The following is a 55,938-nucleotide window of genomic DNA, read 5'->3' as shown; positions in this document are numbered from 1 at the left end:
GCCCCCGGACGTCCGCACCGCCCTGGAGATGGGCTACGAGCGCACCCACCGGTTCGCCGCCGCACAGCGCGAGCACCTGACGGACTTCGAGATCGAGCTCGCCCCCGGTGTGAAGGGCGGCCAGCGGTACGTGCCGGTCTCCCGCGTCGGTGCCTACCTTCCGGCCGGCCGGTTCCCGCTCCTCGCCAGCGCGTTCATGACGGTCAACGTCGCCAAGACGGCCGGTGTGCCCACGGTCGTGGCGTGCACGCCGCCGTCGGGCGAGCACGGCGCCCACCCCGCGGTGCTGTACGGCGCCTACCTGTCCCGCGCCGACCGGGTGTTCGCCCTCGGCGGTGTGCAGGCGCTCGGCGCGATGGCCTTCGGGCTGCTGGGCGAGGCGCCGGTGGACATGCTGGTCGGCGCGGGCAACGCGTTCGTCACCGAGGCCAAGCGGCAGCTGTTCGGCCAGGTCGGCATCGACCTGCTCGCGGGTCCCTCCGAGGTCGCGGTCATCGCCGACGACAGCGCCGACCCGGTGTGGGTGGCGGCCGACCTGCTGGGCCAGGCCGAGCACGGCCCCAACTCGCCCGCCGCGCTGGTCACCACGTCCGAGCGGATGGGCAACGCCGTGATCGCCGAGATCGAGCGCCAGCTCACCACCCTGTCCACCCGCGACATCTGCGGTCCGGCCTGGCGTGACTTCGGTTCCGTCATCGTGGTCGAGGACCGGGACGCGGCCGTCGCCGTCGCGGACGTCATCGCCCCCGAGCACCTCGAGGTGCACACCGAGGACGACGACTTCTACCTGGAGAACCTCTCCAACTACGGCTCGCTGTTCATCGGTCCGTGGTCCACCGTCGCGTACTCGGACAAGGGCATCGCCGGCACCAACCACGTGCTGCCGACGGGCAAGACCGCGCGGTACAACGCCGGTCTGTCGGTCTCCCGGTTCCTCAAGCCGCTGACGTACCAGCGGGCCGCGAAGGAGGGAACGGCCGCGCTGGCCCCGGCAGTTGAGCGGATCTCCGCCTTCGAGGGCCTGGCGGCCCACGGCGCCACGGCGACGCTGCGCATCGACGAGATCGGGCGCACCTCGGGCGCGTTCGACGATGTACCGGCCGCGCTGCGCGAGCAGCTCTGACCGCTCCCTCACCGCCGGGCCGGGGGCAACGTCGTCATCGGCGTCCGTCCCCGGCCCACCCCTCTTCCGGGACCCTGCGTGCCGTTCAGGCGCGGCGTGGCTCCCACCTCGTCCGCGAGCCAAGGATCCTCACATGCAACACCCTCCTCCTGAGCCGTCCCCCGCCGCGGGCGCGACGCTCACCCAGGGCCTGAAGGGCCGCCAGATCACGATGATCTCCATCGGCGGGGTGATCGGCGCCGGTCTCTTCGTCGGCTCGTCGGCCGCCGTGGCCACCGCCGGTCCGGCCGTGATCGTGTCGTTCCTGCTGGCCGCCGCCCTGGTGGTGCTCGTCATGCAGATGCTCGGCGAGATGGCCGTCGCCAACCCCGACACCGGCTCCTTCTCCACGTACGCGGACCGTGCGCTGGGCCGCTGGGCCGGGTTCTCGATCGGGTACCTGTACTGGTGGTTCTACATCCTGGTCATCCCCATCGAGGCCATCGCGGCCGGGGAGGTCGTCGCGGGGCTGACCTCGATCCCGAGCTGGATACCGGCCCTCGCGGTGATCCTCGTACTCACGGGCAGCAATCTGCTGGCGGTGCGCAACTACGGCGAGTTCGAGTACTGGTTCTCGCTGATCAAGGTCGTCGCGATCGTGGCGTTCCTGGTCCTCGGGGCGCTCGCGATCCTCGGCGTGCTGCCCGGCTCGGACGCCCATGGTGTGTCGAATCTCTGGAGCCACGGCGGCTTCGCCCCGCAAGGTGTCACGGCGATCCTGGCCGGACTGCTCACCGCGATGTTCAGCTTCCAGGGCAGCGAGATCGTCACCATCGCGGCGGCGGAGTCCGAGGAGCCGCGCAAGAACATCAAGAAGGCGATCCGCGCGGTGGTGTGGCGTCTGGGGCTGTTCTACATCGGCTCGATCCTCGTCGTGGTCTGCCTCGTGCCCTGGGACGCCGACGATCTGGGGGCCGGGTCCTACCAGGCGGTCCTGGACCGGATGAACATCCCGGGCGCCGCACGGATCATGGACGTGGTGCTGGTGGTCGCCGTGTGCAGCTGCCTCAACTCCGCCGTCTACACGGCCTCACGGATGCTGTTCTCGCTGGCCGGACGCGGCGACGCCCCCGCCGCCTTCGCCCGCACCTCACCGCAGGGTGTGCCCCGCAACGCGGTGCTCGCTTCGACGGTCGTCGGCATCGCCGCGGTGATCGCCAACTATCTGCTGCCGGACGTGTTCTCGTACCTCATCGCCTCCAGCGGGGCGATCGCGCTGATGATGTACATGGTCATCGCGCTGACGCAGTACGCCGTGCGCCGCAAGGGCGAGCGTCCGACCGACGTACGCATGTGGGGCTTCCCCTATCTGACGCTCGCCACCATCGCGTTCATCGCCGGGGTACTGGTCCTGATGGCCGTACTGCCGGGCCACCGGCTGGAGTTGTGGCTCTCGCTCGGGCTCGCCGCGGTGCTGGCCACCGTGGGTGTCGTACGACAGCGACGTGGTGCGGCGCCCGCGCCCGCCACCGAACCGGTGCGCGCGACCTCCGGGTCGTGAGGGTTCAGCGGGCCTTGGCGTGGGTGGCTCTCGGGACGAACTCGGTCGGCAGGACCAGGCGTTCACCGTCTGCGTCGACCTCCCCGGCGATCCGCCGGGCCAGCAACCGGGCGGCCTGGCAGGCCAGTTCACCCAGGTCGTGCCGGACGGTGGTGAGCCGGAACACCTCCCAGGCCGCCATCGGCAGATCGTCGAAGCCGATGACGGTGAGGTCGTCGGGCACCTTGACGCCCGCCGCGAGCGCGGCGTTGAGCACACCGATGGCGACCACGTCGTTCCCACAGAAGACGGCGGTGGGTGGTTCGGCCGCATCGAGGAGGTAGGGCAGCGCCGCGTACCCGGTCTCGTACTCGAACGCGCCGCGCACCACACGGTCGTCCGGCAGCCCGATACCGGCGTCCGCCAGGGCCAGCCGGAAGCCCAGCTCGCGGTCGCGGCCCGTCGTGGTGTTGGCCGCGCCGAAGATGCCCGCGATGCGGCGGTGGCCGAGACCGACCAGCTCCTGCGCGACCAGGCGGCCACCGCCCTCGTTGTCGACGACGGAGGCGAAGTCGCCGGACCTACCGGTGTCCCGGTTGAGGAACACGTAGGGCATGCCGCGCCGCTCCAGCAGGGCGGGCAGGCGCGAGTCGGTGGTGGCGGTCGCGAGCACGACGCCGTCGAGCGACTGGTCAAGGAGCTTCTCCTCGGCGACCGCCTCGTCGGAGCGCTCGGTGAGCAGCATCATCCGGTAGCCGAGCCGCTCCAGTTCGTCGTGGAGCGGCGCGACGACGTGCGGATAGAACGGGTTGGTCATGTCGGTGACGATGACGCCGACCCGGTGGGTGGCCCGGGTCGACAGCGTGCGGCCCGCTTCGCTGGGTACGTAGTTGAGCGCCTCGGCGGCCCGTTTGACCTTCTCGCGGGTGGCCTGCGAGACACGGGGGTCGTCACGCAGCGCGCGGGACACCGTGGGCTGCGAGACACCCGCGAGTTTCGCCACGTCGTGACTCGTGATCGCCATGACTCTCTCCTCGTCGACACCTCGTACCGCCCGGAACCAGCACCCGAAGGCCTGGCCAGTATACGTATGCCTACGCGTGGTGCCACGACTCCGCTACATCAGGAAATACGTACCTTCCCTCTTGACAGGACACACCTCCGGAGCCTGTCATGGGAATGCATACGTATTCCATACTCGTTCTCGGCCAGGGAGCCCCCATGCCCGATGTCATCGTGTCCACCCCCGAGCTGGAACAGCGCACGGTGCGCCGCAGCGACTTCGTCTCCTGCAACCAGGCCTTCATCGACTGCCGCACACCCGGCTCGGACCGGAAGGAGAACTACGCCATGATCGGGCCGGGCGTCTCGCAGTCCTCCGGCCAGCACGTCAACCTGCGGCTGCCGCACGGCTACAACATCGGCGCCGCCGCCATGCCGCACGGCATCACCAACAACCTGCACCTGCACTACACGGCCGAGGTGTTCATCTGCACCGACGGCGAGTACCTGCTGCGCTGGGGCGCCGACGGCGAGGAGGGTGAACTCCCGCTGAAGGCCGGGGACATCGCGTCCATCCCCACCTGGATCTTCCGCGGCTTCACCAACACGGGCCCTGACGACGGCTGGCTGTTCACCGTCCTCGGCCATGACAGGACCGGCGGCATCATCTGGGGCCCCTCGGTCCTGCGCGAGGCGGCGGAGCACGGCCTGTACCTCAGCGCCGACAACCAGCTCGTCGACACCGTCGCGGGGGACGAGCTGCCGCCGGAGTCCGAGCGGGTCACGCCGATGGCGCAGGAGCACATCGACCGGCTGCGCCACTACAGCGCCGAGGAGATGAAGCGCCGGGTCGCCGCGGCCGACGAGCTCGTGTGGTCGGAGCACCCCTTCATCGACAGCAGCCTGCCGGGCGGCGGGGCGCGCCTCAGCTGTGTCATCGGCTACGGCATGACCGAGGACCCGCACCAGGACCCGCGCGTGTTCAACCCTCACGGCCACAACGTCGCCTGGCTGCGCGCCGAGCCCGGCCAGGGTGTCTCGCAGCACCGGCAGCAGGAGACCCAGACACTCATCGTCAAGAACGGTGAGTGGGAGGTCACGCTCAACCGCACCGACCAGGTCTCGGTGCGCCTCGGCCCGCGCGACATGCTGTCGGTGCCGCAGGACGCCTGGCGCACGGTGCGCAACGTCGGCGAGGAGGAGGGCGACCTCCTGGTGGTCAACTCCGGGGACGGACGGGTCCGCCTGGAGTGGGACGAGGAGGTCCTCAAGGCCGCCGCCGACGCGGGCCTGGGCCTGGACCACAACGGGTACGTCGCCCCGTACGCGCTGCTCCCCCGCTCCGCCCGGCGCTGGTGACCGGCGTGCCGCTGCCCCTGGTCGTGGTCCCCGGCATGCTCTGCGACGCGAGTCTGTGGTCGGACGTCACCTTCCCCGAGGGTCACGACGTCCACCACGTCGCGCTGACCCGTCCGGACATCGGGGCGCTCGCGGACGACGTGCTGTCCGTGGTGGACGGTCCGTTCGTGCTCGTCGGGCTCAGTCTGGGCGCCATCGTCGGGTTCGAGGCGCTGCGGCGGGCACCCGAGCGGGTCGCCGCACTGTGCGTGATGGCGACGAACGCCGCCGCCCCTCGCCCCGAACAGCACGTAGCCTGGCGGGAGTTGGACGATCTCGTCGCGGCCGGCCGGTTCGCGGAGGTGGTCGAGCGCACGCTGCCGGACATGTTCCCCGACCGTCACCCGAACGCGGCTGGTGCCGAGCGCTACCGCCGCATGGCGCAGGCCGTGGGCCCCGATGCCGCCCGCGCCCAGCTCGCCGCCCAGCCCACCCGCGAGGACGCCTTCGCGGCGCTGCGCTCGGCGCGCTGCCCCTCCGTCGTCCTCGCGGGCAGCCGGGACACGCTCTGCCCGCCCACCTTCCACCACGCCATCGCCGAGGCCCTGCCGCACGCCCGAATGCGCGAACTTCCCGACGCCGGGCACCTGGTGCCGTGGCAGCGGCCGGACGCCGTGGACGCGGCGCTGCACGAACTGGTCGCCGCGGTCGCCGCCGCCTGAGAACCGTCCCCGTATCCAACGAAGCGAGTTGAGGAGAGTCCTCATGCCCCGACATCTCAAGTCCCCCGCCCCCGTCGCCCGGGTGAAGTACGGCGGCACGACCCTGACCTGGAACGAGGAGGCGGGCGCATGACCTCCCGTACGGAAGCGCCGCTCGCCGGGCGGACCGCGCTCGTCACCGGCGGCGGCAGCGGACTCGGCCGGGCCATCACCCGGTCCTTGCTGGCCGACGGCGCCCGCGTGGTGATCACCGGGCGCAACGTGGACTCCTTGAAGAGCACCGCCGACGAGCTCGGGCCCGGGGTCGTCCCTCAGGTCTGCGACGTGTCCCGCCCCGGGGACGTCGACGCGCTCGCCTCGGCCCTCGCGGACGAGGAGATATCGATCCTGGTCAACAACGCCGGCATCGCGGGCCCCGTGGCGCCGCTGACCGACATCTCGCCCGAGGACTGGGACGAGGTCTTCGATGTGAACGTACGCGGTGTGTTCCTGATGTGCCGGTCGTTCCTTCCCGCCATGACACGTCGTGGGTCCGGTGATGTCATCAACGTGGCCTCGGTGTCGGGCAAGCGGCCGCTGCTGCGCCGCACACCGTACTGCGCGTCGAAGATGGCGGTCATCGGTCTGACGACGACTCTTGCGGGCGAGGTCGGCCCGCAGGGCGTCACGGTCAACTCCCTTTCCCCCGGGCCGGTTTCGGGCCCGCGCATGGAGCGCAACTTCCGGCTCGAGGCCGAGCGCACGGGCAGCAGCTACGCGGAGGCCGAGGAGGCCTTCGTGTCGCGTGCCGGGCTCGGCCGGATGGTGACCGAGGAAGAGGTGGGCGAGGCGGTGACGGCGATGCTGCGGATGCGCGGCATGTGCGGCGCCGATATCGACCTGTCGGCGGGGATGGTGGCACGATGAGCGTCCCTCGCACCCCGCGCCGCAGCCTCAAGCAGCGTCTGGCGGGCGGTGAATCGCTGCGCGGCGCCCTGTTGCGGCTGCCGTCGGAGACGCTGGTGGAGATGGCGGGCGTCGCCGGTCTGGACTACGTGGTCATCGACTGCGAGCACGGGCCCGCGGACACGGCGCTGCTCCAGCAGCACATCATGGCGGCGGAGGCCCACGGGATCGATGTCGTCGTGCGTGTGGGCACCGCCGAACCCACGCTGGCGCTGCGCGCCCTCGACCTGGGCGCCGCCGGTCTCATCCACCCGCACGTGGACGGCGCCGAGGACGCCCGGCGGGCCGTGGCCGCGAGCCACTACCCGCCCTGGGGCGAGCGGGGCTTCGCCACGTACAGCAGGTCGGGGCGGTTCGGCACGGTCACCGCCGCCGAGCATGTGGCCGCGTCCCGCGAGACGCTGGTCATCCCGATGATCGAGACGCGGCGCGCCTGCGCCGCCGCCGCCGAGATCGCCGGCACCGAGGGCGTGGACGCGGTGCTGGTTGGCCCGGCGGACCTCGGGGCGGACTGCGGCTTCCCCGCCCCGGAGGTCGTGAACGGCCTTGTCCAGCAGGCGCATCGGGCGACCGCGAAGAGCGGGCGCACGGTGATGACGATCGTCCCGCACCTCGAAGCGGCGCAGGCCGCCGAGGAGGCCGGGGCCCGGCTCATCGTCTTCAACATGGCGCAGGTACTGATGGACACCATGGGCGCCCTCGCGCACCGTCACGGCCGTGCCACACCTTCGTCGTGACACACCGCCTTCGGGCCCGTCCGCACCTCTTGACGACCCACTCCCGGAACCTTAACGTTCAACCCTAGTTCATACGTATGCATACGCCCGCACGTATGCACACCTCCCCCTCATTCGCACCCCTCATCCGCCGCGCGATCGGAGCAGCCATGTCCTCTGCAGCGCCACCTCGCACCACCCCAGCGACCGCCCCCGACGAAGCACAGAAGCGGAGCGCGATCCGCCGGGCCATCGGCGCGGGCAGCGTCGGCAACTTCGTCGAGCAGTTCGACTACGGCCTGTACGGCTACATGGCGCCGATCATGGCTCCGGCGTTCTTCCCCGAGAGCGACAAGACCGTTGCCGTGCTGGGTACTTACGCGATCATCGCGATCGCATGCCTGGTCCGTCCCCTCGGCGGGACCCTCCTCGGCCGCTGGGGCGACCGGGTGGGCCGCAGGAAGACGCTGCTGTGGACCCTGGTGGCCATGGGCGCGTCCACCGCCCTCGTCGCGGTCCTGCCCACGTACCACCAGGTCGGCATCCTGGCGCCGCTCCTGCTCCTGGCGCTCCGCGTGGTCCAGGGAGTCGTCTCCGGCGGCGAGTACGTCGGCGCGGTGGCGTTCATCGTCGAGTGGGCCGAGCCCAACCGGCGCGCCTACTACACCTCGTACGCCTCCAACAGCTGCTTCGTCGGTACCCTCGCGGGTGCCGGTGTCGCCGCGCTCACCAGCTGGGTGTTCGAGGGTCCCGCGCTGGACTCGTGGGGCTGGCGCATGCCGTTCCTGCTGGCGATCCCGCTCAGCCTGATCGGTCTGTGGATGCGCAGCCGCATCTCGGAGAGCCCGGAGTTCGTGCGGGCCACCGACGACGGCGCCGATGTCGTCAAGTCCCCGGTGCGCGAGGCCCTTCGCTCCCAGTGGCGGCCGATCCTGGTCTACTGCGGGATCTCCATCATGTGCGCGATCCTGTCCTACACCTGGGTCACGTTCTATCCGCAGTACCTGACGGACACGCTGGGCCTGCCCCGCTGGATGGGCCTGGCCTCCAACGCCATCTCGATCGCCGTCCTCATCCCGCTGCTGCCGCTGGCCGGCAAGCTCTCGGACCGCGTCGGGCGCAAGCCGATGCTCATCACGGGCGCCATCGCCTGCATCGTCCTCGTCCCGCTCGCCTTCTGGGTGGGCGACCGGGGCACCTTCGCCGCCGCGATCGTCAGCCAACTCATCTACCTGGTACCGGAGTTCTTCCTCACGGTGATCGTCACGGTCTGCGCGGCCGAACTCTTCTCCACCCGTACGCGGTTCAGCGCGAGCGCCATCGCGTACAACAGCTCGTTCTCCATCTTCATGGGGATCACCCCGTTCGTGGCGACGCTGCTCGTCGACACCTTCGACTCGATCTACGCGGTGTGGGCCTACCTGGCCGCCGGCGCGGTCCTGGCCCTCGTCGTCGTGACCGCCTTCATGACGGAGACGTACCGGAGCCAGCTGGGCGCGGACAAGTTCCCCCGCCAGGAGACACCACGGCCCGCCTGATCCCGCGGTCCCGGACCCCTTGCCCGGGACACCACACATCAGTCACGCTACATACGCATTCACACAGCACTGGAACGGAAGAACCACCATGGCCCTTGACCCCGTCGCGTACGAGCCCTACAACGACCCCGACGAGTTCATCCGCGAGGTGACCGACCGCATCTGGGTCGAGCGCGACATCGACCACATCGTCGCCAACTACGAGCCCGACTCGATCGTGCACGCCAGCCTCGGCACGGTCGTCGGCCGCGACGGTGTCATCGAAGGCAGCACGATGCGGATGGCCGCCGTGCCGGGCCACATCGGTCAGGCCGAGGACGTGGTGTGGGAGGCCCGCGGCGACGACGCGTTCCTCAGCTCACACCTGGTCTTCTCCGCCGACGAGCACCTCGTGGACGGCCGCAACATCCGCGTCCGCAAGCGCACGGTCGCCAACTGCCTCTACCGGCGCGGCCGCATGGTCGAGGAGTGGGTGGTGCGCGACGACCTCGCGGACTGCCTGCAGCTCGGCATCGACCCGGACGAGGCCGCGCGCGGCATCCAGTTCCAGGGCTACACCGGGTCGATGACCGAGGACCCGCCGAAGGACGTCCTCGTGGAGGGCGTCAGCGGCCCGCGCCCCGACGACTTCCGCCCCGAGTGCGAGATGGTCCTGGACTTCATCGAGCAGGTCTGGTCGCAGCGCCAACTCAACAAGGTCAACGACTTCATGGCGCGGGACCTCTTCCTGCACACCATCGGCGACCGCACCGTCATCCGCCCGGAGCGCTACCAGGCCGATCTGCTGGAGATGGTGGGCCCCTTCCCCGACGCGCGCTTCGCCGTACGGGACGTCCAGACCCACCACGCGGAGCGCTACGCGGGCCTGCGCGTCGCCGTGACCTGGACCATGCACGGCACGTACAAGGGCATTCCGGCCTTCGGTCCGCTCACCGGCAAGCCGGTCACGGTGCTCGGTGTCTCCCAGTTCCTGATCCAGGACGGCCGCATCGTGAAGGAGGTCCGCGTGTACGACGAGATCGCGCTGCGCGCGCAGATCAACGCGGGCCGTGAGGAAGGCGCGGACGTGGCAGCGAACATCTACTAGGCCCAATGCCGTTGCGTTACTGGCTCGTGGGTTGGGGGCGTTGGATGCGGATGGCCTGGGTGCCGGCGTGGGTGGGCTGTGGCCAGTGGCGGTGCTCGGCGCGCTTGAGCCAGTAGTTGGACATCTTGCGCTTGACGACCCGGGGCTGGCTGCGCAGGCGCCTGGGTGGCAGGAGTCTGTCCAGAAGGTCTTCTTCGAGGAGGTCCAGGTGCCGGGCCAGGAGGTCAGGGGGAAAAGGTGCCCGGCGTGAGGGTCACGCTGCGTCGGGCGGAGCGCAGGGTCTCGGTGAAGGAGACCCGGTCGGGATCGAGCTGGCGGGTGGCCGCGGTCTCCACCATCAGTTCCCGCAACGCGTGGTGGACCAGGAGATGGGCCCAGATCTGCTGCAGGGCCCCGTCGGGTGTCTTGCTGGAGAGGACCACCTTCGCGCCCCGCTGGTGGGTCTTGAGCTCGGCGAAGACGGCCTCGATCTCCCAGCGCTCCCGGTAGAGGGCGGCCAGCTCGCGGGCCGGGTGGCGGTGGGCGTCCAGCAACGTGGTGACCAGGCGGTAGTCCGTTTCCTCGTCGGCGAGCCGGTAGGCCACCACCCGGACCGTGACCGGGTCGCGGTGGCGGGCGTCGGTGCCGGCGTGGATGCGCGATAGCCATGATCCGTCCCGCAGGAGCCGTTCGACGGGCAGGACCCGGTTGGCGGGCACCCGCCACAAAAGGTCGGCCCCGGTGGCGGTGAAGGCCCGCCACAGCGGCACGCCGAGGAACTCGCGGTCGGCCAGCACGAGTTGGCCCGGCCCGCAGGAGCGGGGCAGCCGACCCACCAACGTCACCTCGCCGGTGCGGCAACCGGCGAGTTCCGCATCCAGCACCGCGTGGCTGCCCACCTCGACCAGGGCGGCCATCCGCACCTGCACGAACGCACTGCGGCCACTCCCGCGACTGTTGCCGGGCCGGCCGAAGGCCGCCTGGTTGGCCTCGCTGTCCGCCACGTCCCAGCAGGTCCCGTCCACCGCCAGTATCCGCAGTCCCCGCCAGAACGCGCCGGGCGTGGCCTCGGTGGCCAGCGGCTTCGCGGTGGCGGCGAACAGCACCCGCAGCGGCTCGGAGCCCAGCCGCTGCCGGGCCCGAAACAGCGAGGACTTCGCCGGAACATGCCAGTCACCCAGCAGCCCCAGGCCCCGCAGTCCCGCGACCAGATGGCGCATCACGTCCAGATACGGGGCGGGCGAGAACAACGCCAGCCCCAGCACGAAATACACCACCAGCCGCGCCGGAAGCAGCCGTCTGCGCTGCTCGGACCGGCCGCACGCGGCCACCACCCGATCCACCAGACCGGGCGGATACACCCAGGTCAACAGCCCCAGACCCGATAAGTCAGACACACTCGCAGTCACCCGCACCACCCCCGGGAAGCACAGTCAACCAGCCTACGCCGACAGCAAACGCAACGGCATTGCTACTAGGCCGACCTCTACTGGGTAGGCCGACATCTACTCGGCCGACACCAATGGGGCCCGGCGCAGCACATCGCGCCGGGCCCCGTCGTGCACCTGCCGAGACCCCGTCAGGACCGCGCGGCGACGTAACTGAGGTCCTTGGCCGTGAGTGACGTGGGGCTCAACTTCAGCCACATCGTGCCCCGTTCGCTCGGCTCGTCGTACAGGTAGCCCACGAAACGGTCGTCCCAGAGTGCCTCGTCCGCTCCCAGATAGCGGACCAGTTTGCGGCGGCCCCGCGGCACGTCGAACGGCACGAGTTCGGCCCGGCCCCGGGCGATCACCTGCTGGACCCGACCCGTCGCGACGTCGCATTCGTCCACGACGAGCGCGACATGCGGGTCGTCCTGCACCCGGTCGAACAGTCGGGCCCACGGCCCCGTCAGCACCCAGAACGCGCCGTCCTCCCACAGGAACCAGACCGGGCGGACGGTGGGGCCGCTGGTGGCGAGGCGCGCGGTGAGCGGCTGTCGCAGGAACGTGTCCACATCGAAGTCACGAGACATCACATCGCCCACCCTGTGGTGTCACGCCCCTCCTGTCGACCGACCTTCGACCTGCGACTTCCGTCCTAGGACGAGGTGCGCGGGACGCGAGCCGCACTCAGTCGAGCGCGACCCCCGTCAGGTCCCGCAGCGCCCGCAGGAGCCGTTCCTGGAACCGTGGGTCCCGCGCCGCCGGATGCGGGTCCTCGGTGTGGCGGTGGTACCAGTAGCCGCCGGTGGGCGGGGTGGCGCCGGTGTGGGTGGCCAGCCAGGTCTGGGTGCGGTGGCCGGCCGTCAGGTCGTCGGTGGCCGCCGGGCCGCCCATGCGGGTGGGGACCCAGCCCGGGTCGACGGCATGCGTGGCCGTGCCCTCCCAGCGGGTCGCGAAGGCCAGGGTCAGCGCGGTCACCCACAGCTTCGTGTCGCTGTACGTGGCCGTGCCGTCGGCGAGCCGCGTCAGGTCGGTGGAACCGTCCCTGTGCATGGAACTGCTGAGATAGACGAGCGTGGACGGCTTGTCCATGAGGGCGGTCAGTACGTACGGCGCGACCGTGTTGACCGTGGCCGCCTCGGGGGTGTGCATGGTGCCGGCGTTGTGAATGACCGCGTCGAAGCGGCCGAACTCCGCTGCCTGGCGGGCGACTTCGGAGAGTTCGGCGGTCTCGGCCAGGTCCCCGGTGACCACGCCCGCCCACCGGCCGGCCCCGGAGGGCGCGGCCACACGCTCCGGGGTCCGGGCGTGGACGACCACGTCGTGTCCATCCCCGGCCAGCTCGTCCGCCGTCGCGTGTCCGAGGCCGGTGGAGGCTCCCGTCACCAGGATCAGGGACATGTGCGTGTACTCCGTCCGTTGGTGGTCACAGCGTTCCGTAGGGGGTCACAGCGTAAGCAGGACCTTCGTGGCCCGTCGCTCGTCCATCGCCTTGTAGCCCTCGGGGGCCTGCTCCAGCGGCAGCGTGAGGTCGAAGACCTTGCCGGGGTCGATCTTCCGGTCCCAGATCAGCTGGATCAGTTCGGGAAGGAAGCGGCGCACGGGGGCGGGTCCGCCGAGGGTGTGGATACCGGCGAAGAAGAGCTGGATGCCGGGGATCTGGACGTCGTGGTTGACGCCGACGTAGCCCAGGTGGCCGCCGCCGCGGGTGGCGCCCACGGCCTGCATGAAGGACTCCTGCGTGCCGACCGCCTCGACGACGGAGTGCGCGCCGAGGCCGTCGGTGAGTTCCTTGATCTTCGCCACGCCCTCGTCGCCGCGCTCCTCGACGATGTCGGTCGCCCCGTAGTAGCGGGCCAGCTTCTGCCGCTCCGGGTGCCGGGACATCGCGATGATCCGTTCGGCGCCGAGCTGCTTGGCGGCCAGTACGGCCATCAGGCCGACGGCGCCGTCACCGACGACCGCGACGGTCTTGCCGGGTCCCGCCTCCGCGGCCACCGCGGCGAACCAGCCGGTGCCCAGCACGTCGGAGGCGGCGAGGAGGGCGGGGACCAGCTCCGGGTCGGGCTGCCCCGGGGTGGCGACGAGGGTGCCGTCGGCGTGCGGGATGCGAGCCCGCTCGGCCTGGGTGCCGATGCCGCCGTGGACGAATTCGGCGTGCACGCACTTGGACTGGAATCCGGCCCGGCAGATCTCGCAGGTGTTGTCCGAGATGACGAACGAACCGACGACGAAGTCCCCGGGCGCGACCGTCTCGACCGCGTCACCGACCTCCTCGACCACACCCACGTACTCGTGTCCCATGAGCGTGTGGTCGACGGGCTCGATCCCGCGGTAGGGCCACAGGTCGGAGCCGCAGATGCAGGTCGCTGTCAGCTTCACGATCGCGTCGGTGGGCTCGATGATCTTCGGGTCCTCGCGGTCCTCCACGCGGACGTCGCCGGCGTCGTGCATCACTACTCCACGCATGGTGGATCTCCTCGTTCCGTGTTCGGTGTTTGGTGTGTTTGGTGTGCTTGGTGCGTGTTCGGTGCCTACGCGTACCGCGGCATGGGGCGGCGATGCCTCGTGAGACCCATGATGATCGCGGGGATCAGGGTCAGCGAGGCGACGACCGTGCCGACGACGGCGGGGCCGGTCGTGCCGAGCGGGCCGTCCAGCGAGAGCCCGGCCGCCCAGGATCCGACGGCCGTGCCGAGGTTGAAGGCCGCGACGGTCAGGCCGGAGGCCAGCGCGGGGGCCCGGTCGGCGTAGCGGACGGCGAGGGCGATCAGGACCGGGTTGGCGCCGAGGCCGAAGAAGCCCAGCAGGGCGACCAGCACGACCGTCGCCGGGGCCGAGCCGGCCAGCAGGCAGATCGCCAGCAGCAGGAGCGTCGCCCCGGCCGGGGCGACGATGGTCACCGCGTGGGGGCGGCGGTCGCCCAGGCGGCCGCCGACGAGCGAGCCGACGAGGGCGCCCAGGCCGAAGCCGACCAGGACCAGCGGTACGTACCCGGAGGCGAGCCCTGACCGGCCGGTCAGCAGGGGCGCGATGTACGAGTACGCGGCCAGGACGCCGCCGGTCGTGGTGGCGCAGGCGGCCAGCACCAGCCAGAGCCGTCCGGAGCGCAGCGCCGACAGCTCGGAGCGGATCGATCCGGCGTGCCGGTCCCCGCCGTCGTGCGGGACGGTGCGGGCGATCAGGACGACGGCCGCGGCGGCGAGCGCCGCGAGCGCCCAGAACGGGCCGCGCCACCCCATGGCCTGTCCGGCGAACGCGCCCAGCGGCACTCCGACGACGTTGGCGAGCATCGCCCCGGCCCCGACGAGGCCCAGGGCGCGGGCGCTCGCGGCCGGTCCCGCGGCGTTCGCGGCGGCCACGTTGGCCACGGCCCAGAACGCGCCCGTGGCGATCGCGGTCAGGAACCGGGCCGCCAGCAGCAGCGGGAAGCTGGAGCCGAGGGCGACGACGACGTGGCCCACGGCGAAGACACCCAGGGCCAGCATCAGGGTCAGCCGCTTGGGCAGCCGCAGCGTGAGCATCGCCATCAGCGGCGCGCCCACGATCATCCCGACGGCGAAGACGGTGATCAGGAGCCCCGTCCGCGCCACGCCGACCTGGAGATCTCCCGCGATCTCGGGCAGCAGCCCGGCCACCACGAATTCGGTGGTGCCCATCAGGAACGTGCCCATCGCCAGCACGTACACGACGAGCGGGAGGCGGGCGGGCGCGGACTGCTCGAAAGCATCGGGGCGCGTGTCGGCGGGGGCGTGGAGGGTTCCTCCTCGCGTACTCATGCATCAACTCCGTGGGGTACATCCGTGGGGTGCCTGTGCGCAGCACCTCTGTGCCGTGCTGATCCCACGAAACCGGTGTTTCCGCAGGTGGAGAAGGTCGCGTTTATAGGGGGTACAAGCTCGACCTCCCTCCGCGGCGGACCGTCGTTACCGTGGAACGCATGGACGAGCGAAGCGACCAGCGCGGCGAGATCAGGGACTTTCTCGCCAGTCGACGCGCCAGGATCACCCCGGAGCAGGCCGGGCTGCCCACGAGCACCCGGCGGCGCGTGCCCGGGCTGCGGCGCGAGGAGGTCGCCGTACTGGCGGGTGTCAGCACCGAGTGGTACACGCGGCTGGAGAAGGGACACATCGGCGGCGTCTCCGAGGACGTCCTCGCCGCGGTCGCACAGGCCCTGCAACTGGACGAGGACGAGCGCACCTATCTGTTCGACCTGGCCCGCGCCGCCAAGCCCGCCCACCGGGCGCCGTCCCGCCGCAGGGATGTCGCCGTGCCGCCGCGCGTCCAGTGGATGCTCGACTCGATGACCATGTCCTCGGCCTTCGTACGCAACGGCCGCCAGGACGTCATCGCCCACAACGCGCTGGCCCACGCCCTGCACACGCCGATGTTCGCCAGCCCCACCACGGACAAGCAGGGCCGCCCCAACATCGCCCGCTACATCTTCCTCGACCCCGGATCGCAGGACTTCTTCGTCGACTGGGACGCCGCCACCGTCGCGACCACCGCCCTGCTGCGCGCCGAGGCGGGCCGCGAGCCCCACGACCGGGCGCTGCGCGAACTCATCGGTGAACTGTCCACGCTCAGCCCCGAGTTCCGCTCCCAGTGGGCCGCCCACGACGTCCGCATCCGCCACGAAGGCATCAAGCGGCTGCACCACCCCGACGTCGGTGACCTGGAACTCTCCTACCTCTCCCTGGATCTGCCGATGGCGAGCCGCGCGGTGCACGATCTGACGCTCTACTCGGCCGAACCCGGCACCACCTCCGAGGAGCGCCTCAAGCTCCTCTCCAGCCTGGCGGCCACCCGCTCCCACGAGGCCGCCCCGCCCCGCGCATAGTTCCCCGTCCCCCGCTTCACGCCAACAGCCCCTGGGCACTTAGGAGTCAAGGGCCCACAGACGTCACATCCACCGCCGCCGAACGTTCACCTCCGCCTCACCCGAGCTCGCCACCGTGGGTCCCCTGCCCAGACTTCGACGCACCGGGAGGACCCATGACCGAGCACCCCCGCCTCACGCGCCGCCACGGACTGCGTGCCGCACTCGCCGTGGCCGCGGCGCTTCCCGCCGCCGCGGCCGTGACCACCACCGCCGCCGCGCCCGCGACCGCTGGGACGTCGGGCCACGGAGGGCGTCTGCACGTCATGACGTTCAACCTCCGCTACGCCTCCGACACCTCGCCGCACTCCTGGGCCGACCGCCGCCCGGTGATGCGCGAGCTGCTCCGCGCCGAACGGCCGCACGTCATCGGCACCCAGGAGGGCCTGTACCACCAACTCCAGGACATCCACGCCGACTTGGGCGAACACTACGCCTGGATCGGCACGGGCAGAGCGGGCGGCAGCCGGGACGAGTTCGGCACCGTCTTCTACGACACGCGACGCCTGCGCCCCGTCGAGTTCGACCACTTCTGGCTCTCCGACACCCCGGAGCTGATCGGCTCGAAGACCTGGGGCAACTCGGTGATCCGGATGGCCACATGGGTGCGCTTCGCCGACCTCACCGAGGGCGGCAAGGAGTTCTACGTCCTCAACACCCACTTCGACCACCAGGTCCAGGTGTCCCGCGTGAAGTCGGCGGAGCTGATCGCCTCGCGGATCGCGGCGCTCGACAAGTCCCTGCCGCTGCTGATGACCGGCGACTTCAACGTGGCCGCGCACGGCAACCCGGTCTACGACCAGCTCCTCGCCACGGGCCTCAAGGACACCTGGGACGCGGCCGCCCGGCGCAGCAAGCTCTATGCCACGTTCCACGGTTACAAGCCGCTCGTCCCGGACGGCGACCGCATCGACTGGATCCTCGCCACGCCGGGCGTGACCGTGCACTCCGCGGCCATCAACACGTATGAGAAGAACGGCCAGTTCCCCAGTGACCATCTGCCGGTGCAGGTGAGGCTGACGCTCGGCTGAGCCGTTGCCCACCGAGCAGATGGTTCAGTCAGTGACCCGGTAGAAGCTGCGGGACACGTAGCTGGTGGCCTCCTTCGCCCGTAGGGCGCACAGTTCGCTCTTGAGCTCGCGCGCTGCCGCGAGTTCGGGGGCGTCGCCGGGGGCCAGGGCCAGGAGGTCGACGACGTGCAGGGCCTCCTGCACCCGGCCCGCGTCCCGCAGCCGGGCCGCGTGGTCGAGGACCGCCTGCTTGTCCGTGATCGCCTCCGCGCGGGCAGCGGCGGCGGCCGCGGGCCGCGAGGGGTGCAGGGTCGTCGGGTTCCCGTCCCACCAGCCGGTCTCGGAGCGCACGATGTCCCGGACGATGTATTCGCGGTGGCCGTACGCCTCCCGCATCCACGGGACATCGAACAGCTCGGCGGGGTAGTCGAGTTCGTGCACGATGTCGTCCACGCACATTCCTTCGTTGAGGCGGTCGACGACCGCGCGGCGCAGCCAGCGCAGGGCGGCAGCGGTCGCGGTGAGTTGTTCGGTGCCGCCCTCGCGGATGACCGGGCCGAACTCCGGGATCAGGGTGGCGGGTTCGAGCGCGGCGAGCCGGTCGAGGGTGTCGGCCCAGCGCACGGTGTCCCGCATGGTGCGCATCGGTGTGCCGATGTTCGGGATGCCGTTGATGACGGCGGCGCTGCCGTACAGGATCCGCTCCTGCGGCAGCCACACGGCGGTCACGTCGTCGGTCTCCGACGGGGCCCACAGCAGCCGGACGGTGCGGCCGGCACTGCCCAGCGTGAGGGACTCGCCGTACGTCTCGTCGGGGAAGGTCAGGGGCGGCACGGCCGGGAAGGCCTCGGCCGGCTTGCGGAACTGGCGGGTGTTGATGTGGTTCTGCAGTCCGGCGGTCTCGAGATAGCGGCGGTAGCGGCGCACGACGTTCTCGTGGGCGATGACCGTCGGGCGCGGCTCTCCGCGCTCGGCGGCGGCGTCGAGGAAGCCTCGGACTCCGTAGTTGTAGCCGAGGTGGCCGTGGCTGTAGACGATCCAGCGCACCGGTTCGTCCGTGTGCTCGCGCAGCCGGTCCAGGGCCTCGGGGACGACGGCCGGGGCGGGTCCCGAGTCGATGACCAGCAGTCCCTGGTCGGTCTCCACGGCGAGGCTGTTGCCCTGAAGGCCGATGGTGTAGACGCCGGGTGCGACGACGGCGACCTCTCGGGAGCCGAGGAGGGGATTGTCGTCGGGCTTCGTGGTGAGCACGGTCAACACTCCTTTGTGCGGACGGGAGTTGGGGCAACACGGACACAGGCATCACGAGTTGCGGCATCACGGGCGGGCGCGGCCGAGGCGGCGGGCGTCGCGCTCGGGGTGTACGAAGATCACGGCGAGCAGGCCGCCGACCAGCATGAGCACTCCGGCCCCGGTGAACGCCAGGTCGTATCCGGCGGCCGGGTCCGGCGCGGCCTCGACGACGAGTCCGGTGACATACGGGGCGAGCAGGCCGGCCGTCGTGACGATTCCTACGGTCATCGACAGGACGGAGCCACGCTGGCGAGCGGGGGTGATCTCGCTGGTGACGGTGACACCGATGGCGAAGAGGATCCCGCCCAGACTGAACGCGACGGTGAGCAGGGCGAGTTGGATCCCGCCTTCGGGGGCGAGCGGGAACAGCACCATCGCCATGCCCGCGACGAGGATGCCGACCCCGCCGAGCACACCGCGGGCCATCCGGCTGGAGACTCCGCGCCGCATCAGCCACTGCGTCAGCACACCCTGCCCGAGGTTGAACACCGCCGTGGCGATCCAGGGCAGCACCACCAGCGTGCCGGTGGTGGACGCGCTGTAGCCGAGAACGGTCTCCAGGTAGGGCGGCACCCATGCGATCAGCAGCGCCAGCGCCCAGTAGGCGGCGAAGGAACCCACGAAACCGCCCAGCCAGGTGCCGCTGAGCAGGATGCGGCGGTACGGGACCCGGGGTACCTCGGCCACGGCGGCCGGGCCCGCACTGCCGTGCCGCGTCCCGGTGTCGGAGACACTTCCCTCCTTGCCGAGGACCGCCCACAGCAACGCCCACACCACACCGACCGCGAACAGTGACACGAACGCCCACCGCCAGCCGAACGCGGCGATCACCGCGACGAGCAACGGGGACGCCAGTGCCACCCCGATCCCGGGGCCGACGTTGAGCAGCGCGGTGGGCAGGCTCCGCTTCTCGTTGGGGAACCACTTGTGCACGGCGTGCATGGCGACCGGGTTGGCAGGACCCTCGGCCGCGCCCAGCACCACGCGGCCGGCGAGCAGCACACCGAATCCGACGGGGGCGAGGACCGGCAGCATGGTCAGCGCCCACACCACGGCCATCGCCATGAGCAGCCACTTCGTGGGCACACGGTCGGAGGCGAAGCCGACGAGGATCGCCGAGAGGCTGAAGAGGAAGTAGAAGCCGCTGGAGAGCAGCCCGTATTCGCTGGGGCTGAGCCCCAGGTCATGCATGATCGGCTTCGCCGCCAGGCCGAGCACGGCCTTGTCGAGGAAGTTGATCAGCATGAAGGCCAGTAGCAGGAAGGTCACCAGCCAGGCGCGCCGGGGGCTGCCGCCCTGTGCCTCATTCGCGAGCGGTGGTCCTGTGGGTGGTGTGTCGGTTCGCTCCGAAGCGGGTTGTGCGGAGTCGGGGAGTTCCGAAGCGGGTCGTACGGAGGGGACGTCCACGTCAACTCTCCTTCGTCAAATGGCCCACCGCGTACGGCCCGCGGTCCGCGCGCGCAGTTGGCTTTCGAGGTCGTCGCCCGCGAGGACGGCGCGGGACTCGGCGGCGGCCCAGGCGTAGACGCCCTTGGCCATCGTCGACGTGGCCGCCTTCTCCAGGGCGGCGAAGACCTCCGCGCGGGCCGCGTGTGCGTCCTTGTCGTCGGGCGCGGCGTCGGCGGCCAGTTGGGCGAAGTGGCCGGCCAGTCGATGCTCGCCGCGGGCGAGGAGTTCGCGGGCCCGTTCGGCGAGCCGGTCCGCACCGCCGGTCAGCTGCGCGATCTCGCGGGACAGCTCGCTGCGGCGGGCGGGCTTGAGGTGGGAGGGGTCGCCGTCGTACCAACCCCCGTACAGCCGCCAGAGGTTGCGGACGACGAACTCGGGCTCGTCGTACGACGGCTTGAGGTAGGGCTTGCGCAGCAGCTCGGCGGGCGCGGTGACGTCGTGGACGACCTCGTCCAGGGTGGCCCCGGCGTTCATGGCCGCGAGCGTCTGGTCGTGCAGGGTCTGCAGGAACTCGGCGGTGTCGCTGAGCGCGGTGCGGATGCGCTCGGCGCCGACGATCGGCACACCGTGGCCGGGCAGCAGGATCTCCGCGCCCAGACCGGCCATCCACCGCAGGGCCTGCGCCCACTCCAGGGCGTACCGCTGGACCTTCTGCGGGTTGCCGGGGTTGGGCGAGGACCAGATGAAGAAGTCGCCGCAGCACAGGATCCCGCGCCCGGGGAGCCACGCGATGGTGGCGTCGTCGGTCTCGCCGCGCGCGTGCCGCAGCCGTACGTCGAGGTCTCCCACGCGCATGTCGGTGCGGTCGGAGTAGGTGACGTCGGGGTGGCGGTAGTCGGTCGGCCAGCGGAAGTCGGGGCGCTGGAACTGGCGTTGGTTGATCACGCCGTTGTAGCCGGCGGTCGCGGCGTAGCGGCGGAAGCGCGGCGGGGTGTTCTCGTGGGCGACGACCAGGGGGCGGGGCGCGCCGCGCTCGGCGGCCTCGGTGTCGAAGGGGGCCATTCCGAAGACGTGGTCGATGTGGCCGTGGGAGTACACGGCGGTGTGCAGCCGCGCGTCGGTGCGGGCCCGCACGGCGGCGTGCAGGTCGTCCGCCGTGCGCTTCTCCCCGGTGTCGTAGCAGAACAGGCCGTCGGAGGTGGGGAACAGGTAGACGTTGCCGAAGGCCGGCCACATCCACACCCCGTCCGCGACCTCGCGCAGTCCTTCGCGGCGCAGCTCGCCGGAGTGGTAGACCTTCGTGCTTGCCTCGCCGCGCCATACGCGGTCGGCGTATTCGAGCAGGTCGTCGGTCACTTGCGGGCTCCTTCTCCCTCGTGGTGCCTGATCAGCGCGTCGACGGCGATCAGCCGGTCGCCGACGACGCACAGCGGGTTGATGTCGACCTCTTCGATGCCGGGGTGTTCGTCCAGCAGCCGGGTCAGGGAGGTGACGGCCCGCGCGGTCGCCGCCGCGGGCGCGCCGAGTGCGAAGGCGGCCCAGTCCGCGAGTTCGCGGATCTGGTCGTCGGTGGCCGGCAGCAGCAGGCCGCGTCGCGGTGCCGCGGGGTCCTCGGCCCGGTCGCCGCCGGCGCCGAGCAGCAGGGCGGTGCCGTATACGGGGTCATGGGTGGCGCCGAGTGCCAGTTCGGCGGTGTGTTCCAGGAGCGGCTGGGCCACCAGGCGGCGGTCGGGGTCGGTGGACTCCGCCTCCAGCCGGTGCGCCAACTCGGCTACCTTTTCGGCCAGTTGTCCCTCATCCACTCCGACCTGTACGAGGCCGTGCCGCGCTCGGTGCGGTACGTCGGCGGCGTCACCCTTGAGGACGTAGGAGCCCTGCCACCCGGAGCGTCGGACCTCAGCGACGAGCCCGTCTGCGTCGGCGGCGGACACGGTCGGGACGTGCGCGATGCCCGCGGCCCCGGTCAGCGGCGCGGACCGGAGCTCGGACCACGCCCACCGCGTCGCGGCCGGCCGCTCGGGCGGCACGGCCCTGGGCGGCGCGGCATCCGGGACCAGTACGCGCAGCCGCCGCAGGAACCCGCCGATGCTCCCGACCACCGTCTCCGGCATCCCCAGCCGTTCGAGTTCGCCGGACGGTGCGCACGCCCACACGAACCAGGCCGGTGTGCGCATCGACTGCGCCGCCCGCGCGAGGCGGTGATAGGCCTCCGGGAACAGGTCGCCGAACGTCAAGTACAGGACAACGCCGTCGAGTTCGGGGTCCTCGTCGAGTACGCCCAGGAGGTCCTCGACGCGGTCCATCCAGCGGAACAGGTTGCCGCCGAGGTCGACCGGGTTGGCGTCGGTGGCCTCCACGCCGCCGATCGCGGCCAGGCGGCGCCGGGTCTCGGCGGACAGCGCGGGGATGCGGACGCCCATCGCCGTCAGGTTGTCGGCGAGCACGCCGCCCGCACCGCCGGACATGGTGAGGACCGCGAGCCGTGGCGCGGGCGGGAGCTGGATGCCCCGGCGGGCGCACAGCACCGCGTCCACGAGCTGGTCGTCGTCGGTCACGAGCCGGATGCCCTCCTGCCGGCACAGCGACGCGAGCAGCAGGTGGTCGCCCGCGACGGCGGCGGTGTGCGAGAGCGCGGCCCGTCGGCCCGCGACGCTGCGGCCCACGGTCAGCGCGACGACGGTCTTCCCCGACTCCCGGGCCCGCCGCCCCAGTTCCCGCAGCCCCGCCGCGTCGCGGACCCCCTCCAGGTAGAGGACCAGCACCTCGACGTCGGGCTGCGCGAGCAGGTGGCCGCCGAGTTCGCCGACGGACAGGCACGCCTCGTTGCCGACACTGGCGTAGTAGGAGTACCCGAGGCCCGCCCGCTCCAGGAGGTCGGCGAGGACGAAGCCGACCGCGCCGCTCTGGGTGACGATCGCGACGGGGCCCGGCTCGCCGCGCTCGCGGTCCAGGAACACCGTCGTCGACACCTGCACTCCGGCCGGGCGGCTGACCAGGCCGAGGCAGTTGGGGCCGAGCACCGGCATGTCACCGGCCGCGGCGCGCAGTTCGTCCTGGAGCCGCTCGTCGCCCTCCTCGGCGAAGCCGGAGGCGTAGACGATCGCGGCGCCCGCGCCCGCCTCGCGGGCTTCGCGCAGCAGCCCGGGCACGGTCGCCGCCGGAGTCGCGAGCACGACCAGGTCCGGGCCGTGCCCGATCTCCGCGAGCGATCCCACGGTCCGGACGCCCGGCAGCGTCAGCTCTCCCCTGGTGACGGCGTACACATCACCCTCGTATCCGCCGGAAAGGAGTCGCTTGACGGTGATGCGCCCCCATGACAGTTCCTGGGACGCCGATACGCCCACCACGGCGATGGACTTCGGCCGGAACAGCGGCTCGCAACGCATGACTTCGGGCACCAACGGACAACTCCCTGTGGCTCGGACCACCGCGGACGGGTCCCACTGTGCCGACGCCGCCCACCGGGAGTAAGCGCTTGGTCACCAAGATTTCGGCTAGCCTCCTGTGACATGTCACAAGGGCTGTGGGACAGGCTGGAGCGGCGGATACCGGCGGTGGCCGACCGCATCATGCGTCGGTACGTGGACGGATCCCCGCACTACCAGGGCGTCGTGACCGAGCATCTGCACCGTCATATGGCGCACACCTGCCGCGAGGGAGCCCGGCTCTACGTCCGCATGGCACGGGAGTTGCGTGAGCCGCGCGACGAGGAGCTGCGGCTGTTCCGCGAGCGCGCCCACGCGCGGGGCGCGGAGGGGCTGCCGGCCGCGCACTTCATGGAGGCGTACCACCTGTGCGCCGAGGAGATCTGGCACGAACTGACGCAGGTCGCCGACGGTGAACTGCCGCCGGAGGCGGGCGCGGTGCTGCTGCGCTGGCTGCGCCATGTGACGCGCGAGGCGCTCGACGCACACCAGCAGGAGTTCCAGGCCTCACGCAGCGAGGAGCGCGAGGCCAGGCGGGCGACGGTGCGGGCGCTGGTGGCGGGCGAACGGGCCACCGAGTCGGCCGCGCGTTTCGGCATCCGGCTCGCCGACTCCTACGCGGTACTCGCGCTGCGGTTCGCCGCGGACCCCTCGGAGTCCATCGGGGACGCGCTCGGGCGCCGCCTCGCCGGCCGCCGCAAGGTGCACCGGCTCACCGACGAACTACTGCGCGCCTTCAGTGAGGACGCCGGCGCCGCGGACCTCCTGGCCGCCCTCGACCCGGACGGCGGGCTCGTCCTCGTCCCCACGGATCCCGACCCCACGGATCCCGACCGCTCGGACCAGGGTCCGCGGACGGCACGCGCCGCGCTGCGACGTGTCCGGCAGGCCACGGGCATCGACCTGACCGCCGGCTTCGCGTACGCGGGTGACCACGCCGGGATCCCGTCCGCTGCCGCGCAGGCCCGCCGGCTGCTCCCCCTCGCCGCGGCCCCCGGCGAGGTGGCCGTGCTCGGCGACCATCTCTTCGCCTACCACCTGCGCCACGAGAGCGAGGCGGCCCCGCATCTGCGCTCCCTCGTGGAGCGGCTGCGCACCGAGCCGGACCTGCTGACGACGGTCGGCGCCTACTTCGCGAACGACTTCAACCGGCGGCAGACCGCGCAGCAGCTCCACGTCCACCCGAACACGATCGACAACCGCCTGTCCCGCGTCGACGCGCTCACCGGGGTCAACCCGCGTACCGCACAAGGCCTGTTGGTGCTCGGCGCCGCGATGGGGGTCGGCGGAGCCGAGCAGCATCGCGATGCGTGAAACTGCTTGAACTCCCGCCTCTTCACGCAACATTGACACTGCATCACCAAGGTGGTCTAGTCCGCTACAGCATGTTGCATGTGCCCACCGTGGAGGTTCACTCATGTTCCGCCCGAAGCACAGATCGCACGTATTGCACAGGTCGCACAGGTCGCACAGGACCGGCGGATCCCGCAGGACCGACAGACCGCGCAGGACGCCGCTCATCGCCGTCCTCGCCGTGGCGGCCCTGGCCGCCGCTCCCCTGGCATTCGGCTCGGGCCCGGCCGCCGCCGGACCGGGGTCCGGGTCCGATGACGGCGCGCCCGCCATCACCCCGGCCCCGCACAGCGAGCGGCAACGCTCCGACCGGGTCACCATCACCCCCGCCGTCACGGTCGTCACCGGCGCGAAGTCCGACCCGGCCGCCGTGCGGCTGACCACCGCCGCGCTGAAGGCGGCCGGCGCCCGGGATCTCACCACCACGCGGAAGGCTCCCGCGGGCTCCGGTTCGCTGGCGGTCTACGTCGGCGGGCCGTCCGAGAACCCGGCCTCGGCGGGCGCACTCGACGCCCTGCGCACCGAAGGGCCTGCCGGGCTCGCCGCCGAGGGATACGTCCTCGCCATGGGCGGCAAGGGTGCTGGCCGCATCGTGCTGTCCGGCGCCGATCCGACCGGGACGTACTACGCGGCGCAGTCGCTGCGCCAGGTGCTGCCGCACCGCAAGGCTCCCGGCGCCACCGTGCGCGGACTGGCCGTGCGCGACTGGCCGGCGACGCCGGTGCGCGGTGTCATCGAGGGCTTCTACGGCACCCCGTGGTCGCACGAGGCCCGCCTGGATCAGCTCGACTACTACGGCGAGCACAAGATGAACATCTACGTGTACTCGCCGAAGGACGACCCGTATCTACGAGCCAAGTGGCGCGACCCGTACCCGGCCGAACAGCTCGACCAGATCGAGGAGTTGGTGGACCGGGCGCGCGCGAACCACGTCGAGTTCACCTACGCCCTCTCCCCCGGCCTGAGCGTCTGTTACAGCTCCGACGACGATCTCAAGGCCCTCACCGACAAGTTCCGGACGCTGTGGGACATCGGGGTGCGGCAGTTCGCGGTGCCGCTGGACGACATCAGCTACACCGACTGGAACTGCGACGCGGACAAGGCGAAGTGGGGCACCGGCGGCGGCGCTGCCGGTCAGGCCCAGGCGTATCTGCTCAACCGGGTCAACCAGCAGTTCATCAAGACCCATGACGGCGCCCTGCCGCTGCAAATGGTGCCGACGGAGTACTACAACACCACCTCCACGCCGTACAAGACGGCGATCGCCGGGCAGCTCGACAAGGATGTGCTCGTCGAGTGGACGGGCGAGGGTGTCGTGGCGCCGACGATGACGGTGGCCCAGGCGAAGCGCGCCAAGGCGGTCTTCGGGCACGCGATCCTGACCTGGGACAACTATCCCGTCAACGACTTCGCCACCGGGCGGCTGTTCCTCGGCCCGTTCAGCGGACGCGAGAAGGGGCTTGCCGAGGAGCTGGCCGGGATCACCGCCAACCCGATGATCCAGCCGTACGCCTCGAAGCTCGCCCTGCACACCGTCGCCGACTACACGTGGAACGACTCGGCGTACGATCCCGACACCTCCTACCGCGCCGCCGTCGAGGAGGCGGCCGGCGGGAACGCCAAGGTGGCGCGGGCGCTGCGGGCGTTCACTGACGTCAACCACAGCTCGCGGATGGACTCCGTGGAGGCGCCTGAGCTGTCGAAGCTGATGAAGGGGTACTGGGACGGTTCCGTCCCGGCGTCCCGGCTGACGGCGGCGTTCGCGACGCTGCGGGACGCGCCGGCGACGATTCGCGACGGCGTCGAGAAGGGCTTCGTCGAGGACTCCGGGCCGTGGCTGGACTCAGCGGAGGCGTGGGGCACGGCCGGGGTCGCGGCGGTGCGGATGCTGGAGGAACAGCGCGCCGGGCACGCCGACGCGGCCTGGACGCTCCGTCAGCGGCTGCCCGACCTGGTCGCGAAGGCGAAGTCGTACCGGTACACCGACCTCAATGGCAACAAGGTGCCGGTGGTCGTCGGCGAGGGTGTGCTCGAACCGTTCTTCGCGAAGGTGCGGGACACGTCCAACAAGGATCTCGGCCTGCCGCCGCAGCCGACCGGCACGACGAAGCTGCCGGTCTACAACGGCAACACGGCGGACCGGATGACCGACGGCGACGACTCCACGTACTTCTGGAGCAGCCGGGCGCCGAAGACGGGCGAGGGTGTCGGTGTCGACCTGGGCGGCGAGCAGCCGCTCGGTTCGGTGACGGTGGCCATGGGCAAGTCCGGCAGCACCGAGGACTACCTGCACAAGGGTGTCCTCGAGTACTCCTCGGACGGCACGACCTGGCATGCGCTGGGCGCGGAGTTCAGCGGGAGGGCGACGTGGACGGCGGACGCGCCGAGCGGCACGACCGCCCGGTACGTGCGCGCCCGCGCCAGCGCCGACCAGACGAACTGGCTGGTCGTCCGCGAGTTCACGGTGGCGCGCACGGACCGCCCGACGGTGAGCGGCGGCCCGGCCGCGACGGAGGGCAGCAGCCTTGCCGCGGCGGCGGACGGCCTCCCCGAGAGCACCTACCGCGCCGCCTCCGCCCCGGCCTCGGACGACGCCCTCACCGTGACGTACCCGGCTCCGCGCGCCGTGTCCTCGGTGACGGTGCTGCGCCCGGACGACGCGACGTCGTCGAAGGCACGGGTGCAGGCGCGCGTCGACGGCACGTGGCAGGACCTCGGCCCGCTCGACGGCTCCGTCACCACCCTGCCCACGCCCGCCGGGACGAGCGCGGACGCGGTGCGGCTGGTGTGGGGTGCCGGCTCGACGGCTCCGGTGCTGAGCGAGGTGATCGCCAAGTAGGCGCGGGGTCGAGAACTGCCCGGGCGTGGACGGCCGTTGCGGGTCTTCCGCACCCGGGCAGGCGTGTCTTGCCCCCCGTTGTCACGTGTGCTCGGGCGGGTTGATGCGTGACGTCTCGATCGCGGACTCGGATGTGCCCCACTTCTTGAGGATCCGCTCGTACGTCCCGTCCTTGATCAGCTCGTTGACGGCGGCCTGGAAGGCCTTGGTGAGCCGGGAGTCCTTCTTGAAGGCGAAGCCGACGTCGAGTCGGTGGAACTCGCCGAGGAAGGTGGTCCGGGAGGCGGACTTGCTCGCCTGGTGGCGCAGGCCGTTGATGGTCGACATGATCACGTCGATGCGGCCCTGCTGGAGCGCGGTGAGGGTGGCGCCGTTGTCGGAGAAGACCTGCACGTCGTACGGCTTCTTGCCGGCCTTGGTGCAGCGCGCCTTCTCCGCGTCGAGGGTCGCCTCGAACGTGGTGCCCGCGCCGACGCCGATGTTCCGGCCGCAGAGCTGCGCGAGGTTGGTGATCTTCTTGCCGAACGAGGTGTCGCCCGTCTTGACCGCGAAGCCCTGGCCGTCGTTGATGTAGGTGACGAAGTCGATGGTCTTCAGGCGCTCGCCGGTGACACCGAAGTTGCCGGTGCCGAGGTCGTACTTGCCGCTCTCCAGGGCCGGGAGGATCGTCTCGAACGAGGCGTCCTGGCGCCGGAGTTGGATGCCGAGCACCTTGGCCGCGGCGTCGGCGAGGTCGATGTCCTGGCCCACGGGCTTCTTGCCGGTGCCGTTCGGGTAGTACGCGGCGGGCGGGCCGCCGGTCGAGCTGCCGATGCGCAGCGTGCCCTTCTTGCGGACGTCGGCGGGCAGCAGCTTGGCGGCGGAGTCCACCTTGCGGACGGCGGCGACCGGGTTGCCGCTCGGCGCGGCGGCCGCCTGCGCACCCGCTCCGGCCGCGCCGTCGGTGTCGGTGTCTCCCGAGCCGCAGGCGGTCAGCGCGAGGAGCGGCAGCAGGACGAGGGCGGCGAGCCGCGATCGGGTTCTGGTCCCGGGCAGGTTCACGGGTCGGGAGCCTTTCAGGTGTGCGAGCAGTGCCGAACGGTGCGCGGGGCACCGGAGGCATGTCGAATGACGGCCCGTCGGCGAGCAGGGCGACGGGCCGGGGCAGGTGTGACGACGTCGAGCATCGTGAGGTGTCACGGGAAGTCGTGAGCAGTCACGAGAAGTCGTGAAGGGAGGACTCGCGGCAGCGCGCGTCAGTAAAAGAGGGCTCGGCCCGCGACGGGGTCACCGAGGGAGGGAAGGGCCGGTCAGAGGGCCCGCTGCCGCGTCAGGCGCAACACGCCGCGGACCACACCCGACCGAAGTCGATGTGGTCACGCGAGACCAAGCGCTGGGCAGTCATGCGGACAATTGAGCAGCACATCGAGCTGTTCGTCAAGCCGCGCCGAGCCGGTGTCCGGATGGCGGATGTCCTCGACTCGGCCGCGTCCGGGCGCTGTTGACACATCCTCGTGGCGGGCGCATACGATCGACGGTGGACCGGCCCCGCAGTGCGCGGTGACCACTCCGGCCGCGTTGAGGGACGTGGCGCATGTGACGACGCGATCTCACCCCTGCCCGCGATTCCCTCCCCGGAGAGCCCCGATGACCACCACGTCGTCCTACGTAGAACCCTCCCCCGCCGCACCGCCCGAGGAGCCGGCGAGCGCCCCCGCCCGGCCCCGGATCGTGCCTCGCCGACACCTCGGACGCTGGGCGTCCGCCGCGGTCGCCCTGCTCGTCTTCGCGATGGTGCTGAACTCCGTGGTCCGCAACGACGCCTTCCAGTGGGAGGTGGTGGGCCACTACTTCACCACCTCCGCGGTGCTCGACGGGCTGCTCCTGACGGTGTGGCTGACCGCCGCCGTGATGGTGCTCGGATTCCTGCTCGGCACCGTCCTCGCGACGATGCGACTGTCCGCCAACCCGGTCCTGCGCACGCTGAGTTGGGGCTACGTGTGGATCTTCCGGTCCACGCCGCTCCTGGTACAGCTGCTGTTCTGGTTCAACATCGGCACTCTGTATCCCACACTCGGGCTCGGTATCCCGTTCGGCCCGGAGTTCATCACGGTCAAGACGGTGAACCTGTTCGGCCCGACCCTCACCGCCCTGATCGGCCTGACGCTGCACGAGACCGCGTACGCCGCCGAGGTGGTGCGCGGCGGCATCCTCTCCGTGGACTCCGGGCAGACCCTGGCCGCCCAGGCGCTCGGCCTGAGCAGGCGCCGCACGCTGCGCCGGATCGTCGTCCCGCAGGCGATGCGCTCGATCGTGCCGACCGCGGGGAACATGCTGATCGGCACGCTGAAGGGCACGAGCATCGTCAGCGTGCTCGCCGTGCACGACCTGCTGTACTCGGCGCAGCTCATCTACAACCAGACGTACCAGGTCATCCCGCTGCTCATGGTCGCCACGCTCTGGTACATCGCGGTCACCAGCGTGCTCAGCGTGGGGCAGTACTACGTCGAGCGGCACTACGCGCGGGGCGACTCGCGGACGCTGCCGCCCACTCCGCTGCAACGGCTCCGCGGTCGACTCACCACCGTGCGCGCCTGGTTGAGCAAGGTGACGGCGGCCGACGCGCGCCCCGTGATCCGCGGCGAGCGGTGAGCTGCGCCACACCTTCCCCACTTTCCCTACCGAATTACTAGGAAATCCTTGACCGGGCCCGCTCGGGCACACAGGATGGTGCACATGTCCCGTAAGCAGCAGCGACTCGTTCGTCGTCGGCATGTCGACTTTGGTCACGTCGTCAGCGCCGCGTGCTGTCGCGCGTAAGGCACCCGGCCCACCGGCCGGATCGTGCCGCTCCGCACGCCAATTACCAGGCCACCAGGGCACGTTCATCCACAGCGCGCCGGTGACCCGACACACCGACGAGGGACAACCGCCATGACCACGGCACCGCAGACCCGGACCACCCACGCCACCGCGCCACCCTCCGACGCCCGCCACCTCAGCCTCGTCCGCGACACCCCGCAGGGCGCCGCCGGCGGGCGGACCTCCGTACCGATGGTCGGATATCTGCTGCTCGTCCCCGAGGGCACCGACCCCGCCGAGCTCTTCGCCGAGGGCAGGCCCCGGCCCGAGATCCGGCCGGTGGACCCCGCGGACGCGATCCCCGTCCCGCCGCCGGCCGCCCCGCGGCCCACGGACGACGACACCATCCGCATCGACCCGGTGCGGCACGTGGCCGAGCTGGAGGGTCGTGAACTCGACCTCACCTACCTGGAGTTCGCGCTCCTCGCACACCTCGTCAAGCGGCCGCACCACGTGCTGACGCGCGAGCTGCTGGTGACCGCCGTCTGGGGTTACGACCACGTCGGCGACGGCCGCACCGTGGACGTCCACATCGCCCGACTGCGCCGCAAGCTGGGCAGGGCCCACCGCGGGCGGATCGTCACCGTACGACGCGTGGGATACAAGTACGTCCCCGAGCAGCGCCCCGACCGGCAGGAGAGCTCCGGCTCCGCCCCCTGCCACCGACCTTGAGGAGATCCCCGTGATGGGCCCTGCCACCGCACCGCCCCGCACCACCTCGGCACACGACCGGACCGGCTCCGAGCAGCCGTACTGGCTGCGGGTGGCCCGTGAAGTGGCGGACGACCTGGCCACGGACGCGGTCGCCAGGGAGCAGGCGGGCAAGGCCCCCGTCGACGAGGTGTCCCGGCTGCGCGAGGCGGGGCTGCTGACGCCCCCGGCGTCGACCGAGGCCGACGGGGGCGGCGGCGACTGGGCGGCCGCCCTCGCCGTCGTCCGCGAGATCGCCGCGGCGGACGGCGCGATCGGCCAACTGCTGGGCTGTCACTACTTCTTGGCGGGCAGCGCCCGGTTCTTCGCCGGGCCCGCGCTCGCCGCGCAGATCGAGGAGCGGTCCGCGGCCGGGCAGTGGTGCTGGGGCGGCGGGTTCGCCCGCCAGGAACCCGCGCTGACACTGACCAGGGGCTCCGGCGGTCTTGTGCTCAACGGGCGGCAGGACTACACCACGGGGGTCCTGGCCGCCGACCGGCTCGCCGTCCGGGCCGTGCGGGCGGACACGGGCGCGCCGCTCGCCGTCGTGGTGGACGCCGACCGTCCCGGTGTCGTGATCGACGCCGCCGCGGACACCTTCGGCCGGCGGCTCGCGGCCGGCGGCAGCGTGGAGTTCGACGATGTGCCGGTCGCCGCCGACGAGGTGCTCGGCCCGCTCTCCGCGGACGAGGACTTCCTGCCGCCGCGCACGGCGCTTGCGTCGCCCGTCGCCCACCTCGTCTCCGTGCAGGTCCTGCTGGGTACGGCCGAGGGGACGCTCGCCGAGGCCCGCGAGTACAGCAGGACGGGCCAGACGCCCCTGCATCCGGCGTGGCCGGTCGGCAGCCCGCACGACCCGCAGGTGCTGACCACCTACGGGGAGCTCACCGTCCTCATCCGCTCCGCGTCGGCGCTCGCCGACCAGGCGCTGGGAGCCGTACAGGAGGCGCTGGCGCTCGGCGACGAGCTCGCCTATGACGAGTACGCGGAGGTCGCCGCCCTCGTGACCATGGCGGAAACCGCCGCGTCGCGGGCCGCCCAGGAGTCCACGACCCGGGCCCTGGACATCGTCGGCCCACGGGCCGCCTCCGGACTTCTCGGCTTCGACCGCTTCTGGCGCAACGCCCGCACCCACACCCTGTACGAGCCGCTCGGGCACCAACTCCGCGACATCGGCGACTACTTCCTCAACGGCGCGCAGCCTCCGTTCGCCCTGCCCGCCTGAGGGTTTCCGCGGGTTCTCACAGCGTTCCCGAACTGCGCGTTCTCGGAATATGAGACTCGTACGTCCATATGATGAACACCCTCTTGGGGTGAGCGCTTCCTTCTGCCACGATCCCTATCTGTCAGGTAGGAAAACTGGGGAAGTCAGGGGGTGGCCATGCGTACGCTCAGCCGCGCGGACCTGTCGCGCCTCCTGCTGACCTCGCGCCGCCACATCGACCTCGGCCGCACGTCCAGCGCCATCTGTCGGGCCGCCTGAGCCGTCCTTGTCCGCCGGGCCGCCCGAGGCCGCCCCTGGACGACGGCCCCCGGGCCTGCCACATGCCGGCCCTCGGCCCCACGGCGCCCCGCGCGCCTCCCCTGAAGCACTCATTCCCCGAGAGGACACCTCCGTGTCTGCCGCACGCCCCCGCACCACCCTGCGCACCCTCGCCGCCGTAGCAGCGCTCCCGCTCCTGCTGACCGCGTGCGGCTACGGGTCCCAGTCGAACGACAGCGGCGACCAGGCCAAGGCCGCGTCGGGCGCCAAGAAGCTCTCCGCCGACTCGGTGAAGATCGGCTACTTCCCCAACCTGACGCACGGCACCGCCCTGGTGGGCGTCCAGAAGGGCCTGTTCCAGAAGGAACTCGGCGGCACCGAGATCAAGCCGTCGACGTTCAACGCGGGCCCCTCCGAGATCGAGGCGCTGAACGCCGGGTCCATCGACATCGGCTGGATCGGCCCCTCCCCCTCCATCAACGGCTACACCAAGTCCCAGGGCAAGTCCCTGCGGATCATCGGCGGTTCGGCCTCCGGCGGCGTCAAGCTGGTCGTGAACCCGAAGAAGATCAAGTCCCTGGACGACCTCAAGGGCAAGAAGATCGCCACACCCCAGTTCGGCAACACGCAGGACGTCGCGTTCCTCAACTGGATCGCGGAGAAGGGCTGGAAGGTCGACGCCCAGAGCGGCAAGGGCGATGTCTCCGTCGTCCGCACGGACAACAAGATCACGCCCGACGCCTACAAGTCCGGCTCCATCGACGGCGCCTGGGTGCCCGAGCCCACCGCTTCCAAGCTCGTCGCCGAGGGCGGCAGGACCATCCTCGACGAGGCCGACCTGTGGCCCGACAAGAAGTTCGTGATCACGAACATCATCGTGTCGCAGAAGTTCCTCAAGGAGCACCCGGACGTCGTCGAGGCCGTGCTGCGCGGCTCCGTGAAGACCAACAAGTGGATCAACGCCAACCCGGAGAAGGCCAAGGCCTCCGCCAACGCTGCGCTGCAGAAGCTCTCGGGCAAGGCGCTGCCGGCCAACGTCATCGACCCGGCCTGGAAGTCCATCGACTTCCTCGACGACCCGCTGGCCTCGACCCTCGACTCCGAGGCGAAGCACGCGGTGAAGTCCGGACTCCTCGAGCAGCCCGACCTCAAGGGCATCTACGACCTGAAGCCGCTCAACAAGGTCCTCAAGGCCGAGGGCGAGAACGAGGTCGACGACGCCGGCCTCGGCGCCAAGTAACAACCCATCGGACCGGGCACGTCGACGAGTTGACGAACCCTCAGGAGGTGACGCCCATGGCCACCACGACAACCAAGCCGGCCGAGGCCGTCGAGACGGTGACACACGCAGCGCGTATCGAGCACGTCTCGAAGTCCTTCCCCGCACCGGGCACGCCCGGCGGACAGCAGCTCGTCCTGGACGACATCACACTCGATGTCGCGCCGGGTGAGTTCGTCACCCTCCTGGGGGCCTCGGGCTGCGGAAAGTCCACGCTGCTCAACCTGGCCGCGGGCCTCGACCTGCCGTCCGCCGGCTCCATCGCCACGGACGGCAGGCCCGCCCTGATGTTCCAGGAGCACGCGCTGTTCCCGTGGCTGACCGCCGGCAAGAACATCGAGCTGGCGCTGAAGCTGCGCGGGGTCGCCGCGCAGGAGCGGCGCGCCGAGGCGGAGCGGCTGCTCGACCTCGTGCGCCTGAGCGGCGCGCACGGCAAGCGGGTGCACCAACTGTCCGGCGGCATGCGCCAGCGCGTGGCCCTCGCCCGCGCGCTGGCCCAGGACAGCCGGCTGCTGCTGATGGACGAGCCGTTCGCCGCGCTCGACGCGATCACGCGCGACGTGCTGCACGACGAGCTCACCCGCATCTGGCAGGAGACGGGTGTGTCGGTGCTGTTCGTGACGCACAACGTGCGCGAGGCGGTGCGCCTGGCCGAGCGCGTCGTCCTGCTGTCGTCCCGCCCCGGCCGTGTCGCCCGGGAATGGACGGTCGACCTGCCGCGACCGCGGCGCCTGGAGGACACCTCCGTCGCCGAACTGTCCGCCGAGATCACCGAAGAACTGCGTGGGGAGATCCGCCGCCATGGCCGCCACTGACCACACCGTCACCCTCGACGAGGAGGCGAAGAAGGACGGCTCCCCGGCCCCCGGCGAGCCCCGGCGCCCGGGCGATCTGGCGGGCCTGGAGGCCGGGCTCGACGCGCTGGACTCGGTGCAGCACGTCCGTACGCCGCTGCGCGAGACACTGCGCCGCAAGGTGCTGCCGCCCCTCACCGCGGTCGCGGTGGTGCTGGTGGTCTGGCAGATCCTGGTGTGGGCGGGGGTCGTCCCCGACTACAAGCTGCCCTCGCCCGCCGACGTGTGGGACGAGGTGCGCACGGCCTGGCTCCAGGGCACGCTCCTCGACTCCATCTGGACGTCCGTGTCACGCGGCCTGTTCGGCTTCCTGCTCGCCCTCGCCATCGGCACACCGCTCGGCCTGCTGGTGGCCCGCGTACGGTTCGTGCGCTCGGCCATCGGCCCGATCCTGTCGGGTCTGCAGTCCCTGCCGTCCGTGGCGTGGGTGCCGCCCGCCGTGATCTGGCTGGGCCTCAACGACTCGATGATGTACGCCGTGATCCTGCTCGGCGCGGTCCCCTCCATCGCCAACGGCCTCGTCGCGGGCGTCGACCAGATCCCGCCGCTGTACCTGCGCGCCGGACGGACCCTGGGCGCGACCGGGCTGCGCGGGGCGTGGCACATCGTGATGCCGGGCGCGCTGCCCGGGTATCTCGCCGGGCTCAAGCAGGGCTGGGCCTTCTCGTGGCGCTCCCTGATGGCCGCCGAGATCATCGCCTCGTCACCCGATCTCGGCGTGGGCCTCGGCCAGTTGCTGGAGAACGGCCGCAACAACAGCAGCATGTCGCAGGTGTTCCTGGCCATCCTCCTGATCCTCCTGGTCGGCATCGCCATCGACCTGCTGATCTTCAGCCCGCTGGAGCGCCGGGTGCTGCGGGGGCGGGGGCTGCTGACCTCCCGCTGACATGACCGGCGGCTGCCGCCCGGCACGGGGGTCCGGCCGGTCAGCCGCCGAGGGCGTCGGCCATGCGGTCGAGGTCGGCGAGGAGGGCGGCCAGGCGCCGCTCGGGGATGGTCTCGATCATCCGCCGCTCGATGTCGTAGACGGCGGATCTGACCGCCTCGAGCCGCTTGAGCCCATCGGCGGTGAGGTGGGTGGGCAGGGCGCGGCCGTGTTCGGTGGTGGCGGGCCGGGAGACCAGGCCTGCTTCCTGGAGGTTGCGCAGGACGACGTTCACCGACTGCCGGGTGACGAACGTGGCGCGGGCGAGTTCGGCGTTGGACAGGCCCGGCCGCTCATCGAGAAGTTCGAGGCAGGAGTACTGCGGCACGGTCAGCTCGTGCTCGCGCAACGCCGCGTCCATGGCGCCGCGAAGGGCCGCGGCGGCGCGCTTGAGGCGGTATCCCACATGGTCCGTGACGTCGTCGGCGGGGTGCGGCGGCTGCGCCGGCTTCCGGTCTTCCATGTCAGTAGTTTGACATACAGGTGCGGCGCATCTACGTTCGTGATGTCAAAGTCCTGACATTGGATGCACGCTACCGCCGGAGGCGCCGACCATGAGCAGTCCCACCACGACCATCTCCGCCGACGCCGACCTGATCACGCTGGTGAACGTCTTCACCGTCCCGCCGGAACGACAGATCGAGCTCGCCGACGCCCTCGACCGGGCCACCCGCGACGTCTTCCTGGCCGTGCCCGGCTTCGTCTCCGCGAACCTCCACATCAGCCTCGACGGCCGCCGCGTCGTCAACTACGCGCAGTGGAACAGCGAGCAGCAGTACCAGGAGGCCATGCGACGCCCCGACGTCCGCGAGCACATCGCCGAGGCGGCAGCGATCGCCGAGGCCTTCGACCCGACCTTCGCGCGGGTCCGCTCGGTCCACCGACCCGACGGACAGAAGGCCTGAGAGGCCTCCAGGTCGACCCGGCACGCCGATCATGGGGCCGAGCAGGGGAACGCGTTGCTGCACGCGGGTGTCCTGTGGACGCCCCGAGGTGCGCACCCACCGGCGGTCTGCTGATCTTTTAAGTGATCGTTTGATCCCTCCCAGAAGGAGAAGTTCATGGTGCGTCGCATCGCAGCCGCTGTCGCCGTCGCCTCGGTGGCCGGGTTCCTCGCCGCCGGCCCCGCCGTCGCCGACATTGACCACAGCCGTCACGACAGCAGCCACGTGTACGACCACGCCGGGATCGCCGGCCAGGAGTTCGTCAACGTCGGCGGACGCAACGGGGTCACCGTTTCCAACTCGCTGGCCGCCCACCACAACGTCGGCGCGTGGAAGCACCACTCCCACTACCACGACTACGCCGGTCGCTGAGGGAACGTGGGGCTCCGCCCCCACGGATGACGCATGACGCAGGCGGCCCCGCTCCGGCGGGGCCGCCTCCGCGTGTGCGCACACCTCCCCGGAGGAACCTCATAACGAAGGTGTCTTCGCCCGGCGTGTCGTGCTGACACGGGACCGCCGCTCGGGACCACTGCTCGTATGAGTGAACTGAGTGACCTGATCCCCGTCGAGGCCATCCGCCTCGACGTGGCCGCCCCCGACTGGCAGTCCGCCGTGCGCACCGCCGGTGACCTGCTCGTCTCCACGGATGTCAGCACGGACACCTACACCGAGGAGATGCTCCGCAACGTCGAGGAGAACGGCCCCTACATCGTCATCGCGCCCGGCTTCGCCTTCGCGCACTCCCGGCCCTCCCCCGCCGTCCGGCGCACGGGCATGTCATGGGTCCGGCTCTCGACTCCGGTGAACTTCGGGCACGAGACGAACGACCCGGTCCACCTCGTGGTGGCACTCGCCGCCGAGGACGCCGGGGCGCACACCCAGGCGATGGGCGCCCTCGCCCGCCTGCTGGCCGACCCGGACACCTCCGCGGCCCTCGACCACGCGCCGACACCGCAGGCCCTGCGGCAGATCCTCGTAGGGGACACGACGCCGGAGCCCGAGTCGGCGGCGGCACCGGCAGCGGCGCCGACACCGGCCGACGCCGCCCCCGAGCAGTCCGCCGCCAAGGGCTCCGGGCACGGCATGCACAAGATCCTGACCGTGTGCGGCAACGGGGTCGGCACGAGCCTCTTCCTCAAGTCGACGCTGGACAAGGTGCTCGACCGCTGGAAGTGGGGCCGGTACATCACCACCGAGGCGACCGACACCATCTCCGCGAAGGGCAAGGCGTCCGAGGCGGTGGCCATCATGACGTCGCGGGAGATCGCGCGGACGCTCGGCGACGTAGGGGTGCCGGTGCGGGTGATCGAGGACTTCACCAGCACCAAGGAGGTGGACGCCGCGATGCGCGACCTCTACGACGTCTGATCCCCCGCTCCCACCGCTCCCCTCCCCAGGAGTCCCCCATGAACACCCTCGTCGACATCGCGAAATTCATCGTCAACGAGATCCTCAGCGTCCCCGCCTATCTCATCGGCATCATCACGGCCGTCGGCCTCATCGCCCTGAAGAAGACCGCGGGCCAGGTCATCGGCGGAGCCATCAAGGCGACCCTCGGCTTTCTGCTGATCGGCGCGGGCGCGACCCTGGTCACCAACTCGCTCGCACCACTCGGCACGATGATCACGGGCGCAACCGGCTCGCACGGTGTCATCCCCACCAACGAGGCGATCGTGGGCATCGCGCAGGCCGAGTACGGCTCGCGCGTGGCGTGGCTGATGATCCTCGGCTTCCTCGTCAGCCTGCTGCTCGCCCGCTTCACACCGCTCTCGTACGTCTTCCTGACCGGCCATCACATGCTGTTCATGGCAACGCTGTTGACGATGGTGATGGCCACCGCCGGTGTCACCTCATGGGTCGTGGTCGTCGCAGGCGCGGTGCTTCTCGGCATCATGCTCGTCGCGATGCCCGCCTTCGCGCATCCCTGGACCAAGCGCGTCACCGGCAACAACACCGTCGCCGTCGGGCACTTCGGGACCGCCGGGTACATCCTCTCCGGAGCCACCGGGCAGGCCGTCGGCAAGAAGAGCCGCTCGACGGAGGAGATGAACCTGCCGGAGGGCCTGCGCTTCCTGCGTGACTCGATGGTGGCCACCGCCCTGTCGATGCTGCTCATCTACATGATCATGGCCATCGTCTTCCTCGCGAAGGTCGGGAAGACCGAGGCGTTCAAGGCGTTCGCGACCGGCGGCGGGTCACCCTCCACGGGTGTCGGCAACTACCTGATGTCATCGGTCAACCAGGGCCTCCAGTTCGGTATCGCCGTCGCCGTCATCCTGTTCGGTGTCCGCACGATCCTCGGCGAGCTGGTCCCCGCGTTCCAGGGCATCGCGCAGAAGGTCGTGCCCGGCGCCATCCCCGCCCTGGACGCCCCGATCGTCTTCCCCTACGCCCAGAACGCCGTGCTCGTCGGCTTCATCTGCTCGTTCGTCGGCGGCCTTGTCAGCCTCGGGCTGCTCGTCGGCGTGTTCAAGCCCGCGTTCGGCACGGCCCTCGTGCTGCCGGGGCTCGTCCCGCACTTCTTCACCGGTGGCGCGGCCGGTGTCTTCGGCAACGCGACGGGCGGGCGGCGCGGGGCGGCGCTCGGCTCGTTCCTCAACGGTGTGCTGATCACGTTCCTGCCCGCGTTCCTGCTGGGCGTCCTCGGCTCGTTCGGCTCGGCCAACACCACGTTCGGCGACGCCGACTTCGGATGGCTCGGCCTGATCCTCGGCAACGTCGCCAAGGCGGGTGACGTCGCGGGCGTGGTCCTCATGCTCGTCGTCGGCCTGCTGATCCTGGCCGCGGCCATCACCTGGCAGAAGCGGGTCGTGGACACCGGCTGGGACCCGGGCGCCAAGCGCGCCGCGCTGCTGCCGCCGGAGGACCGACCGGAGCAGCACGACGACTCCGCGGGCGGCGAGACCCCGGTCTCCCGCACGTACTCGAAGATCGCACCCCCGGCGGGCGCCCCGACGCCGCCGCCTCCGCCGGAGGACTGACCGGCCCGCTCAGGAATCGTCGAAGGCCCGCTGAATCCCCGGGGGTTCAGCGGGCCTTCGACGCCTTCGCACGGCGTGGCGGGCGGTCCCGTCAGTGCGCGAAGCCCCAGTCGAGCACCTTCGTGGCGTCGCCGAAGACCTCCTTGTCGGCGCCGATGATCGCGCCGACCAGGGTGCGGTTGTCGCGCTTCGCGGCGAAGACCAGGGAGTAGCCGGCCTCTTCGCCGCTGCCGGTCTTGACGCCCAGGGCACCGTCGTAGGTGCTCAGCAGGTCGTTGGTGGTTTCCCAGGTGTAGTACCGGGTGCGGCCGTTGGCCGCCGGGGCCTCGGCCTCGTACTTCTTCTGCTTCACCACGTCGGCGAAGACGGGCTGGAGCAGGGCGCGCTGGCCGAGCTTGGCGAGGTCGCGGGCGGTGCTGCGGTTGTCGCCGTGCGAGATGCCGTCGAAGGAGTCGAAGTGGGTGCCGGTCATGCCCAGCTGCGCCGCCTCGGCGTTCATCTGGTTGACGAAGTCGGCGATCCGCGCCTCCGTGGTGTTCCCGACGCCGTAGTTGTCGGCGAGGGCCATGGCGGCGTCGCCACCGGAGGGGATCAGCATGGCGTGCAGCAGCTGCCTGACGGTCAGCTTGTCGCCGGTCTGGAGGTCCGCGGTGCTGGCGCCGTTCTCCTGGACGTAGTCCCGGTACTCCTGCTTGACCGTGATCTGCCGGTCGAGCCACTCCGGGTGCTTGAGCACGACCACGGCCGTCATGATCTTCGTGGTGCTGGCCATCGACACACTCTCGTCGGCCTTGGCCCCGGCCCACATCTCGCGCTCCTGGCTGCCGTCGCGGGCGTCGAGGAGGTAGGCGTGGTCGGCCGCGATGTCGGGGACGTCCTGGGTGTCCGCGGCCGGCGCGCCGTCGTTCTGTTCGGCGGAGTGCGTGGCGGCCGGTGTGGCCGCCTGGGCGATGCCACCGGCGGTGATCGGCAGGACGGCCCCGAAGAGCGCGACCGTCGCGAATCTCGCTCCGGTCTTGTGCAGCCGGTTGGGTCGGGCATGGGAACCCATGGAACGCCCCCTCCTTCCGGCGGGTGTCCGCCGGTTCGTCATGGTAAATCGATGCATCACGAACCTACTTGCCCACGACCCCTTGACGTCAAGATCGCCATGTCATAACCGGGTAACAGGCCCCACCTGCGTGAAGGCGGTGTGCAGACAAGCGGTTGATCCCGTGACTCCATCGATGCGTACGCACGGTCAACGAGTGAACCGAGCAAAGGACTTGGGCCCGATCGGCTCACTCTGCGTCGAAGGTCCGGCGTGCGCGTTCGATCTCGGGCATGTGGTCGGTGGCCCATTCCAGTAGTACGTCGACCGGGCGACGGAGTGTCTTGCCGAGGGGTGTGATCCGGTACTCGACGGCGACCGGCCGGGAGCTGAGCAGCTCGCGCTCGATGACGCCGTTGCGCTCGAGCCGGCGGAGGGTCGCGGTGAGCGATTTCTGTGTCACCGCGGGGATGGCGCGGCGCAGTTCGTTGAACCGGCTGGGCCGTTCGCAGAGTTCGCCGAGAACGCTCAGCGACCACTTGTCCAGCACCTGGTCGAGCAGCTCCCGGTGCGGGGCGGTGACGCGGAGTTCACCGTCGGGGGTGGGGGCGGTATCCATGCAGAAACCTGGTCTCGTTGAAGTGTCCTTCGTGTACCAAGTATCAAAGGTATACCTGTGAGTCGTTCGGCTCCGGGCGCGAGACATGAGCCATGTGACATGAGCAATGAGACACGAGGAGCCCTTGATGTCCGTTCACCGTTTCACCCCCGCCGGCATGCTGCAGCCCACCCCCTACGACCACGTCGCCGTCGCGACCGGCACGCGCCATGTGTACGTGAGCGGCCAGATCGCCCGCACCCCGGACGGGACCCAGGTCGCGCCGGGCGACCTCGCCGGCCAGGTCGCCCACGCGCTGCGCAACACCGCGACCGGGCTCGCCGGGGCAGGCGCGACCTTCGACGACGTGGTGCGGCTGACGTTCTACGTCGTGCGGTGGGCGCCGGAGAAGATCGACGCGTTCATGGCCGGGGTCGGCCGGGTGGCCGGGGAGTTGGGCCTGGGCGACCGACTGCCGCCGGCCTCGCTGATCGGGGTCGACCACCTCTTCGAGCCCGACGTACTCGTCGAGGTCGAGGCGACAGCGGTGCTCGACTGAGAGCCGGGCCCTCCGCAAAAGTATGTGCGTATCCCATAGACAATGCCCCGCCATCTGGTTACGTTCACCGACGGTCGACAACGATGTCAGAGTGGCCCGATCGAGGAGCAGTGAACGTCGATGGTGACACGAAGAACCGTCCTGCGGACCGGCGGTGCGGCCCTGGCCGCCGGGGCCTTCGGGATCTCCCTGCCGAACCCGGCCGCGGCGGCGTCCGTCGCCGAACGCGCCGCACCCGCACGCCTGTTGCCGTCCTTCGGCCGTCCGACCCGGCTCGACGTCGCCCACGTCGGCGGCCTGAACGGCTACGACCAGCTGCTGTTGACGACCCTTCAGGGGACCGTGAACCGTAGCGGTCCTCGCCTCTACTTCACCTTCGACGACGGAGCCGCCGACCGGCGGTGGCTGTCGAGCACCGGGGCGTCCGTCACTCAGCACGACAACGCCCTTGATCTCGTGGGCCGTTACCGTGACCGGGTGCGTGGAGCGGTCCTCGTCGACCCCGACGTGCCGGACTCCGTGAACGTCGCCACCACGCTCGCGGGGCTCAAGAACGGGGTGGCCGCGACCGCGGAGCAGGCGCGCGACCACGGCCTGAAGACCCTGGTGGACCTGCGCGGCCGCTTCGACCCGGACGACGTCCTCGGCACCTACCGCTGGCAGCTCGACAAGCTCTTCCCGCACTGCGACCACGCTCTGCTGTCCGGTCTGCCGCCGACCCGGACCGTGAGCGTGAGCGGCGTCAAGTGGCGGGAGGTGGCACGGGAGAGCGAGCGGATCCGGGACACCTCCAACCGGAAGTCGCGCACGTTCGACCTCAGCCCCGAACTGGGCGGCGACAACGATGTCTACCTCCGTTTCCAGGACTCCTTCGGCGACGACGGCTGGGGCGCCTCGGTCGGCTCCGTCAAGGTCACGGCGGACGGCAAGGAGCTCGCGTCCTTCACGCCGGGCACGGAAGGCGAGAAGCCCTATCTGTTCGACGGCCTGAACTCCTCGCTCGGCGACAAGGCGAACCGCTTCGCCGACGGCGGAGGCTACTTCGTCTACCACTTCAAGGCGCCTGCCGGGACAGGGAAGTTGACCGTCGACGTCGACCTCTGGAACCAGTACCTGGTGACCGCGACCGCCACCGCGCCCACCCGCGTCGAGCCCTTCCCCTACTTCCGGGACTACGTGGTGGCGAACCGGGCCATGGTGCTGTGGCTGCCGCCGTCCGGCGACACCGGCAAGCTGCTCGACGAGGTGCTGGCCGAGCTGGCGCCCACCACCCCGTACGCCGGATGGTTCCCCAACGACGTGGCCGGCGAGTGGGGCGGCGTGGACCGTGCCTCGCAGCACGGTGTGCCGGTCGTCGCCGCCGACTTCTACATGAACGGCACCGTGCACGCCGGTGTCCCGGCGAAGGTTTCGGGCCGCGTGCCGAAGCGGCCCAAGGCCGAGCTGCGCAACCGTGTGTACGTCACGTTCACCGTCGGCGAGGGCGACAACATCCAGTACTGCCAGCGCCGCATGCGCGACATCTGGGACGACCCCAAGCGCGGCGACGTACCGGTCAACTGGACGGTCACCCCGCTGCTCGCCGACATCGGCCCCGCCCAACTCGCGTACTACCAGAAGACCGCCACCGACAACGACCTGCTCATCTGCGGGCCCTCCGGCGCCGGTTACACCTATCCGGGCTCGTGGCCGAAGGCGGCGCTCGACTCGTACACCGAGCTCACCGGGCGCTATCTGCGGCGCACCGGCATGGACCTCGTCTACGCGTACAACCCGCGCAACGCGGACAACGACGGCTGGGTGCCGTTCGACGAGAGCGTCATGGCGTCCTTCCGGAAGAACACGCCGCTGCGGGGTGTCATCCAGTCCTGGGAGACCGGCGATCTGCAGGCCCGCCCGGCCGGCATCCCGGTGATCGGCAACTTCTACCCGCAGGGCAAGGGCGCCGACTTCCGGGACGCGCTGCTGCACCACATCGAGGGCCGCGATCCGGACGAGCCGATGTTCATCGCCGCGGCCATCAACGCGTGGAGCTGGACGCCGAGCGACATCGCGGAACTGGCGAAGCTGCTGGACGACCCGTTCGAGATCGTGCGCGGCGACGTCTTCTTCGAACTCCTCGACCGCAGCTACGAGTAGGAGGGCCTCGACGGCGAGGTAGCCGGGCGGGCACTCCCCCGCCCCGCCACCTCGGCCAGTCAGTCGGGCAGCGGCCGGTCGTCCAAGTGCGCGCCGTAGAAGTCGGTCTGACGCTCCATGACCTCCCGCATCGGGGTGCCGCGCGGCACCCCGTAGACGGTGCCGGGGAAGTCCAGGCCCTCCTGTTCCGCCCACAGCTCGTCGTGCCGGTCCGGTGAGAACAGCCGGGCGGGGTCACCGGCCGCGATCCAGCCGATGGGCACGACGGTGTCCGGGCTCAGCCGGGAGTTGACGTGGAGCACGCTGTTGATCCGCAGCTCCGAGCGTGTCCCCGCCACCGCGCCGGGGAACATCGACACCCCGGTGGCCGCGAACACCTCGTCCTCGACGCGCGCCCCGTTGATGTGCGCGTGCGGCCCGATGAGCACGGAGTCGCCCAGCACGGCGGGGTGTTGCGCCCTGCCCCGGACCAGGGCGTTCTCCATGACCACGACGTCCCGGCCGGTGCGCACCTCGCCGTCCTCCGCGGTGAGGACGGCCCCGTGCAGGACGCGTGCGCGTTCCCCCAGGACGACCGCTCCGCACAGCACGGCCGACGGGGCGACGTAGGCGGAGTCGGGGACGACGGGGCGCTTTCCACGGTGCTCGATCAGCATGCCCATGGAGCGTAGGGCAGTCGGGGACGGACGGCACGCACCCGCACCCGGCCCTCCTCCCCGTATATGCCTTGACAGGCATATACGGGGAGAGGAATATGAAGGTCATGTCCGTCGATACGTTCTCCGTGCTGTCCGAGCCGACCCGGCGTCGGATTCTCGACCGGCTGCTGCGGGCCGAGAGCAGTGTGACCGAGTTGGTGGAGGCGCTCGACGTCAGCCAGCCCACGGTGTCCAAGCAGCTGAAGGTGCTCAGGGAGGCCGGCTTCGTCACCGTCCGCACGGACGCGCAGCGGCGGATCTACCGCATTCACGCGGGCCCCTTCCAGGCGCTCGACGACTGGCTTCAGCCCTATCGCGCCCTGTGGGACCGGCACCTCGACGCCCTTGAGCGCCACCTCGACAACCTGGAGCAGCCATGACCCCCGACGACGACACCTACCGCCCGAGCCCGCTCGCCCAGGTGGACTGCACGGCGACGGAGGACCGCTGGACGCTGGTCTTCACCCGCGATCTGCGGCACGCGCCCGAGAAGGTGTGGGCCGCGCTGACCGAGCCCGCGCAGCTCGCCGCATGGGCGCCCTACACCGCGGACCGCGACCTCTCCGCGGCGGGCGACGCCACGATCACGATGATCGACGACGAGAAGCCCCAGGACATGACCGCCGAGGTGGTCCGCGCCGAGCCGCCGACGCTCCTCGAGTACACCCTCGGCACCGACCTGTTGCGGTGGGAGCTGGCCGCCACCGACGCCGGCACCCGGCTGACGCTGCGGCACACCGTGCAGGACCGTGACTGGATCCCGAAGGTCGCGGCGGGCTGGCACCTCTGCCTCGACGTGGCGGAGAAGCTGCTCGAAGGCCACCCGATCCCGCCGATCCGCGGCGCCGCGGCGATGGACTTCGGCTGGGCCGAGCTCAACGACCAGTACGCGCGAAGGTTCGGCATCCCCGACACCGGGCTGCCGGACGCCTGAAGCAGGCGAGTTGGGCCTACGTGGCGTCAGGAGCCGAGGCGGTGGACGCTGACCGCGTAGCCGCCGTCGTCGTACGGCGCGGCGTCCCACGTGGCGAACCGGTCCACCAGGGTCAGTCCGGCCGCCTCGCAGCAGGCGTCGTACTCCGGGAGTGTGATCGTGGGCGGCACCGGCAGGTGGGCCGCGTCCAGGCCGAAGCCCGCGACCAGCAGGCCGCCCGGGCGCAGGGCCCCGGCCAGGCGTTTGACGACCGTGGCCTCGGTGCCGGGGGTGAGCAGCGGCAGGACGTTGCCCGCGGCGACCACGAGGTCGAAGTCCGCCGCGATGCCGAGCGCGGTCGGGTCGAACTCGGCCAGATCCGTTTGGAACCAGGGCAGTTGAGGCGCCCGATCCCGTGCCACGTCGAGCATGGAGGCGTCCAGGTCGATGCCCACGCAGTCGTACCCGAGCTCCGCGAGCCGGATCATGACCCGTCCGGTGCCGCACCCGGCGTCGAGCACCCGGGCCCCGGCGGGCACGAGGGCGGCGCAGAGCGACGCCTCTCCGTGCATGTCCTTTCCGCTGCGCGCGAGCGCCGCGAAGCGGGCGGCGTACTCGCCCCCGGACTTCCCACCGGTCAGTTCCTGCCAACGACTCATGAGATCGACTATAGGTCGCCCGACCTCCCGATCACGCCTTGGCCTCGCCCCCGCTCTCGCTCGTCGGAAGGCGCAGGACACATGCCGCGAGCAGGGCGAGGAAGGTGAAGCCCGCCGAGATCCACAGCGCCTGTTCGATGCCGCCGAGCGTGCCGGATCCGGCCGCCGGGGCGACGAGTGCGATGCCGACCGAGGAGCCGATGCCGAAGCAGGCCGCGTTGATGCCGGGGACCGCGCCGGGCGCGTCCTTCGGGGAGACGACGACACCGAGCGCGTTGAGGGGTGTCATCGCCAGGCCGTTGTACGCGATGCCGAGGGCGCAGGCCGCGGCGAAGAGCAGCCACCGGTTGTCCGGCAGCAGGGCCGTGCCGAGCAGGATGAGGAGGCTCAGCCCGAGGCCCGTGCGCAGGAGCACCAGCCAGCCCTTGCGCGGCGCCAGCCACCCGGTCAGCGGCGCGGAGAACAGGCCGATGGCGGCGGGCGGGGTGAGGTAGAGCAGGGAGGAGAGCGTCGCGCTCATCCCGTAGCCGAACTCCCCGTCCTGGCTGAGCAGGACGAACGTGAAGTTGATCGCGGAGAAGACACCCATCAGCGTCAGCAGGGTCGTCGCGAGCAGCGGCCACACCTGACGCGAGCGCAGGTGCTCGACGGCGATGAGCGGGGCGGTGCGGCGCTTCTCCCACTGCCAGAAGACGACGAGCAGGGTGAGCGCGACGAGCAGCAGGGCGAGCGGCAGCGGCGCCGACCAGCCGTGTGCGGAGCCCTTGCTGAGCGCGAGGTTGACGCAGACGAGCGCGGCGGACAGCGCGGCGGCGCCCCACCAGTCCATCCGCCGCCCGTCCTTGGGCGCGGCCTCGGGCAGGAAGCGCAGCACCAGCACGATCGCGGTCAGGCCGACGACGAGGATGGCGCCGAAGATCCACCGGAAGCCGACGGTGTCCGCGACGATGCCGCCCACCAGACCGTCGAGACCGCCGACGCCACCGTTGATGGCGGTGACGAGCCCGAGGGCCGGGCCGAACCTGGCGGGGCTCATGGTGTCGCGCAGCAGCATGTACGTGACCGGGAAGGTGGCACCGGAGGCGCCCTGGAGGATGCGCCCGGCGATCAGCACGGGAACGCTGGGTGCCAGGGCGGCGATCAGCGCGCCGAGGCACATCGTGACCATCGCGGCCAGCAGGATGCGGCGGCGTCCGACGCGGTCGCTGAGCCGGCCGAGGACGACGCCCGCGACACCGCCGACGAGGAAGAACAGGTCCTGGGCGCCCGCCACTCGGGAGGCCGAGACATCGAATTCCCTGGCGATCTCGGGGAGCGCGGGGGTGACCATGGAGGCGCCGAGCTGGAACGCGATCACCGCGACGATGAGCGCGGTGAGCAGCAGAGCGTGCGACCTCCCGCGGCGGCCCGCGTCCCCGGCGTCCCCGGCGGTCGCCGCGGGGGCCGTGCGGCTCACGAGAGGGCTCCGGTTCCGGCGGCGGGCAGAGCGGTTCCGACCGGTGCGCCTCCGGCCGGTACGTCTGCGGCCGGTACACCTATGGAGTTGATCCGCTCCACGAGGCGGTCCGGGAACGTGCCGTCGGTCTCCAGCAGGACGCGGGCGTTGGCCTCGTCCGTACGCGGATAGTCGCGGTACATGCCCCGGGCGTCGGCGACGAGTTCGCCGCGCGCGGGGCCCTGCGTGGTGTCGACCGTGACATGCAGGACGGGCGCCTGGACCGGCGTGAGGTCGCCGACGGCCATGGCGGCGGCCAGCGGGTCGTGGCAGGCCGAGGCGCGGAACGGGAACACGATCCGCTCGTGGAAGTCGAAGTAGACGTCGAGGGCGTCGGCGGCGAAGCGGGCGGCCGGTGTGCCGTGGGCGCGCAGCCGGTCCTGGTGGGCGGGGGTGAGGCGCTCGCGCATGGTCACGTCGAGGGGGACGATGGTCAGCTCCCACCCTGCGGCGAGGACGCGCGCGGCGGCCTCGGGGTCGTTGCCGATGTTGGCCTCGGCGCGGGCGCCGATGTTGCCGGGGTGGTGGACGGCGCCGCCCATCACCGTGACGTGGCGGACGAGTTCGGGGAGCCGGGGCTCGCGCTCCAGGGCGTGGGCGAGGTTGGTGAGGGGCGCGGTCGCCAGGATGTGCAGGGTGCCCGGGGACTCGTGCGCGGCGTCGATGATGAGCTGCACCGCGTCGCGCCGGTCGAGGTCTGCGGTGGGCGGCGGGAGCTGGATGTCGCCGATGCCGTTGTCGCCGTGCACGTGGGTGGCGTACTCGGGGTCCGCGCCGGTGAGCGGGGTGGCGGCGCCGGCCGCGACGGCGATGTCGGTGCGGCCCGCGAGTTCGAGCACCTGGAGGGTGTTGATCGCGGCCTGTTCGGCGCTGGTGTTGCCCGCGACGGTGGTGACACCGCGCAGGTCCACGCCGGGCGTGGCGGCGAGGTAGAGGAGGGCGAGGGCGTCGTCGACGCCCGTGTCGCAGTCCATGAGCAGGGGCAGGGGGGCGGTCATCGGGGGCCTTTCCGCGGGGAGGGGTGCACATCCGGCTCGGCACCGGTTGCCGAACACTCGGCATCAGTTGTCAGACAACTGAAGTCTGCGGTGGAGCGTAAGTACGGATCGTCGCGCTGACAAGGGGTTGATTTCCCGTATTGACCGGCGTATTGGCTCTGGTGCATGCTCGTCGTGACCCCGAGCCCGGCCCGGTGGATGTATGACCACTGGCGGCCGGAGAATGGTTGACATGACCGAGAGGCCCCGCCCCATGACCGCACGTGCGGCTCACCGCCGACCGCCCCGCGTCGAGCTGTACGAGCGGATCGTCGCCGCGATCCACGACGGCACCTTCCCGCCCGGTTCCGTGCTGCCCTCCGAGCCGACGCTCGCCGGGGAGCTGGGTGTGAGCCGTCCCGCGCTGCGCGAGGTGCTGATCCTGCTCCAGGAGGACGGGGTGATCACCCGCAAGCACGGGGTGGGCAGCCGGGTCAGCCATCAGCTGCCGCCGCGCGGCCTCGAACGCCTCTCGCCCGTCGAGGACCTGCTCGACACCACGCACGTCGACGGCCGCCGGCTCGCCGCCAGCCGTGACCTGCCCACCGACTTCTCCGCCCACCACCTGCGGCTGTCCGGCAGCGACAGCACCTGGTTCTGGGAGACCCTGCTGGCGGCGGACGGCGTGCCCGCGTGTTTCGCGCACGAGTGGGCCGCCGACGACGACACCCTCGCCGAGGTCGTCCCCGATGGGCCCGCGCTCCTCGACCGCACGGCCGACGCGAGCGGGGGCGGGGGGTGCGACCGCAGCATGAGCGCCGTCCTGCTCGCCGCCACCGACGCCCCGCTCACCGGCCGCAGTACGGTCGGCGCGACCCTGCTCGGCGAGGAGCGCGGCGCGGCGATGGAGCGGTCCGCGCAGACCCCGGCGACGCTCGTCACGCAGGTCGTGTCCTGGGGCAGCCGGCCGCTGTTCGCCGCCAAGTACCTCTACCCGGCGGGCGCCCCGCTGCTCCACGTCCGCCAGCGCCGCTGACCGCCGCGCCGCTTCCCGGCGGGCGGGAACCGCACGGCCCGCCGCCCCACATGGTCACCACCCGCGGCCCGCTGCCTCACGTGCCCGGCGCCCCCGGCGCGCAGTCCGCCGCGATCTCGTCCAGCAGATCGATCAGCGCGTGCAGCGCCGGGTTCGGGTCGCCCGCGCGCCACGCCAGGGCGAGCGGCAGCGGCGGGATGTCGCGGGCCGGGATGAGGACCACGCCGGGGACCTTGAGGTGACTGGCGGAGGACGGTACGAAGCCGATGCCCACACCGGCGCCGACCAGCGTCAGGATCGTGTGCGTGTCGGGCGCCTCCTGGACGATGCGCGGGCTCGAACCGTGCGCCAGATACGCGCTGTGGATCAGGGCCACGATGCCCGCGCCCCGGTTGGTGGGATGGCTGATGACGGGCTCGTCCTGGATGTCGTCCATGCCTATCTCCGCGCGCGTGGCGAGCCGGTGGCCCACGGGGAGGGCCACCACGATGCCGTGCCGGGTCAGTTCGCGGGCCTGGATGCCGGTGCCCGCGACCGGCAGCCGCATCAGCCCCGCGTCGATCCGGTCGTCGGAGAGCAGGGCCACCAACTCGCCGCCGTACACCGGTCCGTTGATCTCCAGGCGGACGCGCGGGCGGTGTTCGCGGAACTTCCGGGTCATCAGGATCAGCACCTCGTGGGAGGTGGGTCCGCTGAACCCGAGGCGCACGACCCCGGTCTGTCCGTTCGCGGCCCGGCGGGCGGCGAGCGGCGCCTCCTGCACGGCCCGCAGCGCCCGCCGGGCCTCCGTCAGGAACGCCTCCCCCGCCGTCGTGAGCGCCACCTGCCGCGTCGTGCGGCGCAGCAGCGCGACGCCGACCTCGTGCTCCAGGCGCTTGATCTGCTGGGACAGCGGCGGCTGCGAGATCCGCAGACGCTCCGCCGCCCGCCGGAAGTTGAGCTCCTCCGCGACCGTCACGAACGACTGCAGATGCCGCAGTTCCACATGAACTCCCGTTCGGGTCCGGCCGGTTCCACGCACCCGGCGCCGGGTGCGTCCGCGCAGGTCACCGGTGATTGTGTCGCGCAGCCGAATCAACGGTAGGCAAATTTGGTGTTAGACGAAACCATTCGGCAGCCATAGCTTCCCTGTGAGCGCGATCACGTTGATTCTCAACGGAGTTCTCCTGCCCACGCCCGGACGACGACGTCCGTGGCCCACCGGAAGGACGGGACCAGATGCCGAGCAGACGGCTTCCCGCAGAGGAGAAGATGGCCCGCAGGGCGGGCTGGGCCTCCTACCTCGGCTCGACGATCGAGTGGTACGACTTCTACGTCTACGGCACCGCCTCCGCCCTGGTGTTCGCCCCGCTGTTCTTCGCCGACGTGCCCCCGACGGTCGGCGTGCTGCTGTCCTTCGTCACCTTCTGGGTCGGCTTCCTGGCCCGACCGCTCGGCGCCATCCTCTTCGGCCACCTCGGCGACCGCCTCGGCCGCAAGAAGGCGCTCGTCGCCACGCTGCTCCTGATGGGCGTCAGCACGGTCGGCATCGGGTGCCTTCCGACGTACGGGCAGATCGGTGTGGCCGCGCCGGTCCTGCTCACCGTGTTCCGTACCGTGCAGGGCATCGCGCTCGGCGGTGAGTGGGGCGGCTCGGTCCTGATCACCACCGAACACGCCAAGAAGGAACGCGGGTTCCTGTTCGCGGCCTTCGCCCAGCAGGGCTCGCCCACCGGCCGCATCCTGGCCACCCTCTCCTTCCTGGCCGTCGGGCGGCTCTCCGACGAGGCACTCCTCGCGTGGGCCTGGCGGATCCCGTTCCTGGCCTCCGCGCTGCTGGTCATCATCGGCCTGGTGATCCGGCTCAGCCTGGAGGAGTCCCCGGCGATGGTGTCCCTGCGGGCCGCCGACCAGACCGTGAAGGTGCCGGTCGTCACCCTGTTCCGGGAGCACTCCAAGCTGCTGCTGCTCGGTGTCGGCGCCGCGTTCACCGTCTTCGCGATCGTCTACGCCCGTGACACCTTCGCCCTGTCCTGGGCGACCGGCGAGGTCGGCATGGGCCGGCAGGACTTCCTCACCGTCATCCTGGTCGCCAGCATCGTGCAGTTCTTCGTGCAGCCGCTCGGCGCCCTGCTGGCCACCCGCTGGGGCGTGCGCAGGGCCGTCACCGTCATCCTGGCCTGCCAGATCCCCACGATCCCGGTCATGTTCGCCCTGATCGGCACCGGGAGCTTCCCGCTCGCCGTGACCGGCGCGGTCCTCGCGACCATCCCGGACGTCATGTACTACGCGATCGTCGCGGGCATGTTCGCCCAGGCCTTCCCCGCCAAGGTCCGCTACACCGGCATCTCCACGGCGTACGGGCTCGCGGGCGTACTCGGCGGCCTCGCACCGGTCATCCTTCAGTCGCTGCTGTCCGCCTCCGGAACGATCGTGCTTCCGGTCCTTTTCGTCGTCGTCCTCGGCTCGATCTCGCTCGCCGCGGCCCGCGCCTTCCTCACCCTGTCGGCCAGAACCGTCGACAAGGAGCAGCGGACCGAGGCCTCGCCCGCCGCCTCCAACTGACCTTCGCCCACGCGTACTTCGTGTCTCGCAGTCCCGAGGAGGAACCGTGCAGCAGCACGCAGACCGCCCCCGCACCGACGACGCCCTGAACTCGCTCCTGCACCCCCGCTCCATCGCGATCCTCGGCGCCTCCGACACCCCGACGAAGCTGTCGGGGCGGCCCGTCGACTACCTCAAGCGGTTCGGGTTCACGGGCCGGATCCTTCCCGTCAACGCCAAGCGCGACCAGGTGCAGGGCCTGACCGCCTACCGCGGCCTTGACGACATCGACGGGGACATCGACCTCGCCATGATCATGCTGTCGGCCGAGCAGTCCGCCGACGCCGTCCGCGCCTGCGGCCGGCGCGGCATCCCCGCCGCCATCCTCGGCGCCTCGGGGTTCGCCGAGGTCGGCGGCCGGGGCGTGGAGTTGCAGGAGGACCTGAAAGCCGCGATCGCCGAGAGCGGGGTGCGGGTGCTCGGCCCCAACTGCCTCGGCATGATCGCCTCCCGCGAGCGGGCCCTGCCCACCTTCACCTCCGCGCTCGACGAGGACGCCGACCTGGTGGAGGGCCCGATCGCCTTCCTCAGCCAGAGCGGCGCCTTCGGTGGCTTTGTGTTCAACGCCGCCCAGAACCTCGGCATCGGGATATCCCACTACCTCAACACCGGCAACGAGGTGGACCTTTCGGTCGCCGAACTGGTCGAAGGCCTGGTGCGCAGCGACGATACGGAGGTGATCCTCGCCTACCTCGAAGGTGTCACCGGTGGCCGCCGTCTCCTGGACGCCGCCCGGGAGGCGCACGAGCGGGACAAACCGATCATCGCCGTCAAGGTCGGCCGTTCCGAGGCGGGCGCCCGCGCCGCCCAGTCCCACACGGCCTCCCTCGCCGGTGAGGACGCCGTCTTCGACGGGGCGAGCAGGCAGTACGGCATCCTGCGCGTGGACGGTCCCGAGTCCATGCTGGAGGCCGCCCAGATCTTCTCCACCGGCCGCCGCGCGGCAGGGCGCAGGCTCACCTCCCTGTCCGTCTCCGGCGGCGCGGGCGCCCTGATGGCCGACGCGGCGGCGGGTCACGGCATCGAGGTCCGCGCCTGGGACGAGGAGTGGCAGCGCACCATGGCCGCCGCGATCCCCGTCTACGGGTCCCCGCGCAACCCCGTCGACCTCACCGGCAGCCTCATCGCCGAACCCGACATCCTGCGGCGGTCGTTGAAGGTTGCCGTCGAGCATCCGGGCACCGACATGATCGCCGTCCTCCTGGGCTGCGCGGACAACTGCGCCGACACGCTCATCGAGGCGCTCGACGAGGCGTACCGCTCGACCGACCGCCCGTTCGTCGTGGTGTGGACGGGTGGCAGCGGCCGCCCCCGCGCCCGGCTGCGCGAACTGGGCATCCCCTGCTACACGGACCCCGCTCAGGCCGCCCGCGCCCTCGGGCTCCTCGCCGACTTCAGTCTGCGGCCCGCGCTCCCGGCGCCCGTGCGGCCCGCCGACGTCGACACCAAGGCCGCGCGCGCCGTCGTCTCCCGTGCCCGCGCGGAGGGCCGCACTCAGCTCGACGAGTACGAGTCGACGCAGCTCATCGCCGCCTACGGGGTGCGGGCCGCGGCCTCGCGCCCGGCCGCCGACCCGGACGAAGCAGCAGCCGTCGCAGAGGAGTTGGGCGGGCCCGTCGCCGTGAAGCTGCTGTCCGAGCGGATCGGGCACAAGAGCGACATCGGCGGCGTCCGGCTCGGCCTCGACGGCGCGGACGCGGTGCGCGAGGCCGCCGAGGATGTGCTGCGCATCGCCCGCGAGGCCGGCGTGGACGACGCCCGCGTCCTCGTCCAGCGGATGGCCGAAGGCGGCGGCACCGAGCTGATCGTCGGGGTCAAGAACGACCCGGTGTTCGGGCCCGTCGTGGTCACCGGGCTCGGCGGCATCCTCGTCGAGGCGCTCGCCGACAGCCGGGTCGCCGTCGCCCCCGTCGACACGGCGGGCGCCCGCCGCATGCTTCAGTCCCTGCGCGGCAGCCGTCTGTTCGGCGAGGTACGAGGCAAGCCCGCCCGCGACGTCGAGGCCGCCGCCGACACCATCGCGCGGCTGTCCTGGCTGGCCGCGGACCTCGCGGACGAGCTCGCGGAGCTGGACGTCAACCCGCTGCTGCTTGCCGCGGTGGGCGAGGGCGCGTCGGCGGTGGACGCGCTGGCACACCTGACCCCGATCAACTGACCGGCACGGTAAGGAGATTCACGATGGAAGCCGAGGAGTTCGAGGCGGTCGTCGCCGCCGTCCACACCCTCGTACGGGAGGACGTGGTCCCGCGCGAGGACGAGATCGAGGAGACGGACGCCATCCCGGAGGACGTCCGCCGCAAGGCCGTCGAGATGGGCCTGTTCGGGTACACGCTGCCGGAGGCGTACGGGGGTCTCGGGGCGAGCCTGTCCGAAGACGTCCGGCTCGCCTTCGAGTTCGGGTACACGACGCCGGCGTTCCGCTCGATGTTCGGCACCAACAACGGCATCGCCGGCAAGGTCCTCGACAACGCGGGCACCGAGGAGCAAAAGAAGCACTGGCTGCCCCGGCTCGCCGAGGGCGCCGTCGCGTCGTTCGCGCTGACCGAGGCGGAGGCGGGCTCGGACCCGTCGGGCCTGACCACGCGCGCCGTCCGGGCGGGCGACGGATACGCCATCAACGGAAGCAAGCGGTTCATCACCAACGCGCCGCTCGCCGACCTGTTCGTGGTCTTCGCCCGCACCGGCGAGGAGGCGACCGGGACGAAGGGCATCTCCGTGTTCCTCGTCGAGGCGGGTCTTCCGGGCGTCACGGTCGGCCCGAAGGACGCCAAGACCGGGCAGGCGGGCGCCTGGACCGCCGAGGTGTTCTTCGACGACGTACAGGTCGACAAGGGCGCGCTCGTCGGCGGCGAGGAGGGCGCGGGCTTCGGCACGGCCATGCAGTCCCTCGTACGCGGCCGTGTGCACATCGCGGCACTGTGCGTCGGCATGGCCGAGCGGATCCTGGAGGAGTCCGTCGCCCACGCGGCGACCAGCAAGCAGGGTGGCCGCCCCATCGGCGAGTTCCAGCTCGTCCAGGGCATGCTCGCCGAGATCCAGACGGGTGTGCTCGCGGGCCGGGCCATGGTCCTCGACGCCGCCGAGAAGTACGACTCCGGCGAGGACCGCAGGATCCGTCCTTCGGCCGCCAAGCTGTTCTGCTCCGAGATGGTCTCCAAGGCCGCCGACCTGGCCGTACAGATCCACGGCGGCATGGGTTACATGCGCGGCACGGTAGTCGAGCGCTGCTTCCGCGACGCCCGGCTCTTCCGCATCTACGAGGGCACCAGCGAGATCCAGAAGGTCATCATCGCCAAGCAGCTGCTGCGGCAGGCCCGGTCATGATCGAACCCGCAGTGGACGTGCGCTGCGAGGGCCCGGTCCACACCCTCACCCTGAACCGGCCCGCCCGGCGCAACGCCCTCGACCTCGCCGACCGGCGCGAACTGCTCGCCGCGCTACGGGAGTCCGGGCAGGATCCGGAGTGCCGGGCGATCGTGCTGACCGGTGCGGGCGAGGTGTTCTGCGCGGGCGGTGACATCCGCTCGATGTCGCAGGACCCGCGCGTCGCCCGCGAGCGCCTCGCCGTCGTCAACGACGTGGCCCGGGCCCTGGTGTGCTCGGCGAAGCCGGTGGTCGCCGCGGTACGCGGCGGGGCGTACGGGCTCGGTCTCGGGCTCGCCGCGGC

The 55,938-nt window shown here is 71.1% G+C and carries 50 protein-coding genes and 1 pseudogene (2 of these 51 running past the window's edge); 32 read left to right on the top strand and 19 right to left on the bottom strand.

Translation table 11 applies throughout. The features are described from left to right. Both hisD and ACOKM3_RS38120 read left to right on the top strand, forming a co-directional pair. Positions 1 to 1,123: the 3' portion of a histidinol dehydrogenase gene (gene hisD, locus ACOKM3_RS38125; RefSeq protein ID WP_426905839.1), read on the top strand. It extends 239 nt beyond the left edge of the window; 1,123 of the gene's 1,362 nt are visible here — the last part of the coding sequence; the start codon falls outside the window, past its left edge; its stop codon occupies positions 1,121 to 1,123. 133 nt (positions 1,124 to 1,256) lie between these two features. Beyond that, positions 1,257 to 2,663, top strand: coding sequence for an amino acid permease (locus tag ACOKM3_RS38120; RefSeq protein WP_426905838.1), 1,407 nt, complete (start codon positions 1,257 to 1,259; stop codon positions 2,661 to 2,663). Between the two features lie 4 nt (positions 2,664 to 2,667). Here ACOKM3_RS38120 and ACOKM3_RS38115 read toward each other — a convergent pair whose 3' ends face one another. Further along, a complete protein-coding gene (locus ACOKM3_RS38115) occupies positions 2,668 to 3,666 on the bottom strand; it encodes a LacI family DNA-binding transcriptional regulator (RefSeq protein ID WP_426905837.1) in 999 nt (332 codons plus the stop codon). 197 nt (positions 3,667 to 3,863) lie between these two features. Here ACOKM3_RS38115 and ACOKM3_RS38110 point away from each other — a divergent pair, with 197 nt between their 5' ends. From ACOKM3_RS38110 to ACOKM3_RS38085, 6 genes are all read left to right on the top strand, one after another. Then, positions 3,864 to 5,003: a cupin domain-containing protein gene (locus ACOKM3_RS38110; protein WP_426905836.1), complete on the top strand. Its 1,140-nt coding sequence runs from the start codon at positions 3,864 to 3,866 to the stop codon at positions 5,001 to 5,003. A gap of 5 nt (positions 5,004 to 5,008) precedes the next feature. Next, positions 5,009 to 5,704, top strand: a complete 696-nt coding sequence (locus tag ACOKM3_RS38105; RefSeq protein WP_426905835.1) for an alpha/beta fold hydrolase — start codon at positions 5,009 to 5,011, stop codon at positions 5,702 to 5,704. Positions 5,705 to 5,833: 129 nt separating this feature from the next. Next, on the top strand, positions 5,834 to 6,610 hold the full coding sequence (locus ACOKM3_RS38100; RefSeq protein ID WP_426905834.1) for an SDR family NAD(P)-dependent oxidoreductase: 777 nt from the start codon (positions 5,834 to 5,836) through the stop codon (positions 6,608 to 6,610). Continuing rightward, a complete protein-coding gene (locus tag ACOKM3_RS38095) occupies positions 6,607 to 7,386 on the top strand; it encodes an HpcH/HpaI aldolase family protein (protein WP_426905833.1) in 780 nt (259 codons plus the stop codon). Before ACOKM3_RS38100 ends, ACOKM3_RS38095 begins: the two co-directional genes overlap by 4 nt. A 149-nt stretch (positions 7,387 to 7,535) precedes the next feature. After that, positions 7,536 to 8,903: an MFS transporter gene (locus tag ACOKM3_RS38090; protein ID WP_426905832.1), complete on the top strand. Its 1,368-nt coding sequence runs from the start codon at positions 7,536 to 7,538 to the stop codon at positions 8,901 to 8,903. Between the two features lie 88 nt (positions 8,904 to 8,991). After that, positions 8,992 to 9,990 carry a nuclear transport factor 2 family protein gene (locus tag ACOKM3_RS38085; RefSeq protein WP_426905831.1) on the top strand — a complete coding sequence of 333 codons (999 nt, stop codon included), beginning with the start codon at positions 8,992 to 8,994 and terminating at the stop codon, positions 9,988 to 9,990. A 224-nt stretch (positions 9,991 to 10,214) separates the two neighbouring features. Here ACOKM3_RS38085 and ACOKM3_RS38080 read toward each other — a convergent pair whose 3' ends face one another. From ACOKM3_RS38080 to ACOKM3_RS38060, 5 genes are all read right to left on the bottom strand, one after another. Next, positions 10,215 to 11,366 (bottom strand): IS4 family transposase, encoded by a 1,152-nt coding sequence (locus ACOKM3_RS38080; protein ID WP_426905830.1) that lies wholly within the window; start codon positions 11,364 to 11,366, stop codon positions 10,215 to 10,217. Positions 11,367 to 11,548: 182 nt separating this feature from the next. Further along, the gene (locus tag ACOKM3_RS38075; RefSeq protein WP_426905829.1) at positions 11,549 to 11,986 is read right to left on the bottom strand and encodes a pyridoxamine 5'-phosphate oxidase family protein; all 438 of its coding nucleotides are present in this window, start codon (positions 11,984 to 11,986) and stop codon (positions 11,549 to 11,551) included. A gap of 97 nt (positions 11,987 to 12,083) precedes the next feature. Then, on the bottom strand, positions 12,084 to 12,797 hold the full coding sequence (locus tag ACOKM3_RS38070) for an SDR family NAD(P)-dependent oxidoreductase (protein ID WP_426905828.1): 714 nt from the start codon (positions 12,795 to 12,797) through the stop codon (positions 12,084 to 12,086). Between the two features lie 45 nt (positions 12,798 to 12,842). Beyond that, the gene (locus ACOKM3_RS38065; RefSeq protein WP_426905827.1) at positions 12,843 to 13,865 is read right to left on the bottom strand and encodes a zinc-dependent alcohol dehydrogenase family protein; all 1,023 of its coding nucleotides are present in this window, start codon (positions 13,863 to 13,865) and stop codon (positions 12,843 to 12,845) included. Positions 13,866 to 13,930: 65 nt separating this feature from the next. Next, positions 13,931 to 15,175: an MFS transporter gene (locus ACOKM3_RS38060; protein WP_426905826.1), complete on the bottom strand. Its 1,245-nt coding sequence runs from the start codon at positions 15,173 to 15,175 to the stop codon at positions 13,931 to 13,933. A 161-nt stretch (positions 15,176 to 15,336) separates the two neighbouring features. On the opposite strand from ACOKM3_RS38060, the gene ACOKM3_RS38055 reads away from it, so the two are divergent. Beyond that, positions 15,337 to 16,236: a helix-turn-helix transcriptional regulator gene (locus ACOKM3_RS38055; RefSeq protein ID WP_426905825.1), complete on the top strand. Its 900-nt coding sequence runs from the start codon at positions 15,337 to 15,339 to the stop codon at positions 16,234 to 16,236. A 155-nt stretch (positions 16,237 to 16,391) separates the two neighbouring features. Continuing rightward, positions 16,392 to 17,306, top strand: coding sequence for an endonuclease/exonuclease/phosphatase family protein (locus tag ACOKM3_RS38050; RefSeq protein WP_426905824.1), 915 nt, complete (start codon positions 16,392 to 16,394; stop codon positions 17,304 to 17,306). Between the two features lie 24 nt (positions 17,307 to 17,330). Here ACOKM3_RS38050 and ACOKM3_RS38045 read toward each other — a convergent pair whose 3' ends face one another. The 4 genes from ACOKM3_RS38045 to ACOKM3_RS38030 all read right to left on the bottom strand — a co-directional run bounded on the left by ACOKM3_RS38045 (position 17,331) and on the right by ACOKM3_RS38030 (position 23,365). Next, positions 17,331 to 18,536: an alkyl sulfatase dimerization domain-containing protein gene (locus tag ACOKM3_RS38045; RefSeq protein ID WP_426905823.1), complete on the bottom strand. Its 1,206-nt coding sequence runs from the start codon at positions 18,534 to 18,536 to the stop codon at positions 17,331 to 17,333. 66 nt (positions 18,537 to 18,602) lie between these two features. Continuing rightward, positions 18,603 to 19,985, bottom strand: a complete 1,383-nt coding sequence (locus ACOKM3_RS38040) for an MFS transporter (RefSeq protein ID WP_426905822.1) — start codon at positions 19,983 to 19,985, stop codon at positions 18,603 to 18,605. A gap of 15 nt (positions 19,986 to 20,000) precedes the next feature. Continuing rightward, a complete protein-coding gene (locus ACOKM3_RS38035; RefSeq protein ID WP_426905821.1) occupies positions 20,001 to 21,323 on the bottom strand; it encodes an alkyl sulfatase dimerization domain-containing protein in 1,323 nt (440 codons plus the stop codon). Next, entirely contained in the window at positions 21,320 to 23,365 is a 2,046-nt protein-coding gene (locus tag ACOKM3_RS38030; RefSeq protein ID WP_426905820.1) for an acetate--CoA ligase family protein, read from the bottom strand. Before ACOKM3_RS38030 ends, ACOKM3_RS38035 begins: the two co-directional genes overlap by 4 nt. Before the next feature lie 111 nt (positions 23,366 to 23,476). On the opposite strand from ACOKM3_RS38030, the gene ACOKM3_RS38025 reads away from it, so the two are divergent. Then, positions 23,477 to 24,706 carry a PucR family transcriptional regulator gene (locus tag ACOKM3_RS38025; RefSeq protein WP_426905819.1) on the top strand — a complete coding sequence of 410 codons (1,230 nt, stop codon included), beginning with the start codon at positions 23,477 to 23,479 and terminating at the stop codon, positions 24,704 to 24,706. Between the two features lie 103 nt (positions 24,707 to 24,809). After that, entirely contained in the window at positions 24,810 to 27,584 is a 2,775-nt protein-coding gene (locus ACOKM3_RS38020; RefSeq protein WP_426905818.1) for a beta-N-acetylglucosaminidase domain-containing protein, read from the top strand. 81 nt (positions 27,585 to 27,665) lie between these two features. Here the strand turns inward: ACOKM3_RS38020 and ACOKM3_RS38015 are convergent, their stop codons facing one another. Then, entirely contained in the window at positions 27,666 to 28,625 is a 960-nt protein-coding gene (locus ACOKM3_RS38015) for an ABC transporter substrate-binding protein (protein WP_426905817.1), read from the bottom strand. Positions 28,626 to 29,210: 585 nt separating this feature from the next. Between ACOKM3_RS38015 and ACOKM3_RS38010 the strand changes: the two genes are divergently transcribed. The 7 genes from ACOKM3_RS38010 (at position 29,211) to ACOKM3_RS37980 (ending at position 35,617) form a co-directional block, all read left to right on the top strand. Beyond that, entirely contained in the window at positions 29,211 to 30,215 is a 1,005-nt protein-coding gene (locus ACOKM3_RS38010; protein ID WP_426905816.1) for an amino acid ABC transporter permease, read from the top strand. A gap of 282 nt (positions 30,216 to 30,497) precedes the next feature. After that, a complete protein-coding gene (locus ACOKM3_RS38005) occupies positions 30,498 to 31,097 on the top strand; it encodes a winged helix-turn-helix domain-containing protein (RefSeq protein WP_426905815.1) in 600 nt (199 codons plus the stop codon). A 13-nt stretch (positions 31,098 to 31,110) separates the two neighbouring features. Continuing rightward, positions 31,111 to 32,340, top strand: a complete 1,230-nt coding sequence (locus ACOKM3_RS38000) for an acyl-CoA dehydrogenase family protein (protein ID WP_426905814.1) — start codon at positions 31,111 to 31,113, stop codon at positions 32,338 to 32,340. A gap of 156 nt (positions 32,341 to 32,496) precedes the next feature. Then, positions 32,497 to 32,598: a putative leader peptide gene (locus ACOKM3_RS37995; RefSeq protein WP_323179740.1), complete on the top strand. Its 102-nt coding sequence runs from the start codon at positions 32,497 to 32,499 to the stop codon at positions 32,596 to 32,598. Between the two features lie 133 nt (positions 32,599 to 32,731). Continuing rightward, positions 32,732 to 33,838 (top strand): ABC transporter substrate-binding protein, encoded by a 1,107-nt coding sequence (locus tag ACOKM3_RS37990; RefSeq protein WP_426905813.1) that lies wholly within the window; start codon positions 32,732 to 32,734, stop codon positions 33,836 to 33,838. A gap of 56 nt (positions 33,839 to 33,894) precedes the next feature. Beyond that, entirely contained in the window at positions 33,895 to 34,692 is a 798-nt protein-coding gene (locus ACOKM3_RS37985; protein WP_426905812.1) for an ABC transporter ATP-binding protein, read from the top strand. Further along, positions 34,679 to 35,617 (top strand): ABC transporter permease, encoded by a 939-nt coding sequence (locus tag ACOKM3_RS37980; protein ID WP_426905811.1) that lies wholly within the window; start codon positions 34,679 to 34,681, stop codon positions 35,615 to 35,617. The genes ACOKM3_RS37985 and ACOKM3_RS37980 overlap by 14 nt, the downstream gene beginning before the upstream one ends. Positions 35,618 to 35,657: 40 nt before the next feature. Here ACOKM3_RS37980 and ACOKM3_RS37975 read toward each other — a convergent pair whose 3' ends face one another. Continuing rightward, positions 35,658 to 36,119 (bottom strand): MarR family winged helix-turn-helix transcriptional regulator, encoded by a 462-nt coding sequence (locus tag ACOKM3_RS37975; RefSeq protein ID WP_426905810.1) that lies wholly within the window; start codon positions 36,117 to 36,119, stop codon positions 35,658 to 35,660. A gap of 91 nt (positions 36,120 to 36,210) precedes the next feature. Here ACOKM3_RS37975 and ACOKM3_RS37970 point away from each other — a divergent pair, with 91 nt between their 5' ends. The 4 genes from ACOKM3_RS37970 to ACOKM3_RS37955 all read left to right on the top strand — a co-directional run bounded on the left by ACOKM3_RS37970 (position 36,211) and on the right by ACOKM3_RS37955 (position 39,584). Next, positions 36,211 to 36,561, top strand: coding sequence for an antibiotic biosynthesis monooxygenase family protein (locus tag ACOKM3_RS37970; protein WP_426905809.1), 351 nt, complete (start codon positions 36,211 to 36,213; stop codon positions 36,559 to 36,561). A gap of 156 nt (positions 36,562 to 36,717) precedes the next feature. Further along, positions 36,718 to 36,972 (top strand): hypothetical protein, encoded by a 255-nt coding sequence (locus tag ACOKM3_RS37965; protein ID WP_426905808.1) that lies wholly within the window; start codon positions 36,718 to 36,720, stop codon positions 36,970 to 36,972. A 168-nt stretch (positions 36,973 to 37,140) separates the two neighbouring features. Next, positions 37,141 to 37,971: a PTS sugar transporter subunit IIA gene (locus ACOKM3_RS37960; protein ID WP_426905807.1), complete on the top strand. Its 831-nt coding sequence runs from the start codon at positions 37,141 to 37,143 to the stop codon at positions 37,969 to 37,971. 38 nt (positions 37,972 to 38,009) lie between these two features. Further along, entirely contained in the window at positions 38,010 to 39,584 is a 1,575-nt protein-coding gene (locus ACOKM3_RS37955; protein WP_426905806.1) for a PTS ascorbate transporter subunit IIC, read from the top strand. Between the two features lie 91 nt (positions 39,585 to 39,675). Here ACOKM3_RS37955 and ACOKM3_RS37950 read toward each other — a convergent pair whose 3' ends face one another. After that, complete coding sequence (locus ACOKM3_RS37950; RefSeq protein ID WP_426905805.1) at positions 39,676 to 40,635, bottom strand: D-alanyl-D-alanine carboxypeptidase family protein; 960 nt, start codon at positions 40,633 to 40,635, stop codon at positions 39,676 to 39,678. Positions 40,636 to 40,864: 229 nt separating this feature from the next. Next, positions 40,865 to 41,233, bottom strand: coding sequence for a winged helix-turn-helix transcriptional regulator (locus ACOKM3_RS37945; RefSeq protein WP_426905804.1), 369 nt, complete (start codon positions 41,231 to 41,233; stop codon positions 40,865 to 40,867). 127 nt (positions 41,234 to 41,360) lie between these two features. On the opposite strand from ACOKM3_RS37945, the gene ACOKM3_RS37940 reads away from it, so the two are divergent. Next, complete coding sequence (locus ACOKM3_RS37940) at positions 41,361 to 41,771, top strand: RidA family protein (RefSeq protein ID WP_426905803.1); 411 nt, start codon at positions 41,361 to 41,363, stop codon at positions 41,769 to 41,771. Between the two features lie 120 nt (positions 41,772 to 41,891). Then, on the top strand, positions 41,892 to 43,910 hold the full coding sequence (locus ACOKM3_RS37935) for a GxGYxYP domain-containing protein (RefSeq protein ID WP_426905802.1): 2,019 nt from the start codon (positions 41,892 to 41,894) through the stop codon (positions 43,908 to 43,910). A 59-nt stretch (positions 43,911 to 43,969) separates the two neighbouring features. Here the strand turns inward: ACOKM3_RS37935 and ACOKM3_RS37930 are convergent, their stop codons facing one another. After that, the gene (locus ACOKM3_RS37930; RefSeq protein WP_426905801.1) at positions 43,970 to 44,566 is read right to left on the bottom strand and encodes a gamma carbonic anhydrase family protein; all 597 of its coding nucleotides are present in this window, start codon (positions 44,564 to 44,566) and stop codon (positions 43,970 to 43,972) included. A gap of 107 nt (positions 44,567 to 44,673) precedes the next feature. On the opposite strand from ACOKM3_RS37930, the gene ACOKM3_RS37925 reads away from it, so the two are divergent. Both ACOKM3_RS37925 and ACOKM3_RS37920 read left to right on the top strand, forming a co-directional pair. Then, positions 44,674 to 44,988 carry an ArsR/SmtB family transcription factor gene (locus ACOKM3_RS37925; protein ID WP_426905800.1) on the top strand — a complete coding sequence of 105 codons (315 nt, stop codon included), beginning with the start codon at positions 44,674 to 44,676 and terminating at the stop codon, positions 44,986 to 44,988. After that, positions 44,985 to 45,542 carry an SRPBCC family protein gene (locus tag ACOKM3_RS37920; RefSeq protein WP_426905799.1) on the top strand — a complete coding sequence of 186 codons (558 nt, stop codon included), beginning with the start codon at positions 44,985 to 44,987 and terminating at the stop codon, positions 45,540 to 45,542. Before ACOKM3_RS37925 ends, ACOKM3_RS37920 begins: the two co-directional genes overlap by 4 nt. 26 nt (positions 45,543 to 45,568) lie before the next feature. Here the strand turns inward: ACOKM3_RS37920 and ACOKM3_RS37915 are convergent, their stop codons facing one another. Genes ACOKM3_RS37915 through ACOKM3_RS37905 form a run of 3 tightly spaced genes read right to left on the bottom strand, consistent with a single transcriptional unit; the run spans position 45,569 to position 48,673 of the window. Next, positions 45,569 to 46,180: a class I SAM-dependent methyltransferase gene (locus tag ACOKM3_RS37915; RefSeq protein WP_426905798.1), complete on the bottom strand. Its 612-nt coding sequence runs from the start codon at positions 46,178 to 46,180 to the stop codon at positions 45,569 to 45,571. A 31-nt stretch (positions 46,181 to 46,211) separates the two neighbouring features. After that, entirely contained in the window at positions 46,212 to 47,636 is a 1,425-nt protein-coding gene (locus ACOKM3_RS37910; protein WP_426905797.1) for an MFS transporter, read from the bottom strand. Further along, positions 47,633 to 48,673 carry a nucleoside hydrolase gene (locus ACOKM3_RS37905; protein ID WP_426905796.1) on the bottom strand — a complete coding sequence of 347 codons (1,041 nt, stop codon included), beginning with the start codon at positions 48,671 to 48,673 and terminating at the stop codon, positions 47,633 to 47,635. The genes ACOKM3_RS37910 and ACOKM3_RS37905 overlap by 4 nt, the downstream gene beginning before the upstream one ends. Positions 48,674 to 48,905: 232 nt before the next feature. Between ACOKM3_RS37905 and ACOKM3_RS37900 the strand changes: the two genes are divergently transcribed. Further along, complete coding sequence (locus tag ACOKM3_RS37900; protein WP_426905795.1) at positions 48,906 to 49,688, top strand: GntR family transcriptional regulator; 783 nt, start codon at positions 48,906 to 48,908, stop codon at positions 49,686 to 49,688. 76 nt (positions 49,689 to 49,764) lie between these two features. Here ACOKM3_RS37900 and ACOKM3_RS37895 read toward each other — a convergent pair whose 3' ends face one another. Beyond that, positions 49,765 to 50,673 carry a LysR substrate-binding domain-containing protein gene (locus ACOKM3_RS37895; RefSeq protein ID WP_426905794.1) on the bottom strand — a complete coding sequence of 303 codons (909 nt, stop codon included), beginning with the start codon at positions 50,671 to 50,673 and terminating at the stop codon, positions 49,765 to 49,767. Positions 50,674 to 50,906: 233 nt separating this feature from the next. On the opposite strand from ACOKM3_RS37895, the gene ACOKM3_RS37890 reads away from it, so the two are divergent. From ACOKM3_RS37890 to ACOKM3_RS37875, 4 genes and pseudogenes are all read left to right on the top strand, one after another. Continuing rightward, the gene (locus tag ACOKM3_RS37890; RefSeq protein WP_426905793.1) at positions 50,907 to 52,232 is read left to right on the top strand and encodes an MFS transporter; all 1,326 of its coding nucleotides are present in this window, start codon (positions 50,907 to 50,909) and stop codon (positions 52,230 to 52,232) included. A gap of 46 nt (positions 52,233 to 52,278) precedes the next feature. After that, positions 52,279 to 54,426 carry an acetate--CoA ligase family protein gene (locus tag ACOKM3_RS37885; protein ID WP_426905792.1) on the top strand — a complete coding sequence of 716 codons (2,148 nt, stop codon included), beginning with the start codon at positions 52,279 to 52,281 and terminating at the stop codon, positions 54,424 to 54,426. A 23-nt stretch (positions 54,427 to 54,449) separates the two neighbouring features. After that, positions 54,450 to 55,595, top strand: a complete 1,146-nt coding sequence (locus ACOKM3_RS37880) for an acyl-CoA dehydrogenase family protein (protein WP_426905790.1) — start codon at positions 54,450 to 54,452, stop codon at positions 55,593 to 55,595. Further along, positions 55,592 to 55,938, top strand: a pseudogene (locus ACOKM3_RS37875) (enoyl-CoA hydratase/isomerase family protein); it runs 423 nt beyond the window's last position. Before ACOKM3_RS37880 ends, ACOKM3_RS37875 begins: the two are co-directional and overlap by 4 nt.

The organism is Streptomyces nidicola (genome assembly GCF_050106155.1).
Lineage (GTDB): Bacteria > Actinomycetota > Actinomycetes > Streptomycetales > Streptomycetaceae > Streptomyces.
Note: the sequence above shows the minus strand (reverse complement) of the source record. Positions and strands in the feature narration are given on the sequence as shown.

Excerpts from the sequence above, each read along its gene's own strand:
- ACOKM3_RS38120 (WP_426905838.1), top strand. The coding sequence starts at position 1,257 with ATGCAACACCCTCCTCCTGAGCCGTCCCCCGCCGCGGGCGCGACGCTC.
- ACOKM3_RS38115 (WP_426905837.1), bottom strand. The coding sequence starts at position 3,666 with ATGGCGATCACGAGTCACGACGTGGCGAAACTCGCGGGTGTCTCGCAG.
- ACOKM3_RS38110 (WP_426905836.1), top strand. The coding sequence starts at position 3,864 with ATGCCCGATGTCATCGTGTCCACCCCCGAGCTGGAACAGCGCACGGTG.
- ACOKM3_RS38100 (WP_426905834.1), top strand. The coding sequence starts at position 5,834 with ATGACCTCCCGTACGGAAGCGCCGCTCGCCGGGCGGACCGCGCTCGTC.
- ACOKM3_RS38095 (WP_426905833.1), top strand. The coding sequence starts at position 6,607 with ATGAGCGTCCCTCGCACCCCGCGCCGCAGCCTCAAGCAGCGTCTGGCG.
- ACOKM3_RS38090 (WP_426905832.1), top strand. The coding sequence starts at position 7,536 with ATGTCCTCTGCAGCGCCACCTCGCACCACCCCAGCGACCGCCCCCGAC.
- ACOKM3_RS38085 (WP_426905831.1), top strand. The coding sequence starts at position 8,992 with ATGGCCCTTGACCCCGTCGCGTACGAGCCCTACAACGACCCCGACGAG.
- ACOKM3_RS38075 (WP_426905829.1), bottom strand. The coding sequence starts at position 11,986 with ATGTCTCGTGACTTCGATGTGGACACGTTCCTGCGACAGCCGCTCACC.
- ACOKM3_RS38070 (WP_426905828.1), bottom strand. The coding sequence starts at position 12,797 with ATGTCCCTGATCCTGGTGACGGGAGCCTCCACCGGCCTCGGACACGCG.
- ACOKM3_RS38065 (WP_426905827.1), bottom strand. The coding sequence starts at position 13,865 with ATGCGTGGAGTAGTGATGCACGACGCCGGCGACGTCCGCGTGGAGGAC.
- ACOKM3_RS38060 (WP_426905826.1), bottom strand. The coding sequence starts at position 15,175 with ATGAGTACGCGAGGAGGAACCCTCCACGCCCCCGCCGACACGCGCCCC.
- ACOKM3_RS38055 (WP_426905825.1), top strand. The coding sequence starts at position 15,337 with ATGGACGAGCGAAGCGACCAGCGCGGCGAGATCAGGGACTTTCTCGCC.
- ACOKM3_RS38050 (WP_426905824.1), top strand. The coding sequence starts at position 16,392 with ATGACCGAGCACCCCCGCCTCACGCGCCGCCACGGACTGCGTGCCGCA.
- ACOKM3_RS38025 (WP_426905819.1), top strand. The coding sequence starts at position 23,477 with ATGTCACAAGGGCTGTGGGACAGGCTGGAGCGGCGGATACCGGCGGTG.
- ACOKM3_RS38020 (WP_426905818.1), top strand. The coding sequence starts at position 24,810 with ATGTTCCGCCCGAAGCACAGATCGCACGTATTGCACAGGTCGCACAGG.
- ACOKM3_RS38010 (WP_426905816.1), top strand. The coding sequence starts at position 29,211 with ATGACCACCACGTCGTCCTACGTAGAACCCTCCCCCGCCGCACCGCCC.
- ACOKM3_RS38005 (WP_426905815.1), top strand. The coding sequence starts at position 30,498 with ATGACCACGGCACCGCAGACCCGGACCACCCACGCCACCGCGCCACCC.
- ACOKM3_RS38000 (WP_426905814.1), top strand. The coding sequence starts at position 31,111 with ATGGGCCCTGCCACCGCACCGCCCCGCACCACCTCGGCACACGACCGG.
- ACOKM3_RS37995 (WP_323179740.1), top strand. The coding sequence starts at position 32,497 with ATGCGTACGCTCAGCCGCGCGGACCTGTCGCGCCTCCTGCTGACCTCG.
- ACOKM3_RS37985 (WP_426905812.1), top strand. The coding sequence starts at position 33,895 with ATGGCCACCACGACAACCAAGCCGGCCGAGGCCGTCGAGACGGTGACA.
- ACOKM3_RS37980 (WP_426905811.1), top strand. The coding sequence starts at position 34,679 with ATGGCCGCCACTGACCACACCGTCACCCTCGACGAGGAGGCGAAGAAG.
- ACOKM3_RS37975 (WP_426905810.1), bottom strand. The coding sequence starts at position 36,119 with ATGGAAGACCGGAAGCCGGCGCAGCCGCCGCACCCCGCCGACGACGTC.
- ACOKM3_RS37970 (WP_426905809.1), top strand. The coding sequence starts at position 36,211 with ATGAGCAGTCCCACCACGACCATCTCCGCCGACGCCGACCTGATCACG.
- ACOKM3_RS37965 (WP_426905808.1), top strand. The coding sequence starts at position 36,718 with ATGGTGCGTCGCATCGCAGCCGCTGTCGCCGTCGCCTCGGTGGCCGGG.
- ACOKM3_RS37960 (WP_426905807.1), top strand. The coding sequence starts at position 37,141 with ATGAGTGAACTGAGTGACCTGATCCCCGTCGAGGCCATCCGCCTCGAC.
- ACOKM3_RS37955 (WP_426905806.1), top strand. The coding sequence starts at position 38,010 with ATGAACACCCTCGTCGACATCGCGAAATTCATCGTCAACGAGATCCTC.
- ACOKM3_RS37950 (WP_426905805.1), bottom strand. The coding sequence starts at position 40,635 with ATGGGTTCCCATGCCCGACCCAACCGGCTGCACAAGACCGGAGCGAGA.
- ACOKM3_RS37945 (WP_426905804.1), bottom strand. The coding sequence starts at position 41,233 with ATGGATACCGCCCCCACCCCCGACGGTGAACTCCGCGTCACCGCCCCG.
- ACOKM3_RS37940 (WP_426905803.1), top strand. The coding sequence starts at position 41,361 with ATGTCCGTTCACCGTTTCACCCCCGCCGGCATGCTGCAGCCCACCCCC.
- ACOKM3_RS37935 (WP_426905802.1), top strand. The coding sequence starts at position 41,892 with ATGGTGACACGAAGAACCGTCCTGCGGACCGGCGGTGCGGCCCTGGCC.
- ACOKM3_RS37930 (WP_426905801.1), bottom strand. The coding sequence starts at position 44,566 with ATGCTGATCGAGCACCGTGGAAAGCGCCCCGTCGTCCCCGACTCCGCC.
- ACOKM3_RS37925 (WP_426905800.1), top strand. The coding sequence starts at position 44,674 with ATGTCCGTCGATACGTTCTCCGTGCTGTCCGAGCCGACCCGGCGTCGG.
- ACOKM3_RS37920 (WP_426905799.1), top strand. The coding sequence starts at position 44,985 with ATGACCCCCGACGACGACACCTACCGCCCGAGCCCGCTCGCCCAGGTG.
- ACOKM3_RS37915 (WP_426905798.1), bottom strand. The coding sequence starts at position 46,180 with ATGAGTCGTTGGCAGGAACTGACCGGTGGGAAGTCCGGGGGCGAGTAC.
- ACOKM3_RS37905 (WP_426905796.1), bottom strand. The coding sequence starts at position 48,673 with ATGACCGCCCCCCTGCCCCTGCTCATGGACTGCGACACGGGCGTCGAC.
- ACOKM3_RS37900 (WP_426905795.1), top strand. The coding sequence starts at position 48,906 with ATGACCGAGAGGCCCCGCCCCATGACCGCACGTGCGGCTCACCGCCGA.
- ACOKM3_RS37890 (WP_426905793.1), top strand. The coding sequence starts at position 50,907 with ATGCCGAGCAGACGGCTTCCCGCAGAGGAGAAGATGGCCCGCAGGGCG.
- ACOKM3_RS37880 (WP_426905790.1), top strand. The coding sequence starts at position 54,450 with ATGGAAGCCGAGGAGTTCGAGGCGGTCGTCGCCGCCGTCCACACCCTC.